The 51,582-nt window shown below is 63.1% G+C and carries 51 protein-coding genes (1 of these 51 cut by a window edge); 19 read left to right on the top strand and 32 right to left on the bottom strand.

Annotated elements, in window-relative coordinates; all coding sequences use genetic code 11:
• The coding region (locus tag FNA46_RS13955) for a DUF3800 domain-containing protein (RefSeq protein WP_143125812.1) at positions 1-500 on the top strand (500 nt) is incomplete at its 5' end.
• 45 nt (positions 501-545) lie between these two features.
• On the opposite strand, the gene pth is transcribed toward FNA46_RS13955, so the two are convergent.
• The 10 genes from pth to lgt form a co-directional block, all read right to left on the bottom strand.
• Positions 546-1,283 carry an aminoacyl-tRNA hydrolase gene (gene pth / locus FNA46_RS13950; protein ID WP_143125811.1) on the bottom strand — a complete coding sequence of 246 codons (738 nt, stop codon included), beginning with the start codon at positions 1,281-1,283 and terminating at the stop codon, positions 546-548.
• A gap of 79 nt (positions 1,284-1,362) precedes the next feature.
• Complete coding sequence (locus FNA46_RS13945; RefSeq protein ID WP_244617914.1) at positions 1,363-2,091, bottom strand: substrate-binding periplasmic protein; 729 nt, start codon at positions 2,089-2,091, stop codon at positions 1,363-1,365.
• Between the two features lie 37 nt (positions 2,092-2,128).
• The gene (locus tag FNA46_RS13940) at positions 2,129-4,534 is read right to left on the bottom strand and encodes an EAL domain-containing protein (protein WP_143125810.1); all 2,406 of its coding nucleotides are present in this window, start codon (positions 4,532-4,534) and stop codon (positions 2,129-2,131) included.
• 252 nt (positions 4,535-4,786) lie between these two features.
• A complete protein-coding gene (locus tag FNA46_RS13935; RefSeq protein ID WP_143125809.1) occupies positions 4,787-5,383 on the bottom strand; it encodes a 50S ribosomal protein L25/general stress protein Ctc in 597 nt (198 codons plus the stop codon).
• 262 nt (positions 5,384-5,645) lie between these two features.
• Positions 5,646-6,578, bottom strand: a complete 933-nt coding sequence (locus FNA46_RS13930; protein WP_143125808.1) for a ribose-phosphate pyrophosphokinase — start codon at positions 6,576-6,578, stop codon at positions 5,646-5,648.
• A 162-nt stretch (positions 6,579-6,740) separates the two neighbouring features.
• Positions 6,741-7,949, bottom strand: a complete 1,209-nt coding sequence (locus FNA46_RS13925; protein ID WP_143125807.1) for a hypothetical protein — start codon at positions 7,947-7,949, stop codon at positions 6,741-6,743.
• A gap of 176 nt (positions 7,950-8,125) precedes the next feature.
• Complete coding sequence (locus FNA46_RS13920; protein WP_143125806.1) at positions 8,126-9,277, bottom strand: M24 family metallopeptidase; 1,152 nt, start codon at positions 9,275-9,277, stop codon at positions 8,126-8,128.
• A 1-nt stretch (position 9,278) separates the two neighbouring features.
• Entirely contained in the window at positions 9,279-10,067 is a 789-nt protein-coding gene (gene pgeF, locus FNA46_RS13915) for a peptidoglycan editing factor PgeF (RefSeq protein ID WP_143125805.1), read from the bottom strand.
• Between the two features lie 138 nt (positions 10,068-10,205).
• Entirely contained in the window at positions 10,206-11,309 is a 1,104-nt protein-coding gene (locus FNA46_RS13910; protein ID WP_143125804.1) for a class I SAM-dependent methyltransferase, read from the bottom strand.
• An 18-nt stretch (positions 11,310-11,327) separates the two neighbouring features.
• Positions 11,328-12,170, bottom strand: a complete 843-nt coding sequence (gene lgt, locus FNA46_RS13905; RefSeq protein WP_143125803.1) for a prolipoprotein diacylglyceryl transferase — start codon at positions 12,168-12,170, stop codon at positions 11,328-11,330.
• Between the two features lie 224 nt (positions 12,171-12,394).
• Between lgt and FNA46_RS13900 the strand changes: the two genes are divergently transcribed.
• The 4 genes from FNA46_RS13900 (at position 12,395) to FNA46_RS13885 (ending at position 14,775) form a co-directional block, all read left to right on the top strand.
• Entirely contained in the window at positions 12,395-12,655 is a 261-nt protein-coding gene (locus FNA46_RS13900; protein WP_143125821.1) for an accessory factor UbiK family protein, read from the top strand.
• A gap of 430 nt (positions 12,656-13,085) precedes the next feature.
• Positions 13,086-13,586 carry a type III secretion system chaperone family protein gene (locus FNA46_RS13895; protein WP_143125802.1) on the top strand — a complete coding sequence of 167 codons (501 nt, stop codon included), beginning with the start codon at positions 13,086-13,088 and terminating at the stop codon, positions 13,584-13,586.
• Positions 13,586-14,404, top strand: a complete 819-nt coding sequence (gene proC, locus FNA46_RS13890; RefSeq protein WP_143125801.1) for a pyrroline-5-carboxylate reductase — start codon at positions 13,586-13,588, stop codon at positions 14,402-14,404. The genes FNA46_RS13895 and proC overlap by 1 nt, the downstream gene beginning before the upstream one ends.
• A 29-nt stretch (positions 14,405-14,433) precedes the next feature.
• Positions 14,434-14,775: a tRNA-binding protein gene (locus FNA46_RS13885; RefSeq protein WP_143125800.1), complete on the top strand. Its 342-nt coding sequence runs from the start codon at positions 14,434-14,436 to the stop codon at positions 14,773-14,775.
• A 19-nt stretch (positions 14,776-14,794) separates the two neighbouring features.
• Here the strand turns inward: FNA46_RS13885 and FNA46_RS13880 are convergent, their stop codons facing one another.
• From FNA46_RS13880 to FNA46_RS13870, 3 genes are all read right to left on the bottom strand, one after another.
• Positions 14,795-16,162 (bottom strand): ATP-binding protein, encoded by a 1,368-nt coding sequence (locus FNA46_RS13880; RefSeq protein WP_143125820.1) that lies wholly within the window; start codon positions 16,160-16,162, stop codon positions 14,795-14,797.
• Positions 16,163-16,286: 124 nt separating this feature from the next.
• Positions 16,287-16,991: a response regulator gene (locus tag FNA46_RS13875; RefSeq protein WP_143125799.1), complete on the bottom strand. Its 705-nt coding sequence runs from the start codon at positions 16,989-16,991 to the stop codon at positions 16,287-16,289.
• A 2-nt stretch (positions 16,992-16,993) separates the two neighbouring features.
• Positions 16,994-17,461, bottom strand: coding sequence for a MarR family winged helix-turn-helix transcriptional regulator (locus tag FNA46_RS13870; RefSeq protein ID WP_143125798.1), 468 nt, complete (start codon positions 17,459-17,461; stop codon positions 16,994-16,996).
• Between the two features lie 360 nt (positions 17,462-17,821).
• Here FNA46_RS13870 and FNA46_RS13865 point away from each other — a divergent pair, with 360 nt between their 5' ends.
• Together FNA46_RS13865 and FNA46_RS13860 are read left to right on the top strand one after the other, a co-directional pair.
• The gene (locus FNA46_RS13865; protein WP_143125797.1) at positions 17,822-18,013 is read left to right on the top strand and encodes a hypothetical protein; all 192 of its coding nucleotides are present in this window, start codon (positions 17,822-17,824) and stop codon (positions 18,011-18,013) included.
• A 66-nt stretch (positions 18,014-18,079) separates the two neighbouring features.
• Entirely contained in the window at positions 18,080-18,727 is a 648-nt protein-coding gene (locus tag FNA46_RS13860) for an MBL fold metallo-hydrolase (protein ID WP_143125796.1), read from the top strand.
• Between the two features lie 126 nt (positions 18,728-18,853).
• On the opposite strand, the gene FNA46_RS13855 is transcribed toward FNA46_RS13860, so the two are convergent.
• The 3 genes from FNA46_RS13855 to FNA46_RS13845 all read right to left on the bottom strand — a co-directional run bounded on the left by FNA46_RS13855 (position 18,854) and on the right by FNA46_RS13845 (position 20,880).
• On the bottom strand, positions 18,854-19,069 hold the full coding sequence (locus FNA46_RS13855; protein ID WP_143125795.1) for a cold-shock protein: 216 nt from the start codon (positions 19,067-19,069) through the stop codon (positions 18,854-18,856).
• 415 nt (positions 19,070-19,484) lie between these two features.
• Complete coding sequence (locus FNA46_RS13850; protein ID WP_143125794.1) at positions 19,485-20,384, bottom strand: DMT family transporter; 900 nt, start codon at positions 20,382-20,384, stop codon at positions 19,485-19,487.
• A gap of 163 nt (positions 20,385-20,547) precedes the next feature.
• The gene (locus tag FNA46_RS13845) at positions 20,548-20,880 is read right to left on the bottom strand and encodes a hypothetical protein (RefSeq protein ID WP_143125793.1); all 333 of its coding nucleotides are present in this window, start codon (positions 20,878-20,880) and stop codon (positions 20,548-20,550) included.
• A 314-nt stretch (positions 20,881-21,194) separates the two neighbouring features.
• Here FNA46_RS13845 and FNA46_RS13840 point away from each other — a divergent pair, with 314 nt between their 5' ends.
• Positions 21,195-22,397 (top strand): pyridoxal phosphate-dependent aminotransferase, encoded by a 1,203-nt coding sequence (locus FNA46_RS13840; protein WP_143125792.1) that lies wholly within the window; start codon positions 21,195-21,197, stop codon positions 22,395-22,397.
• 55 nt (positions 22,398-22,452) lie between these two features.
• Here FNA46_RS13840 and FNA46_RS13835 read toward each other — a convergent pair whose 3' ends face one another.
• Positions 22,453-23,409 carry a GlxA family transcriptional regulator gene (locus tag FNA46_RS13835; RefSeq protein WP_143125791.1) on the bottom strand — a complete coding sequence of 319 codons (957 nt, stop codon included), beginning with the start codon at positions 23,407-23,409 and terminating at the stop codon, positions 22,453-22,455.
• A gap of 77 nt (positions 23,410-23,486) precedes the next feature.
• Between FNA46_RS13835 and FNA46_RS13830 the strand changes: the two genes are divergently transcribed.
• Complete coding sequence (locus FNA46_RS13830; protein ID WP_143125790.1) at positions 23,487-24,158, top strand: DJ-1/PfpI family protein; 672 nt, start codon at positions 23,487-23,489, stop codon at positions 24,156-24,158.
• Positions 24,159-24,170: 12 nt separating this feature from the next.
• Here FNA46_RS13830 and FNA46_RS13825 read toward each other — a convergent pair whose 3' ends face one another.
• Both FNA46_RS13825 and FNA46_RS13820 read right to left on the bottom strand, forming a co-directional pair.
• Complete coding sequence (locus FNA46_RS13825) at positions 24,171-25,394, bottom strand: PQQ-dependent sugar dehydrogenase (RefSeq protein ID WP_143125789.1); 1,224 nt, start codon at positions 25,392-25,394, stop codon at positions 24,171-24,173.
• Between the two features lie 176 nt (positions 25,395-25,570).
• On the bottom strand, positions 25,571-26,671 hold the full coding sequence (locus FNA46_RS13820) for a calcium:cation antiporter (RefSeq protein ID WP_143125788.1): 1,101 nt from the start codon (positions 26,669-26,671) through the stop codon (positions 25,571-25,573).
• Positions 26,672-26,881: 210 nt separating this feature from the next.
• On the opposite strand from FNA46_RS13820, the gene FNA46_RS13815 reads away from it, so the two are divergent.
• Complete coding sequence (locus FNA46_RS13815; protein ID WP_143125787.1) at positions 26,882-27,151, top strand: DUF2188 domain-containing protein; 270 nt, start codon at positions 26,882-26,884, stop codon at positions 27,149-27,151.
• A 49-nt stretch (positions 27,152-27,200) separates the two neighbouring features.
• Here FNA46_RS13815 and olsE read toward each other — a convergent pair whose 3' ends face one another.
• Both olsE and FNA46_RS13805 read right to left on the bottom strand, forming a co-directional pair.
• Entirely contained in the window at positions 27,201-28,157 is a 957-nt protein-coding gene (gene olsE, locus FNA46_RS13810) for an ornithine lipid hydroxylase OlsE (protein ID WP_246103083.1), read from the bottom strand.
• Between the two features lie 61 nt (positions 28,158-28,218).
• Positions 28,219-29,136 (bottom strand): LysR family transcriptional regulator, encoded by a 918-nt coding sequence (locus tag FNA46_RS13805; RefSeq protein WP_143125785.1) that lies wholly within the window; start codon positions 29,134-29,136, stop codon positions 28,219-28,221.
• Positions 29,137-29,238: 102 nt separating this feature from the next.
• On the opposite strand from FNA46_RS13805, the gene FNA46_RS13800 reads away from it, so the two are divergent.
• A complete protein-coding gene (locus tag FNA46_RS13800; RefSeq protein ID WP_143125784.1) occupies positions 29,239-30,282 on the top strand; it encodes an NAD-dependent epimerase/dehydratase family protein in 1,044 nt (347 codons plus the stop codon).
• A gap of 74 nt (positions 30,283-30,356) precedes the next feature.
• On the opposite strand, the gene FNA46_RS13795 is transcribed toward FNA46_RS13800, so the two are convergent.
• The 4 genes from FNA46_RS13795 to trxB all read right to left on the bottom strand — a co-directional run bounded on the left by FNA46_RS13795 (position 30,357) and on the right by trxB (position 34,313).
• Positions 30,357-31,478 carry an alkene reductase gene (locus tag FNA46_RS13795; RefSeq protein ID WP_143125783.1) on the bottom strand — a complete coding sequence of 374 codons (1,122 nt, stop codon included), beginning with the start codon at positions 31,476-31,478 and terminating at the stop codon, positions 30,357-30,359.
• Between the two features lie 83 nt (positions 31,479-31,561).
• Positions 31,562-31,858 carry an ArsR/SmtB family transcription factor gene (locus FNA46_RS13790; protein ID WP_143125782.1) on the bottom strand — a complete coding sequence of 99 codons (297 nt, stop codon included), beginning with the start codon at positions 31,856-31,858 and terminating at the stop codon, positions 31,562-31,564.
• Positions 31,859-32,433: 575 nt separating this feature from the next.
• Entirely contained in the window at positions 32,434-33,330 is an 897-nt protein-coding gene (locus FNA46_RS13785) for a LysR family transcriptional regulator VtlR (protein WP_342782392.1), read from the bottom strand.
• 8 nt (positions 33,331-33,338) lie between these two features.
• A complete protein-coding gene (gene trxB / locus FNA46_RS13780; protein ID WP_143125780.1) occupies positions 33,339-34,313 on the bottom strand; it encodes a thioredoxin-disulfide reductase in 975 nt (324 codons plus the stop codon).
• Between the two features lie 247 nt (positions 34,314-34,560).
• Here trxB and FNA46_RS13775 point away from each other — a divergent pair, with 247 nt between their 5' ends.
• Positions 34,561-35,028: an Lrp/AsnC family transcriptional regulator gene (locus tag FNA46_RS13775; RefSeq protein ID WP_143125779.1), complete on the top strand. Its 468-nt coding sequence runs from the start codon at positions 34,561-34,563 to the stop codon at positions 35,026-35,028.
• Positions 35,029-35,032: 4 nt separating this feature from the next.
• Here the strand turns inward: FNA46_RS13775 and FNA46_RS13770 are convergent, their stop codons facing one another.
• Genes FNA46_RS13770 through greA form a run of 3 tightly spaced genes read right to left on the bottom strand, consistent with a single transcriptional unit; the run spans position 35,033 to position 37,402 of the window.
• Positions 35,033-35,845, bottom strand: a complete 813-nt coding sequence (locus FNA46_RS13770; protein ID WP_185969854.1) for a glycosyltransferase family 25 protein — start codon at positions 35,843-35,845, stop codon at positions 35,033-35,035.
• A gap of 7 nt (positions 35,846-35,852) precedes the next feature.
• On the bottom strand, positions 35,853-36,911 hold the full coding sequence (locus tag FNA46_RS13765) for a glycosyltransferase family 4 protein (protein WP_143125777.1): 1,059 nt from the start codon (positions 36,909-36,911) through the stop codon (positions 35,853-35,855).
• A gap of 14 nt (positions 36,912-36,925) precedes the next feature.
• Positions 36,926-37,402, bottom strand: a complete 477-nt coding sequence (greA, locus tag FNA46_RS13760; RefSeq protein ID WP_143125776.1) for a transcription elongation factor GreA — start codon at positions 37,400-37,402, stop codon at positions 36,926-36,928.
• A gap of 230 nt (positions 37,403-37,632) precedes the next feature.
• Between greA and FNA46_RS13755 the strand changes: the two genes are divergently transcribed.
• The 3 genes from FNA46_RS13755 to FNA46_RS13745 all read left to right on the top strand — a co-directional run bounded on the left by FNA46_RS13755 (position 37,633) and on the right by FNA46_RS13745 (position 40,980).
• On the top strand, positions 37,633-38,865 hold the full coding sequence (locus FNA46_RS13755; protein ID WP_143125819.1) for a putative DNA modification/repair radical SAM protein: 1,233 nt from the start codon (positions 37,633-37,635) through the stop codon (positions 38,863-38,865).
• The gene (locus FNA46_RS13750; protein WP_143125775.1) at positions 38,865-40,316 is read left to right on the top strand and encodes a UdgX family uracil-DNA binding protein; all 1,452 of its coding nucleotides are present in this window, start codon (positions 38,865-38,867) and stop codon (positions 40,314-40,316) included. The genes FNA46_RS13755 and FNA46_RS13750 overlap by 1 nt, the downstream gene beginning before the upstream one ends.
• A gap of 211 nt (positions 40,317-40,527) precedes the next feature.
• Positions 40,528-40,980, top strand: a complete 453-nt coding sequence (locus tag FNA46_RS13745; RefSeq protein ID WP_185969853.1) for a DUF1842 domain-containing protein — start codon at positions 40,528-40,530, stop codon at positions 40,978-40,980.
• A 246-nt stretch (positions 40,981-41,226) separates the two neighbouring features.
• Here FNA46_RS13745 and carB read toward each other — a convergent pair whose 3' ends face one another.
• On the bottom strand, positions 41,227-44,712 hold the full coding sequence (gene carB, locus FNA46_RS13740; RefSeq protein ID WP_143125773.1) for a carbamoyl-phosphate synthase large subunit: 3,486 nt from the start codon (positions 44,710-44,712) through the stop codon (positions 41,227-41,229).
• A gap of 231 nt (positions 44,713-44,943) precedes the next feature.
• A complete protein-coding gene (locus tag FNA46_RS13735; protein WP_143125772.1) occupies positions 44,944-45,825 on the bottom strand; it encodes a LytTR family DNA-binding domain-containing protein in 882 nt (293 codons plus the stop codon).
• 101 nt (positions 45,826-45,926) lie between these two features.
• Here FNA46_RS13735 and FNA46_RS13730 point away from each other — a divergent pair, with 101 nt between their 5' ends.
• On the top strand, positions 45,927-46,445 hold the full coding sequence (locus FNA46_RS13730) for a DUF2306 domain-containing protein (RefSeq protein ID WP_143125771.1): 519 nt from the start codon (positions 45,927-45,929) through the stop codon (positions 46,443-46,445).
• Positions 46,446-46,457: 12 nt separating this feature from the next.
• A complete protein-coding gene (locus FNA46_RS13725; protein ID WP_143125770.1) occupies positions 46,458-47,129 on the top strand; it encodes a glutathione S-transferase family protein in 672 nt (223 codons plus the stop codon).
• 43 nt (positions 47,130-47,172) lie between these two features.
• On the opposite strand, the gene FNA46_RS13720 is transcribed toward FNA46_RS13725, so the two are convergent.
• Entirely contained in the window at positions 47,173-48,168 is a 996-nt protein-coding gene (locus FNA46_RS13720; RefSeq protein WP_143125769.1) for an aldo/keto reductase, read from the bottom strand.
• 111 nt (positions 48,169-48,279) lie between these two features.
• Between FNA46_RS13720 and FNA46_RS13715 the strand changes: the two genes are divergently transcribed.
• Positions 48,280-49,212 carry a LysR substrate-binding domain-containing protein gene (locus FNA46_RS13715; RefSeq protein WP_143125768.1) on the top strand — a complete coding sequence of 311 codons (933 nt, stop codon included), beginning with the start codon at positions 48,280-48,282 and terminating at the stop codon, positions 49,210-49,212.
• A 144-nt stretch (positions 49,213-49,356) separates the two neighbouring features.
• On the top strand, positions 49,357-50,742 hold the full coding sequence (locus FNA46_RS13710) for an MATE family efflux transporter (RefSeq protein WP_143125767.1): 1,386 nt from the start codon (positions 49,357-49,359) through the stop codon (positions 50,740-50,742).
• Positions 50,743-50,802: 60 nt separating this feature from the next.
• On the opposite strand, the gene carA is transcribed toward FNA46_RS13710, so the two are convergent.
• On the bottom strand, positions 50,803-51,582 hold the 3' portion of the coding sequence (gene carA / locus FNA46_RS13705; protein ID WP_143125766.1) for a glutamine-hydrolyzing carbamoyl-phosphate synthase small subunit. The gene runs 426 nt beyond the window's last position; only the last 780 of its 1,206 coding nucleotides appear in the window; its start codon lies beyond the right edge, outside the window; it ends in the stop codon at positions 50,803-50,805.

Raw genomic sequence — 51,582 nt, 5'->3', positions numbered from 1 at the left:
TTCCAGGGGAGAAGGTCATTCGTTACGATGATTTTCGTATGTTGTTGGACGTAAAGGGAGACGGGAGGCACTTTCTAGGTAGGCCATACAATTGCTTGTTTTGGTCTCTTCTTACCTTGGCGTATAAAAAGAATTTCGAATTTTTTTACGATAAGAAGCTTCAAGTCGTGTTCGATGAGCAGAGTGAACCAGTTCATAAAATTGTGTCAGTTTTTGACGAGTTTAGGCGACTTTCATCAAAAGACTTTCCGGGCCTGTTCATCCCTGAGCCAACATTCCGCAGAGATGTAGATGAAGTACCGCTTCAAGCGGCTGACATGTTGGCTTGGCTCGTCAACAGGCAGGAGGTCAATATAGAGCGGCGGGCTTGTGACAAATATTCGATGGAAGCACTTCTGCTTAGCGAAGCGTTGTCGATGAGTAAGACAGTTTTTGCCTGGGACCAAAGGCGGCTTCTGAGCGCATCCCAGGATCTTTTGCAGCGAATATCCGCAACCTGATCGATAAGTTCGGTTCGATATCTATGCCGCATCATTAGGCTGTTCTCACTCCTCGCCCTTCTTCGCAAACATCCGCTTCAGCATCTCTGCCATCGGGCCGCTGTCCGGCAGTTTCTTCGGCTGTGCAAAATTGCGCGCCTGGCGGATATGCGACTGGCCGGCAGGTTTCGGCTCCTTTGCCGCCTTCGCGGGTTTGGCCGGCTCGTCCTCCGGCTTGCCGCCCACGGCAAGCGCCAGCTTGTTCATCAGCTGGCTGTCCTCGTTCTTCACCAGCATGTCGGCATGGTCGGCCAGCGCGTCGAGAAGCGGCTCCAGCCAGGCGGCATCCGCCTTGGCGAAATCGCCGAGCACGTGGTTGTGCACCAGTTCCTTGGCGCCGGGATGGCCGATGCCGAGGCGCAGGCGGCGATACTCCTTGCCGCAATGGGCGTCGAGCGATTTGACGCCATTGTGGCCGCCATGGCCGCCGCCCACCTTGATCCGCGCCTTGCCCGGTGGCAGGTCAAGTTCGTCATAGATCGCCACGATGTTCTGGGGGCCCAGCTTGTAGAAGCGCATGGCCTCGCCGACCGCTTCGCCGGACAGGTTCATGAAGGTCTGCGGCTTCATCAGCAGCACCTTCTCGCCGCCGAGTTCGCCTTCGGCAATTTCCGCCTTGAACTTCTTCGACCAGGGCGAAAAGCCAGGTTTGCGCTGGATGGCATCGAGCGCCATGAAGCCGATATTGTGGCGGTTGCCCGCATATTTGGCGCCTGGATTGCCAAGGCCGGCGATGATGAGCATCTGAATGGATCCCTTGATGGCAGGGCTGCTTCCCAACGCGAAACCGCCGGCAAGTCAAGCGGTTTCGGGAAGACCACGTTCAGGGCACCCGCGAAACGCCATAGGCCCGGGCGATGTCGCTCATCCTGCCGTCAGAGAGCATGCGGTCGAGGGACGTCTGCAGGCTGGCGATGATCTGCGTGGAGACGGCCTTGTTACAGGCGATGCCGAGCGTCTGCTCCGCCAGTTGCACGACCGGTGCGACCGGTGTTCCCTTGTCCTTCAACTGTTCGATCACCGTTTGCGACATCGGCATCAGGTCGATGCGGCCATTCAGAAGCTTGGACAGGGTGAAGTCATAGCTGGCGCTGAGATCGAGATGCTGAAAGCCGTTCTGACGCAGCAGGCTTTCCGTGTAGTCTTCGCGCTGCGTGCCGACGGTATAGGAGCGCAAATCCGCGAGCGAGGTTGCGCGGATGTCACGATCTTCCAGACTGACCAGAAAATTGCGTGTAACCGCCAGTGGTGAAACCCACTGAAACTGCGCCTCGCGCTCCGGTGTCCGTGCCGTCAGGAAAACGCAGTGGTCCGGCTGTGTTTCAGCCAGTGCCAGCGCGCGTGCCCAGGGAAGAAGCTCGATCGTGTAGCTGATATCGGCATCGCTGGAGCGGATGATTTCCCGCACCTGCTCCACGCTCATTCCCAGAACCTCGCCGTGCAGCGAACGGTAGCTGTAGGGCGGGTAGGATTCAGTGGTGAACACAAGACTGGTGGCATGGGCGCTGCTGATGCTCATCAGGGCAAGCGCAGTCATGACGAGATGCCTCATGTCCCCCTCCGACAATCTCTTAGACTTTAGTATGAACTCATCCGGTCAAACTTTCCAGATCCGATGTGCAGGTTTGAAGATCAGCCATCAGGTCCAGCAGGCTGCGGGGAGGATAAAAGAGGTAGCCCTGGGCGCAGTCCACGCCGATCTGCTTCAACAGGGCATGTTGCTGGCGGGTCTCGACCCCTTCGGCAATCACGGTGCAGTTCATCTTGTGGGAGATCGCACTGATACCCTCCACCAGCATGCGGTTCTTCTGTTCCACCTCGGGCTGGTCGCCGCCGATCGAGCGGATGAAGGACTGGTCGATCTTCACGATATCCACCGGGAAGCGGCTCATGTAGGAGAGCGAGGAATAGCCGGTGCCGAAATCGTCGAGCGCGATGCGACAGCCGAAGGCCTTGATCTCGTCCAGGATCTTGCGCACCTTCGGATCGTCATGCATCAGCACGGCTTCCGTGATCTCCACCACCAGGCGATGCGGCTGTATGCCGTGGCGCGCCACCAGCGCGGCCAGCCGGGCCGGCAGGCTGGGTTCGAACTGCAGCGGCGAGAAATTCACCGCCACATAGCTGTGCGCCAGCCCCGGCAGGGCGCTGATCTGCTGCAGGTTGGCAAGCGACTCCTCAAGCATGATGGAGCCGATCTGGTTGATCGAGCCGGTTTCCTCGGCCACCTCGATGATACGGGCAGGCGACAGCAGCCCCTTCTTCGGATGGCGCAGGCGCATCAGCGCCTCAAAACCTTCGATGCGGCCGTTCTGCACATTGATGACCGGCTGGAAGTGGGATTCGAACCAGCGGGCGGCCACCGCCATCTCGATGTCGGTCTCGATCTCGGCGCGTTCACGGGCACGGTCGAGGATGGTTTCGTCATAGAGCTTTGCACCGTTCTTGCCGTCGCGCTTGCGGACATACATCGCCATGTCGGACTTCTGCAGAAGCTCCGCGGCACTTGCTGCATGGCGTGGATAGAAGGCAAGGCCGATGCTGGCGCTGAGGCGCACCGTGGTGCCGCCGGTACGGAAGGGAACGTCGAACATGTCAACGATCTGGCCGCAGATCCGGTCGGCGCGCGCTTCGGCGTGGCGGCCGGTGATCAGCAGCGCAAATTCGTCGCCGCCGAGGCGGGCCGCGATATCGCCGCCTTCGATCAGCGGGGTGATACGGGACACGAACTGGCACAGCACGCTGTCGCCAGAGGCATGGCCGAGCGTGTCGTTGATCGTCTTGAAGCGGTCGAGGTCGATGAACAGACAGGCGACATGGGAGCCGCTCTTGTCCGCCTCGGCGATCTTCTCATCGAGCACGGCTTCGAAACCCTGGCGGTTCAGAAGGCCGGTGAGGTGATCGGTGATCGCCAGCCGGTGATTGCGCATCTCCGATTGCCGCAATTCGGTGACATCGGTCATGACGCTGAGGGAAGCAGGCGAATCCGAACCTGCCGCAAACAGCTCCGTCTCGAGGATCAGCACGTCCATCACGCGGCCATCGGCACACAGAAAGCCCGCGGTGATCTCGCAGGTCTGTGACCTTCGGTCATCTGGCTGGCCCGCCTGTGGCGCGCGATGGCCGAGTGCCTTGCGTGTCAGATAGCGCATGCGATCGGCCGGTGTGATGAGATCGACGAAGGGTCGCCCCAGCACGTCCTTGCGCTCGTAGCCGGTGGCCAGCAGCCAGTAATCGCTGACCGCCCAGATCAGGTCACGCTCGTTCAGCGAAAACAGCATGGCGGGCGTGAGATTGTAGGTCTCGGTGGTCTGCTGGTGGGCCAGTTTCAGCTCCAGTTCCTCGCGCTCCAGCTGGATCTGCATCTCGTTGAAACTTTTGGCAAGCCGACCCATTTCGTCGCTCGAGCGCCAGTCGACGTGATGGCGCGAACCGAGGCGACGCGTTGCCTCGATTGCGGCAGTCAACCGCATCAGGGGCCGGATGATCATGGTGCGATTGCCGAAGATGGCCGCTCCCACCACGGTGAAAATCGCCACCACGAAGATGGCGATGAAGGCCAGTTCGCGATTGCTGAGCGCCGACAGCAGACCAACCCGGCTGAAATAGATGGTGATCGTGCCGACCCCGATCTCACCGTCCGGACCCCGGTATGTGATGGCGCGCGACATGTGATCGAGACTTTCGCCCGCATCGCGCACGTTGCTCTCGGTGATGTCAAGCTTGCCCAGGGTGTCGATGACCTGCACAACGCGGATGCCGCTTTCGCTGGAAAGATTGCTGGTCGTCTGGCGGATGCTGTCGATATCGAGGTCCCAGAGCGGCTTGCTCAGCGCCTGGGCATTGGCGGCAAGACGGATTTCCAGACGCTCGCGCAGGCTTTGTGCGGCCTGCTGTGAGGACAGAACGAGGAACAGCGTAAACAGTGGCGCAACGACGATGAGGAGCGCTCCGCTGATAATGGCGATGAACCGACTCTCGACGGAATGCGTCATTGAAGCGGACTTCTGCTCCCTGTCACCGTGCACAGATCCGGCAGAGATCTGGAACTGCCCGGCATGGTTTCATCCATGAATTAAGCAATTACTGCCTTGAGACTAACAGATGTTGACTGCAGGTAGCGAGTCCCCTTGGCCGTATTGTGACCGCAGCGTGCAGATCTTCTGTGGGATTATGATACGTGCAAAGAAAAACCCGCCCGGCGAGGCCGGACGGGTTCGAATGTGTGCTTGCAAGTCGTGCAGGGCTTATGCGTCTGCGCCGTCTTCCGACGTGCCGCCAGCCGGAGCAACGATCGTGGCGATCGTGAAGTCGCGGTCGGTGATGGTCGGGGCAACGCCAGCCGGCAGCTTCACATGCGAGATGTGGATGCTGTCGCCGATCTTGAAGCCGTCGAGGTCGACGGTGATGAATTCCGGAATGTCGTTGGCCGGGCAGGTCATTTCGACTTCGTGGCGAACGATGTTCAGAACGCCGCCGATCTTGATGCCGGACTTCTCTTCGTTGATGAAGTGAACCGGAATTTCAACGGTGACCTGGCTGTTGGCCGAAACGCGCAGGAAATCGACGTGCAGGACGAAGTCGCGCACCGGATCCAGCTGATAGTCCTTCGGCAGAACGGAGATCTTCTCGCCGTTGTAGTCGATCGTGGCAACCGTGGTCATGAAACCGCCGGCATGGATGCGCTTCGTCACTTCATTGGTGTTGAGAGCGATCGAAATCGGGGCCTGCTTGTCACCATAGATGACAGAGGGAATGAAACCGTTGCGGCGAAGTTCACGGGAGGACCCCTTACCAACCCGTTCGCGCGCCTCGGCCTTGAGCTCGTAAGTTGCGTGGCTCATGGCATATCCTTTCGAGGTTATTTGGAGAAACCCGGCGTCGACCGACTGGTCGGACAACGGGTTTGGGAGGACATCGTCCGATGCGCTCCATCCGCGGTGCCTCCAAGGGTGTCTGCGCGGACGAGGGGCCTATAGACCAACTGGGTATTTGTTGCAAGTTCGCGACGGCCAAAAGCGTTGCTTTGCTTCGGTTTGCACGCCGAAAGCAAATCGCCCCGCCTGCGGGGCAGACGGGGCGATTTAAAGTGATACGTCATGCCTGTCAGTCGAACAGGCTGGAAACCGACTGTTCGAGGGCCGTGCGGTTGATCGCTTCGCCGAGCAGGGCAGCGGTCGAGACCACGCGGATGTTCGGGGCGGATTGGACGGCCGTGGTTGGCTGGATCGAGTCGGTGATGACCAGTTCGCGCAGCTTCGAGGAGCTGACACGCGCAACAGCGCCGCCGGACAGGACGCCATGGGTGATATAGGCGGTGACGCTGGTCGCGCCGCTCTTCAGGAGCGCCTCGGCCGCATTGCAGAGCGTGCCGCCGGAATCGACGATGTCGTCGATCAGGATGCAGTCCTTGCCGGTCACGTCGCCGATGATGTTCATCACTTCGGACTCGCCGGCGCGTTCGCGGCGCTTGTCGACGATCGCCAGCTGACAGTCCAGACGCTTTGCGAGCGCGCGGGCACGCACCACGCCGCCGACATCCGGCGACACGACCATGACGTTCTGCAGATCGTAATGATCCTTCACGTCGCGGGCCAGAATCGGAGCCGCCATCAGGTTGTCGGTCGGGATGTCGAAGAAGCCCTGGATCTGGCCGGCATGCAGGTCGAGCGTCATCACGCGGTCTGCACCGGCCTCGGTGATGAGATTGGCAACGAGCTTGGCCGAGATCGGCGTGCGGCCCGAGGCGCGACGATCCTGGCGGGCATAGCCGAAGTAGGGAAGTACTGCGGTGATGCGCTTCGCCGACGAGCGGCGGAAGGCATCGATCATGATCAAGAGTTCCATCAGGTGGTCGTTGGTGGGAAAGGACGTGGACTGAACCACGAACACATCCTCACCGCGCACGTTTTCCTGGATCTCGACGAAGATTTCCTGGTCTGCAAACCGTCTGACGCTGGCTTTTCCGACTGGAACATTAAGATAGGAACAGATCGCGTCGGCCAAATGCCGGTTCGAATTCCCTGCGAAAACCTTCATTGGGGTCCGCCTGTTTTGACGCTGGATGGGGGCCTTTTACCGTTGCGGCTCCCGAATGCAAGACCGAAGCGCGGCCATCAAGCACTTTTTGTGAAGCCAGCGTGAAACATGGTAAGCGCGACCGGGCGGGCTGGTGCCGCGCAAGGGTCGGTATGTCCGGCGTCAGCCTTGCAGGCCTTCGCGCCAGTTCATGTAAAGCGAGATTGTTTTCTGTGCGATGACGCGCATCGTCTCCGGCGGCACCGCCGCCCAGGGATCACCGCCCGAGAAGGGGACGCGTTCCTGGCCCTGGATGCGGTTCAGCCTGTTGCCGCGGCTGTCGAGCACATCCCAGACATAGTTGATCGTGAGCTGGCTGCCTTCGGCGACGGCCGAAAGATACCCCTTCAGGATATGCTCGCTGCTGGTATCGGTGGAGGCCTTGATGGTGAGGCCGCTCGCGCGGGCGGAAACGCCGAGCTGGCGCGACAAGGGGGTTACGGCTTCGACGGGGGCGCCGATGATCGGCAGGAAACGGACCGATCCGACATTGCCCCCGCGCGGCAGGCTGGCGGTTTCCTCCTCGCGCTGCAGCGGCTGCGGAGAGGCGCTCGGCGAAAGCTGGCGGGCGCGGGCGGCCACATCGGTCTGCGCCGGTGCCGCCGGGGCGGCTGCCTGCGGCGGCTGGCGCACCGGCTGTGTGCGTGCCGTCTGCACGGGTTGCTGTCTCTGCGGCTGCGGCCTTGCCGCCTGTTGGCGGACAGGTGAAGCCTGTGCGACGGCGCGTGTCGGCGCGGCAGGCAGCGGCTTTGAAGCGACCGGCGAGCGCCCGCCCCGGTCCACGACCTGTGCCTGGGCCTGCAGCGTATTGGCAGGCGGCGGACGATAGGTGCTTTGCTGGCGATAGATTGGCGCCGCCTGCACCGGCGGCAGCGGTGCCGTCTGATAGGGCGCGTAGCCGCCATTGCCGTTATAGCTCGGCGCTGGTGCGTAGTAGCCGTTGGTATCGTAGGGGGAGGGCGGGTAGGTCGCCGGCGGCGCCGTGTAGCCTGGCGGCGGCGGATAGGCGCCGTAACCGCCACCATAAGCGCCGCCGTTGACGCTCGGGTAGCGATTGGCGCCACCGGTATAGACGCCGTCGCCATAGGCGGGCGACTGATATCCGGTGACCGGCATGTCGGCATAGGGATCACGGTAATCGGGCACGCGCCCGGTCGCCGGTCGCCGTGTCGTCCCCGTGGCGTAGACAGGCGATCTGCTCGAGCGTGTCGATGTGACAGGTCGATAGCCCTGCTGGTCAGGCAGGCGGTAGAGCAACTGATCGCCGGGCGCTGGGTCGCTGTAGCGCGGCATCGCTCTGCCATAGCCGGTGCCCACGTTGCTGCGCGGCACGAGATCCTCCGGCGAGCTGCAGGACGACAATCCTAATAGTATAGTTCCCAGTGCAAGCCATGGCTTTGCTGAATCCAAGCCGAACATACGCAATACCCCTCGCCGTCCCACTAGGAGACAAGTTTACGGTGCGCGTTTACTTGGAGTCAACCATTCCATGCTTCGGAAAATCTTTATTAAAGGTTAATCATGTCGAGGCTATGCCGCGACAGAACCTTTGGCGCTGTTTCCGTCGTGAGGTAGGTGTGGCCGAGCGACATGGCCGTTCCGCTGTCGGAATCCATGATGATCATGTGCACGAAGAGCGACATGTCCGGCAGGATGTCCTGCGGATTGCCAAGATGGAACATCTGGTGCTCCATCCACGACGGCGAGAAGCGCGCACCAAGCGAATAGCCGCAGGCATTCAGGCGGTGCCGCGTCAGGCCGCGGGCATCAATGATGCGGGCATGGGTGTCGAAGACGTCGCCGAAGGTGTGGCCGGGCGTCAGAACCTCCTCGATGGCTTCGATGGTTTCCCGGCAGGCACTGTAGAGTTCGCGGTGGCGGCTCGTCGGCTCGCCGATCACCACGGTGCGCATCATCGCCGCATGGTAATGCGCACTGGCGCCTGCCCATTCCAGCGTCAGCTGGTCCTCGGCATCGAGACGCCGCCGCCCGGCCTTGTAGCGGCAGAGCAGGGCGTCCGGACCGGAGCCGATTATGAACTCGTTGGCCGGATAATCGCCGCCGCCGGCGAAGACAGCGCCCTGCATGGCGGCAAGGATATCGGCCTCGTCGCCGCCCGCGCGGATCAGCGGAAGGGCGGCGTCGAGCGCATCGTCGGCCAGCACGGCCGCGCGCTCCACATGGGCGAGTTCGGCGGCGCTCTTTACCAGTCGCAGGCGGCTCACCACATGCGAGGCATCGACGATCTCGCCGAAGGTCGCGAGTTGGTTGTCGAGCAGGCGGGCGACGCGGCCGGTCATGCCGTGCGTGTCATATTCCACACCGATGGTGCTGCCGAGCAGGTCGAGGTCTGCAAGCAGGTTCTTCAGGTCCGCCGTCGGATCGGCGTTCACCCTGTCGACCCAGATGGTGATGTTGTCGATGATCGAGGTATGGCGTGCCTGCCGCAGATCCGCCGAACGCGTGATGAGGGCCATCGTGCCGTCCGCCTTCACCACCAGGCACTGGAAGAAGCAGTAGCCGAAGGTGTCATAGCCGGTCAGCCAGTACATGCTTTCCTGCGCAAACAGCAGCATGGCATCCAGCTTTTCCGCCTGCATGGCGGCCGTCAGGCGCTGAAGCCGCGCGGCATATTCGGTATGCTCGAAATGCAGTCCCATGTCAGTCCTCCAGAATCGCGATAGCGGAAATTTGTCGCCCATAATCGGGTTCGCCTGCATGCGTGGTGCGGCGATAGGAAAAGAAGCGCGTGGTATCGGGATAGGTGTCGAGGTCGAGGTTCTCTGCTCTCACGCCGGCGCGCTCCAGGCGCAGCATGGTGAGCCCCGGCAGGTCGAACAGCGAATGCCCGGGCTTCGCCGAGGGGCGAAAGAAACGGGCAAAACCGGCATCGACTTCCAGGAAACGCGCAACAAATTCCGGGCCGACCTCGTAGCTTGGCTGGGCGATCGAGGGGCCGAGGCAGACGGTGATGGTGTCCCGTCGCGCACCGAGCGCGATCATCGCCTCGATGGTGTTTTCGGCCACGCCGCCAAGCGCACCCTTCCAGCCGGCATGGGCCGCGCCGATCACCCGGTTCTCGGCATCGGCAAACAGAAGCGGTCCGCAATCGGCCGCCAGCACGCCGAGCACGAGCCCGGGCGTGCTCGTCACCATGGCGTCTGCGCTTGGCCGTTCGCCGGCATAGGAGGCCGAAAGGGTGACCACGTCGGGCGAGTGCACCTGGTTGGCGGTCGCCAGCCGTTCCAGCGGCTGGCCGAACCAGCCGGCCACGCGGCGGCGGTTTTCCAGCACGTCCTCGCGGCGGTCGTTCGAGCCGATGCCGACATTGAGGCTGCCATAAAAACCGCCGGAGACGCCCCCCTGGCGGGTGAAGAAGCCATGGCGAATGGGGCTCGCGCCGATACGGGCGCTCAGCAGGGGGCTTGTGATCGGCGAGAGATCCTGCATGGCTCGATCTGTCCGTTTTCTGAAGGGATGATCACGGCTCGGGGCGCCGCGAAGGCGCGGCCGCAGGCACGGGGCTGCTTCGTTCGAAGGCGACTGTGGCCCGAGCCCCGGCGTCCTGTCAACCGCCGGAGCGCTGGCTCAATCCCGCGCCGGGCGGAAGGGGGCGAGCGTCACGGACGGGCTGGAGACAGAGAGAACCTTGAACAGTTCGCCCATCTTGCCTTCGCCGGCGCCGGCCAGCCTGTCGGCAGAAACGGCGATCGCGCGCTGCTCCGGTTCGCTCTTGCCGCTGGCAAGGGCGGCGGCACGCTCGGCAAGGCCAAGGCCGTAGAGGAAATCACCCTGATGCAGGCAGCCATTGATCTGGATGCCCGATCCGCGGGCGATGCGCGCGAGATCCTCGAAATCGACATGGCTGGTGAGGTCCGCCTCGCCGGGATGGGCAAGCGGCGGGTCGTAATCATGGCGCAGCACCGCCTGCAGCGTGTCGCCAAATCCGGTCACCATGTGGCCGTAGTCGATGATCAGAGCCGTACCGCCATGGCGCTTCAGCCGGTCGCAGAGCGCGCTCATCACCGCCTGACGGGCAGGCGCGATCTCGAAGATGGTGCCGTCCCGTTCCTTGGCATGGGAGGAGGGCAGAAGCGCCGGGTCGATGGTGGCGATGCCGACACCGAAGGTCAGTCGATCATTGGCATCAAGCCCCACCATCCGCTCGCGAAAGCCGGTCGGGGTCTTGATGAACTGGCGGATCGGAATGGCATCGAACAGTTCGTTGGCGGCAATCAGCGTGAAGCCGCCGGGCACATCCTCGAAGGCCGCATGCCAGGTGATCTTGGAGGAATAGGCTTCCAGCGTCACCCGCTGCACGCCGCGCAGACGGTCGCTCGTTTCCACCATGTGGACGTCGAGGTTCTCGTAGAGGCCGGGCGCCAGGCGGCGGATCACCCGCAGCATATCCTGCATCATGGTGCCGCGGCCGGGGCCCACTTCCACGAGGTTGGCCGGCGTCGGGCTGCCATGCTGCTGCCAGGCATGCACCATGAAGATCCCGAGCATCTCGCCGAACAACTGGCTGATTTCGGGAGCCGTGACGAAATCCCCGTTGCGGCCGAAGGGATCGCGCGTGCGGTAGTAGCCATGGTCCGGATCTGCCAGGCAGAGCGCGAAATAGTCGGTCACGCTGATCGGCCCGTTCGCCCGGATGAGGTTTTTGATCTTGTCTGCAAGCGGCGTGGTCATGGATGACTCGTCCTCGCGTCAAATGGTGGCGGCAGCGCGGCGGCCGCGCCAGATGGCCCAGAGCCCGATGAACAGCATCGGCAGGGACAGGAGCATTCCCATGGTCAGCCAGCCGAAGGCCAGATAGCCCAGTTGCGCGTCAGGCTCCCGGAAGAATTCCACGAAAATACGCGACAGCGCATAGCCGCAGACGAAAATGCCCGAAACGACACCCGGTTGCCGCAGCGCCTTGCCGCCGTGGGTGGCGATTCTCAGGACGACCCATAGCACGATTCCCTCAAGCGCCGCCTCGTAAAGCTGGCTCGGGTGGCGGGCAAAAGGTCCGCCTGTGGGAAACACGATCGCCCAGGGCACATCCGTGATGCGGCCCCAGAGTTCTCCATTGATGAAATTGGCAATGCGCCCGAAGAACAGGCCGAAGGGGGCGACGGAGGCCACGAGGTCGAACAGGCTCCAGACGCGAATATTGTGGCGCCGGGCAAACAGGATCATGGCAATCGTCGTGCCGGTCAGGCCGCCATGGAAGGACATGCCGCCGTTCCAGATCTCGATGGCGCGGACCGGGTTTTCCATCACGGCCGCAAGGTCATAGAACAGCACGTAGCCGATGCGTCCGCCGAGCACGATACCGGCGGCCGCCCAGACGAGGAAATCGTCCAGCTTCTCCCGGCTTGTCGGCGGCGTTCCACCGGCCCACAGCTCAGGCCTGGCGATCAGACCGCGGGCATAGAACCAGCCGAGCATGATGCCGGCGACATAGGCGAGGCCATACCAGTGAATCGCAAGAGGCCCGATGGAAACCGCGATCGGATCGATGTTGGGAAATGGCAAGATGGCGAGGAATGATGCTGGTGAATACAAGTTTAACGTACCCTGGCCACGTGCCGCGTTTGCGGCGGAACATGGCGGCAGCCCCTGTTCGGGTCAAGACCCATGTTTTCGGTTTCATGATGATCCTCAAGGAATTGGCGGGAATTTGGGCGCTTCCGGCGATTCTCCTTGCAACGGCCTGCATCAGACCCTACCTCCACGCAGGCAATGAGACCGAACGCCGCCTTGCGGCGCAGCCAACGGGAGATGAGGTCATGTCCACCGGACCGAACCGCATGATGGATGAATTCGCGCGCCTGATGACGGATGCCGCCGGTGCGGCCCAGGGCATGCGCCGCGAAGTGGAGACGGCCTTCCAGGCGCAGGCCGAGCGCTTTCTCAACAGTATGGATCTCGTGCGCCGCGAGGAATTCGATGTCGTGCGCGATATGGCAATCAAGGCGCGCGATGAAAACGATGCGCTGAAGGCACGTCTGGATGCGCTGGAAGCAAAGCTTGCCGGAAACGCCGAGTAATTGCGGCCGTCCAGCCTGAATCATCTTTGACAGTCGAGCGCGGTCTCTGGAAAACGGGGGGCGCGCTTTTTTGTGTCTTGACGCAAGTTTTCACGGTTGTTTGCCCAACAAAATCGCAGCCTGTGGACATAGTCGAAAAACGCTTCATCCAGAGTCGGTTAATCGCTGCGGCTGAGGCCGCGGGCGAAGCGCAAACCTGAGTCGTCCCCGCAAAAACGAAAGCCGGGGGCTGGTACTCGGACTCCGGGCCGATACACTGATTTTAAATGATGATTCGAAACGTCCGATGGGCCGTTCCGCGCAGGATGAATGTGCTGGACTGACCGTCGCGGGGAATCATCGAGGGGTTGGATTTCCGGTCAGTACGCGTGCGTTGGTGTGTTTTTCGTTAACACGAATGTCGCTTCCATTCCGGTTAAGAGGGTGCCGCATGAGCCTCATGGACATACAGATGGAACGCCAGTCGAATCCGGTCGACATGATCGAATTCGTGGCTGCGTCCAATGACTGGACCTTCGAACGGTCCGGCGAGGACGAGATCGCCATGACCGTTGCGGGTCACTGGGCCGATTATCACGTCTCCTTCTCCTGGATGGAGGAGTTCGAGGCGCTGCATCTGGCCTGCGCCTTCGACATCAAGGTGCCCGAACCGCGCGTCAACGAGGTGATCCGCCTGCTCTCCCACGTCAACGGTCAGGTGCTGATGGGGCATTTCGACCTGTGGCGCCAGGAGGATGTGGTGATCTTCCGCCAGTCGCTGCTGCTGGCAGGCGGTGCGGAACCCACCAACCAGCAGGTGGAAGTGCTGCTCTCCAGCGCGCTCGAAGCCTGCGAGACCTATTATCAGGCTTTCCAGTTCGTCGTGTGGTCCGGCATGGAGGCCAAGGCCGCCATGGATGCGGTTCTGTTCGAGACCGTCGGAGAGTGCTGATGTCTGCGACCGTATCCGGGCTTGTGGTGCTGGTCGGTGCCGGCAATATGGGCGGTGCCATGCTGTCGGGCTGGCTGAAAAGCGGGGTGCCGGGATCGTCCATTCTTGTGATTGATCCGTCGCCTTCCGAGGCGATGAAGGAAAGGCTTGCGGCTTCGGGCGTGCGCCACGAAACGGCAGCGCCTTCCGGCGTTGAGGCGGCGATCCTGTTTCTTGCGGTCAAGCCGCAGGTGATGGAGGCGGTTCTGCCGCCGCTGAAGCCTCTGGTGGGGGCCGATACCGTCGTCGTCTCGGTCGCAGCCGGCAAGACGCTCGCCTTCCTTGAAAGCCATCTCGGCGAGGCGGCCATGGTGCGCGCCATGCCGAACACGCCGGCCATGATCGGCCGCGGCGTCACCGGCGCTTATGCCAATGCGCGCGTCGGCGAAGCTGAGCGCGCAAATGTGCACGACCTGCTGAAGGTCAGCGGCCCCGTGGAATGGGTGGCCGCCGAAAGCGATATCGATTCCGTCACGGCGCTGTCCGGCAGCGGTCCCGCCTATGTCTTCTATCTGGTGGAATGCATGGCCGAAGCGGGGCGCAAGCTCGGCCTGCCGGCCGATCTCGCCATGCGGCTGGCGCGCGAAACCGTGGCCGGCGCCGGCGAGCTTCTCTTCCAGTCGAGCGATGAAGCCTCGCGCCTGCGCCAGAACGTCACCTCGCCCGGCGGCACGACGGCGGCTGCGCTGTCGGTGCTGATGGACGAAAAGGGCATGCAGCCGCTGTTCGATGCGGCGCTTGCCGCCGCCCGCAAGCGGGCCGAGGAGCTTGGACGCTGAGGGCGGACACGACGGAAGGGGCAGGCCTGATGGCGGAAGAGATCAGCTGGAACGACTTTGAAAAGGTCGATATCCGTGTCGGGACCATCATAGAGGCCGAACCCTTCCCGGAGGCGCGCAAGCCTGCCTACAAGCTGCGCATCGATTTCGGGCCGGAGATCGGCGTGAAGCGCTCCTCCGCGCAGATCACCGTGCATTACACGCCGGAGACGCTTGTCGGTCGGCAGGTGCTCGGCGTCGTCAATTTTCCGCCACGTCAGATCGGGCCGGTGCGTTCCGAAGTGCTGACGCTCGGCTTTGCCGACGAGACCGGCGCCATCGTGCTCGCAGGCGTCGAGAGACCTGTCCCCAACGGCATGAAGATGATGTGAGGCGCGGGGCCGGGCTGGATCAGGCCGGCACGCGCACGGTGGCTCGCAGGCCCCCCATCGGGCTGTCACCCAGCGTCACGTTACCGCCATGGGCGCGGGCAATGTCGCGGGCAATCGCAAGGCCAAGGCCGGTGCCGGAGGCATCCAGATTGCGCGCCTCGTCCAGCCGATAGAAGGGTTTGAACACATCCTCGCGTGATGCTTCCGGAATGCCGGGGCCGTCATCATCGAAGGTGAGCGTCAGCCATTTGGCGTTGTGGCGGGCCTCCACATGCAGGCTGTTGGCATAGCGGCGGCTGTTGGACGCCAGATTGCCGACGAGACGCTGGAAGGCGCCGGGGCGCACCGCGATCTTGTCCTCGCCGTCGATGCGGTAGGTCATCGTCTTTCCGTGCAGGGCAAAATCCGCCGTCATCTTCTCCAGCAACTCGCTGAGGCGCATCTCGCCGAAATCCTCGGCAGCCTCGCTGCGGGCAAAGGCAAGATAGCCTTCCAGCATGCTCTGCATGTCATCCACGTCCGTGCCCATGCCGGCCAGGTCGGGGTTGTCGCCGGCGAGCGCCAGTTGCAGCTTGAAGCGGGTCAGAATCGTGCGCAGGTCGTGGCTGATGCCGGTCAGCATGGCGGTGCGCTGTTCGATCTGCCGCTCGATGCGCTCGCGCATCTGGATGAAGGCGATGCCGGCGCGACGGATCTCGTCGGCACCGCGCGGGGAGAAGGGCGCCGGCATCTTCTGGCCCTTGCCGAAGCTTTCGGCCGCATCGGCAAGCGCCAGGATGGGGCGGATCTGGCCGCGCAGGAAAAGAACAGAAATGCCGATCAGCAGCAGCGACGTACCGACCATCCAGACCAGGAAGATATGCGTGTTGGACGCATAGGTCTGGTTGCGCAGGGTGAAGACGCGCAGCACCTTGTTGTCCAGCTGGATGCGGATTTCCACCAGCCGGCTGTCGCCCACCGTGTCGATCCAGTAGGGCAGACGGATCTGCTGGTTGATCTGGTCGGCGAGGATGTCGTCGAGGATCGAGAAGAAGGGTTTCGAGCGCGGCGGCGGCAGCTGCGCATCCGGTTCGATGGAAATGTTGAGCGACAGCTGGTTGCGGGCGATGCGGGTGATTGCGCCGTAATCATCGCTCGGGTCCGGATAGGTGCGGATCAGCTCGATGATGGCGGCAATATCGCGGGTGACGGCCTGTGACAGGCGTTCCGTCACCAGCCGCCAGTGGCGTTCCATGAACACGGCGGCCACCACGCTCTGCAGGAGAAGCATGGGAATGATGACGATCAGAACCGAGCGCATGTAGAGCCCGGTCGGCATGCGCCGCTTCAGCCAGCGGCCGAACGCGGCCCAGCCTGGCGGCTGCAGCCGCACCGACTGGCAGCGCATGACTGCCAGTCCCTGCCGCAGGCGGGACAGCAAGGTTCCGGCCTGCCGTCTGGCTGTTTCTGCCACGCCCTTCATGCCCGTCCTTCCGGCTTCGTGCTGCCGATCGCCCGTTCGACTGTGGGCATCAGTCTATGCTGAGACGATAGCCCACGCCACGCACCGTCTGCAGGTAAACGGGATTGGCCGGATCGTCCTCGATCTTGCGCCGCAGCCGGTTGATCTGCACGTCGATGGTGCGCTCGCCCACCTCCGCATCGTCGCCGATCAGTTCGTGGCGCGGAATGGTGTCGCCGGCCCGCAGCGCAAACAGCAGCATGATGTCCTGTTCGCGGTCGGTCAGGCGAATGGTTTCGGCGGCGCGGCGCAGTTCCTTGCGCGCAATAGAGAAGGTGAAGGGACCAAACATGATCTGGTCGATCTTCGGCGTGTCCGGATTGGTGTTGCGGCGCAGGATGTTGTTGATGCGCAGCACCAGTTCGCGCGGATCGAAGGGTTTTGGCAGGTAGTCGTCGGCCCCGGCTTCCAGGCCCTCGATGCGGGCATCCGCTTCGGCGCGGGCGGTCAGCAGGATGATCGGGATGCGGCGCTTGTCGCGCAGCGACTGGGTGAGCGAAATACCGGTTTCGCCGGGCATCATCACGTCGAGGATGATCAGGTCGAAATCCAGCCCCTCCAGCTTGCGCCGCGCCTCGGCCGCATCGCCGGCGATCGTGACGCGAAAGCCCTGCTCGCTGAGATAGCGCCGCAGAAGCGCGCGGATACGCGTGTCATCGTCCACCACCAGAAGATGGGCGGCATCATCGGACAGCGAAACCGGATTGTTCCCCATGGTCAGTCCACCTCTTCTTCGGGGGGCTCGAGCCCCTCGGCGCGTCCCCGCATGGCCCGCAGGAAGGCCACCACCCCGTCGCGCTGCTCCGGCGTCAGCGCCTGCATGGCTTTCGATATGCGATCCGATTGCGGCTCCGACAGGGCAAGCGCCAGTTCGCGTCCGGCCAGCGTCGGATAGAGACGGCGCTGGCGGCGATCCTTGGCGCCGGCCATCTGGCGGATATAACCGCTGTCGATCAGCTGCTTCAGCACCCGGGCGAGGCTCTGCTTGGTGATCTGCAGCGTGTCGAGAAGATCGGTCACCATCATGCCGGGTTGCCGGCAGACGAAATAGACGACCCGGTGATGGGCGCGCCCCATGCCGATCTTGGCGAGGATGGCGTCCGGATCCGAGATGAAATCGCGATAGGCGAAGAAGAAGAGTTCGATCGTTTCGAAGTCGATCTTGCCTTCATCGACGGCAGGCATCGGCGGCAGCGTCTTCCTGACGGCTTTGGCGGTCGATCCCGAGGGCACCAGTCATTCCTTTCGAGCCTTCGCGCTGCCCGCCGTCCGGAGCCGGAGCGGGCGCGCCGTCCGGCCGGCTGAGGGGTCCGAACGACAGTTTTCACGAAGTCACTGATAAAGCGTGAAGCGGGCCAACAATCAACCGGATTGTGAGGCTGCTCTGCTCTCGTCCCCTGCCACTCCCGATTTTCTGTCTCGCGTCCTGCGGATCCCGCGGGCATGGCTGTTGCCGTCCTGCCGCAATCGCCGCTCCGGCTGCGGGATCTGCGGAACCTTTCCCGCGCCAGCCCGTTGCGAGGGCAACAAAACAGGAGAGATAACATGAGCTTGGCAACGCCCGCCGAACTGGCGCCGGCGCAGGCTGACCTGCCCGCATCCGGCCCTTCCCATTCCCTGCGCCCCCTTCTGGTGGCCGTTCTTGCCGCGAAGCTTGCAGTCGCGGCCGTGCTCGTGGGGTGTGCCGCCATGGCGCCGACGGTGGCGGCGGACGGGGGCTACTTCGTCTCCGACTGATTTTTTGCTGCGATGCCGCAGCGGGGACGCTATAGGAAGATCTTTCCTGTCATCACGCGAGGCATCATGGGTCAGCTCCAAGCGGGTATCATTCCAGTCACACCCTTCCAGCAGAATTGCGCAGTGCTGTTCGACAGCGACACCAAGGAAGGCGTCGTCGTTGATCCCGGCGGGGATGTGGACCGCATCGTCGCGGTCGTGCGCGAACAGGGCCTGACGATCAGGGAGATCTGGATCACGCATGGTCACATCGACCATGCCGGCGGCGCAGACGAGCTGCGCGAAGTGCTGGGTGCACCGGTCATCGGCCCCAACGAGGCCGACAAGCCGCTTCTCGACATCCTCGATACGCGCGCCGCAGCCCTTGGCTTCGACGTGCCGGCCCGCAAGCTGACCCCCGATCGCTGGCTGAACGATGGCGACGTCGTTTCCTTCGGGGAGCATCGTTTCGAGGTGCTGCATTGCCCGGGACATGCGCCCGGCCACGTGATCTTCTTCAACCGCGACATGCGCTTCATCATCATGGGCGACGTTCTGTTCAACGGTTCGATCGGCCGCACCGATCTGCCCGGCGGCAATCACCAGCAGCTGCTCGACAGCATTCGCGACAAGGTTCTCCCGCTCGGCGATGATGTCGGGTTCCTGTGTGGTCATGGTCCGGGCAGCCGCCTCGGTGACGAGCGCCGCGATAACCAGTTCCTGCGCGGTATGTGAGCACGCGCGACCGCACCCGGTTTCCCTGCTTCGGCCGCGTCAGCGCTGCGCCGATGCGGGGTGCGGGCACAAAAAAACCCGGCATCACTGCCGGGCTTCAACTCGAAATGAAAGCGGTGATCAGGCTCAGCCGGCGATCTGCAGATTGACTGCCTTGGGGCCCTTGCCGCGACGATCCGGTTCCGTGTCGAAGCTTACTTTCTGGTTTTCAGTCAGGCCGGACAGGCCGGAAGCCTGGACGGCGGAGATGTGAACGAAGATATCGGCTCCGCCCTTGTCGGGCTTGATAAAGCCGAAGCCTTTGTCCGTGTTGAAGAATTTTACAGTGCCAGTTTCGGCCATGCATCAGGTCCTTTTTCCTCTGTCCGTGTTCAGCGGCGGACAGCATCACGATATTGCCCACAAGGGGCAGGCGGCAGGCATTTCGAAAATGGAGGAAAGGGGCCCGTGTTACCGCAGGGAAAGAGATCAGGACTTGACATCATCCTTACCGCATCCCCCGCCCGGAAGTTTTGGCGCTTCCGGATCGCTTCATTATAGCTCTTCCCATGCTCGCAAATTGCCCGAACAGCCACAGAGTGCTGCGTTTATCGTAAATTGGCAAGAAAAAGTTTTCTGACGCGAATACGCAACACCGCACTGCGCTTTATCCACCCTCAAAAGGTGCGGGTTTTGCGCGAGGTGGCCTGAAGTTGCTGTTTTCTTGGGCAGTCAAGGGCGGGATGAAAGGCAAGAAAACGCCTTTTCCGCCCGTTCGTCAATCCGCCAAACGCGGGGTGCTTCGTCGTTTCAGAAGTTCCGGCACCAGTTCCACCACCAGCATAGCGGCAAAGATCAGCGCGCAGCCGGCATAGCCGGAGGCCGGCAGCGTCTCGCCGAGCAGCAACGCTCCGAAGAAGGCGCCGAACAGGGCCTCGGACGAGAGAAAGATCGCTGCCTGCGGCGCGGTGGTGTAACGCTGGCCGATGACCTGCAGCACGAAGGCAAGACCGGAAGAGACAAGTCCCACATACAGGATTTCCGCCAGCGATCCCTGGACGGCCGCAAGCGTGAGCGGTTCGAAGGCAAGACCGAGCGCGATTGCGAGGATCGCGCAGGTGGCGAACTGCGTGGCCGACAGCGCCAGTGGCCGCCCGGATCCGCTGACGAAATGGCCCGCGAGCACGATCTGCAGCGCCCAGAAGACAGCACACAGAATGCTCCAGAGATCGCCTGTGGAGATGGCCTGCAGATTGCCGCCGCTCAGCAGGAAGATGCCGACAAGGGCCATCAGTGCGACCGGCCAGATGATCCAGTGCGGAAAGCGCTGGAACAGCAGGATGGAAATGACCGGCACGAAGACGACGTAAAGCCCCGTCAGGAAGCTGGAATTGGTCACCGTCGTGGTAACGAGGCCGATCTGCTGGGTGATGGCGCCACCGAACAGGGCCGTGCCGACGAGCACGAAGCTGCCCATCTGGCGCATTGTCGGCTTCGAGCCGATCCGCTTCTGCTCGGCAAGCGCAAAGGGAAGCACGGCCAGGGCCGCGATGGCAAAGCGCAGGCCGACAAACCAGAAGGGGCCGATCTTGTCCATGGCGACCGACTGGGCAACGAATCCGCCACCCCAGATGGCGGCCGCCAGAAGAAGAACGAGATTCGCCTGCATGCGTGTCATGGGATCGTTCCTGAAGGGGAGGGCGGTCAGGTGGCCGCGTGCGGGCCTTGCAGGCGCTCCCTAACAGGGGGAGGACATGGCTTCAAGGGCAAAGCCGGCCGGTCCAGTCGGGTAGAGGGGCGGACAACCGTCGAGCCGGTGGTTGCCTGCCGCAGAAGCAGGGTCAGAAGCGGCTGATGCGCGTGTCTTCCGTCTTGCGTTGCGTTTTCGACGGCAGGTCGCGGAAGCTGAGGCGCCACAGGCCGGCGGCGGCCATTGTGAAGATGAGGGTCAATGCGCCGAACAGAACGCGCTGGTCACCGGACGAGGCGGGGCTGAACAGAAGCTGTGGTACCACCACTTCGGAAAACGTCGGCAGTTCGCCTGCCTGTGCCGTTTCCACCAGTGCCAGCATCATCACCACGCAGGCCGCAAGGGCTGCAGCGGCAATCCAGATGCTGCTGCCCAGTCTGCGAAGCCGAAGCCGGGTGGTGGCCTCCTCGTCATCCAGAAACATGGCGTCATCCTTCACGTGCTCGATCAATGACGGTCAAAAGACCCTGTGAAAGCGACGCGAGAAGGACGGGATTGGGGCAGGCACAGACATTTATTGTGGCAGAATCAAGGCGTTAACGATTTGGATACCATGAATGAGGGGACAGTTACGCCAAGTGCAGGATAAGAAAGCACTTTGTCTGAGCCGGTTTTACGGCAAGAAAGACCGCGCTGGCGGTCGTTTCGGCCTTGAAACAGGCCATTTTCTTCGACATAGAACCCTGCGGCAGGACCGAACCGGCCTGCCGTTTTCAACAGCTTCAGGATCCCAACATCATGGCCTTTCTTGCCGATGCACTTTCCCGCGTAAAGCCGTCCGCCACCATTGCCGTTTCGCAGAAAGCCCGGGAGCTGAAAGCCAAGGGCCGTGACGTGATCGGGCTGGGTGCCGGCGAGCCGGATTTCGATACGCCGGACAATGTCAAACAGGCAGCCATCGATGCGATCAATCGCGGCGAGACGAAGTACACGCCTGTTTCCGGCATTCCGCAGCTGCGCGAGGCAATTGCTGCCAAGTTCAAGCGCGAGAACGGTCTCGACTATACGCCAGCTCAGACGATTGTCGGCACGGGCGGCAAGCAGATCCTGTTCAACGCCTTCATGGCGACGCTGAACGCCGGCGACGAAGTCATCATCCCGGCACCCTACTGGGTGTCCTATCCGGAAATGGTGGCGCTGTGCGGCGGCACGCCGGTGATCGTTTCCACGACGCAGGAGAACAACTTCAAGCTCCAGGCGTCCGAACTGGAAAAGGCGATCACCCCGAAGACCAAGTGGTTTGTGTTCAACTCGCCGTCCAACCCGTCGGGCGCTGCCTACAGCCACGATGAGCTGAAGGCGCTCACCGATGTTCTCGTCAAGTATCCGCATGTCTGGGTGCTGACGGACGACATGTACGAGCACCTGACCTTCGGTGACTTCAAGTTCGTGACCCCGGTGGAAGTGGAGCCGAAGCTCTATGACCGCACGCTGACCATGAACGGCGTTTCCAAGGCCTATGCGATGACCGGCTGGCGTATCGGCTATGCGGCGGGCCCGCTGGAACTGATCAAGGCCATGGACATGATCCAGGGCCAGCAGACGTCTGGTGCCGCGTCGATTGCCCAGTGGGCGGCCGTCGAGGCGCTGAACGGCCCTCAGGATTTCGTGGCGAAGAACAAGAAGATCTTCGAAGGTCGCCGCGATCTCGTCGTGTCCATGCTGAACCAGGCCAAGGGCATTTCCTGCCCGAACCCGGAAGGCGCCTTCTACGTCTACCCGTCCTGCGCCGGTCTGATCGGCAAGACGGCGCCGTCGGGCAAGCTCATCGAGACGGACGAGGATTTTGTCACCGAGCTTCTGGAAACGGAAGGTGTCGCCGTGGTGCATGGTTCGGCCTTCGGTCTCGGCCCCAACTTCCGCATCTCCTACGCGACCTCGGAGGAGCTTCTGGAAGAAGCCTGCCGCCGCATCCAGCGTTTCTGCAATAACTGCAAGTAAGGCCTTGTTTTAACGGGTCTTGTGGGGCTCGCCGAAAGGCGGGCCCTTTTTGCATTCACTCGGAAAACCGCTCGCGATAGGCCTTCGGGCTGACGCGGATCTGCCGCAGGAAGACGCGTCGCATCGTCTCCTCCGCACCGAAACCGCAGCTGGCTGCGACGCGCGCCACGCTGACGCCCTGTTCCAGAAGCCGCCTGGCCGTTTCGAACCGCAGATCCTCCACCGCGCGGGCCGGCGTGCGCCCGGTCGCCTGCCGGTAATGGCGCGAAAAACTGCGCTCGCTCATCGCCATTCGCTCGGCGAGCACCGCAAGGGAGAGCGGGCGGTTGAGGTTCTCGACGATCCAGGCATGCAGCACATCGAACCGGCCTCCCGCATCCTGCAGGCGAAGGGCGGCACTGAACTGCGCCTGTCCGCCCGGACGCTTCATGAACACCACGAGCTGCCGGGCAATGGCAAGCGCGGTTTCGTGTCCAAGATCGTCCTCCACCAGGGCCAGCGCCAGGTCGATGCCCGCAGTGATGCCGGCCGAGGTCCAGATCGATCCGTCGCGGATGAAGATCGGATCGGTTTCCAGCCGAACCTCCGGAAAGCAGGCGGCAAATTCAGCGGCACGCTGCCAGTGGGTGGCGGCGCGCCGTCCCTTGAGAAGCCCCGCGGTGGCGAGCAGGAAGGCGCCGCTGCAGACGGACGCCGTGCGCCTTGCCCGTCGCGACCGCGCGCGGATCCAGGTGATCAGGTCCGCATCACCCATGGCCTGATTGACGCCGTAGCCGCCAGAGACGATTAGCGTGTGCAGCGCCTCATTGGGATCCGGCAGGGGAAGCGTAACGATCTGCATCCCCGATGACGTCGAGACCGGCTGTTCGCGCGCCACCACGAGGATCTCGTAGGGCGCTGGCACGCCTCGAATGCGGGCCAGATCGTTTGCTGTCGCAAAGACCTGCAGCGGCCCGGTGATGTCCAGGACCTGGCTTTTGTCGAAGGCTAGGATCTCGATACGCAGGGTCATGGCGGAAATGGAGGGATGTTTGGCAAACGCGCCACACTATTGGCCTCTATGCTTTTGGGGTCAACAGGAGTTCGATCATGGCGATTTCCATCGGCTTTCTCATCTTTCCGCAGATCCAGCAACTGGACCTGACGGGTCCTTATGAAGTGTTCACCGCCGCAGCCGGCACCCGTGTCGATCTCGTCTGGAAGACGCGCGAACCGGTGATATCCTCCACCGGCCTCGCCTTCCAGCCGAACGCCACCTTTGCCGACAGTCCGCAGCATGATGTCTTCTGCATTCCGGGCGGTGCCGGCGTAAACGCGCTGCTGGAGGATGAGGCCGTGCTGGACTTCGTGCGCCGGCAGGCGGCGGGCGCCCGTCTCGTCACGTCGGTCTGCACCGGTTCGCTGGTGCTTGGTTCAGCCGGCCTGCTGCAGGGGCGAAAGGCCGCCACCCATTGGTATGCGATGGATTTTCTGCAAGCCTTCGGGGCCGAGCCGGTCGCCGAACGTGTCGTGCGGGATGGCAATCTCATCACCGCCGGCGGCATCACCTCCGGCATCGATTTCGGCCTTGCGGTGATTGCCGAACTGCTGGGAGCTGAGGAGGCCGAAACGGTGCAGCTTGCGCTGGAATATGCGCCGGCACCGCCGTTTTCGTCGGGAACGCCGGATGCTGCGTCCGCAACGGTGCTGGCTGCCGCCCGGCAAAGGCTTTCCGGATCGCGGCAGCAGCGGGAGGCCATCCTGGCGCGCATGGCCTCCTGAGGCGCATGGCGATCAGGCCTTGGTCAGCCGGATGATGGTCGAGCTTCCACCGCCGCGCTGCTCGGTGACGGCATAGACCGCGCCATCCGGCCCCACCTTCACGTCGCGGATGCGGGCGTTGAGCGGCACGCGTTCCTCGTACGTCACGCGGTCATTCTCCATATGCAGCACGACGACGCCCTGGGAGACGAGCCCGCCGACGAGGAAGGCGCCCTTCCATTCCGGAATGGCGTTGCCGTCGTAATAGGCCATGCCGGAGGGGGCGATCACCGGATCCCAGTAGTAGACGGGCTGTTCTGTGTTTGCCATGCGCGTGATGCCCTTGCCGACGGGATCGCCGCTGTATTCCACGCCATAGGTCACCTCCGGCCAGCCGTAGTTCTTGCCGGCCTCGGGGCGGTTCAGCTCGTCACCGCCGCGCGGGCCGTGCTCCACTGTCCACAACCGGCCCCGGCCATCGATGGTGGCGGATTGCAGGTTGCGGTGGCCGAGCGACCAGATTTCCGGCTGGGCATCGCTGCGGCCGATAAAGGGATTGCCTGCCATCGGCTTGCCGTCCGCGGTGATGCGGAAGATCTTGCCGAGGCCGCTCTTCAGATCCTGCGCCTGCACGCGGGGTTCGCGGTCGGATCGCTCGCCGACGGTGACGTACAGCGCGCCATCCGGCCCGAAGGCGAGGCGCGAGCCGAAATGCTTGTTGCCGTCATAGCTCGGCATCTGACGGAAGATCACCTTGACGTCGGTCAGTCTTCCGCCGCCTTGTGCATCAGGGACCAGCCGCGCGGAGGCCACCGAGGTCCCGTTGCCGTCTTCCCGCTGTTCGGAGAAGGAAAAGAAGATGCGGCCCGACTGGCGGTAATCCGGCGCCAGCGCTATGTCCAGCAGCCCGCCCTGACCGCTTGCCAGCACCTTCGGCACACCCGCAATCGCGGGGCCCGGCTTTCCATCAGGGGACAGGATGTGCATGGCGCCCTGCTTGGCCGTCACCAGCATGCGGCCATCCGGCAGGAATTCCAGCGACCAGAGATGCGGCAGGCGTTCCGCCACCGTCTCGGCCCTGATCTTCGGCATCTGCGGCGGTTGCGGCGCGCGGGTCTGGCCGGAAAAGGCCGGCTGCTGGTTCGGCGCATTCGGCGGTTTGCGTTCGGCAGGAGGGCCGGCCTCTTGTGCAAGGGCCGGCGCGGCGAGGGCTGCGGCAAGCAGAGAACTGGCAAGGGCAAGGGTCAGGCGCGTCATGATTATCTCCCGGTCAGTGGCGAACTCGTCCCGGAGTTCGGCTCCCATGTTGCAACCCGTCCAAGGCGGCGGATCTGCAAGAGATGTAGGGTCGCCTGCGCCACACGCCCGTCGTGCCGCCGTTCAAGTTTGCTTTATCGGCGGGTGATCGCCGCTTCTGTCCACCGCAGGGCCGGTCAGAGGCCGATCATGGTCAGCATCAGGAAGGTGGCGAACAGCACGAAATGCGTCATGCCCTCGATCGCATTGGTTTCGCCGTCGTTGAGGTTGATGGCGGCGGCAATCAGCGTGATCGCCACCATCACCGTCTGCACCGGCGTCATGGCCATCACGAAGGGCTGGCCGGTATAGAGCGCGATCGCCTCCATCACCGGTACCGTCAGGATGACGGTCGAAAGCGAGGCGCCCATGGCGATGTTGACGACCGACTGCATGCGGTTGCGCAGCGCTGCCCTCAGTGCGGTCAGGATTTCCGGCGCCGCGGAAATCGCCGCGACGATGACGGCCATCAGCGCCGGCGGCGCGCCGCTTCCCTTCAGTCCCGCCTTGATGAAGGCGGACATGAATTCCGCCAGCACGCCGATCAGCACGACGCCGATCAGGATGATGGCGATGGCGGCGGTGGTGGAGCCTTCTCCGGTCCCCCCGGTGGCGGGCCTTGCGGCTGTTGCCTGCGGTTTCGGCCGCGGATAGCTGTAGGAGAAGAAATAGCTGTGCGGCCCCACCTGCATGCGCAGGAAGAGGCCATAGAGCGCGATCATCGCGACGATGGTGAAGGCGGAGTAATAGTGCCAGCGATCGCTCGGCACGAATTCCGGCACCACCATGGAAATGCCCATGGCCGTCAGGATCATCACGCCATAGGTCTTGCCGGAATTGTCGTTGTAGGGTTGTTCTCCGTGCCGCAGGCCGCCGAGCAGCGCGGCAAGACCGAGAATGCCGTTAATGTCGAGCATGACGGCGGAATAGATCGTGTCGCGCACCAGCGTCGGGGATTCGCTGTCATTCATCAGGATGGCAAGGATCAGCACCTCGACGGCCACGGCCGACAGCGTGAGGATCATGGTGCCATAGGGGTCGCCGACCTTGTGTGCCAGCACTTCCGCATGATGCGCCACCCGCGTGGAGGTGAGCACGATGACGACAATCAGCAGGACGGCGCCGCCGAGCGCTGCCAGCTTGCCCGCCTCCAGGATCGCGTGCTCGGTGAAGAGAGTGAGCACGGCCAGCAGAAGTGCGACCAGAAGAAACTTTTCTCGGCTGAGGAGTGATGGCATGCTCTGAAACGGCTCCTGCTTGTGTGGGAGCAATCTATGGCGATGCCCGGAGCGATCAAGCCGGCATCCGGCCTGTTCCTGCGTCACGCCGCTGCCGCCGAACCGTTTCCGTTGCCTCTGCCGACAGGACTGCCGACGGAACCGAAGCCCGTTGTTTCGAATTCCGTCCGTGGATCAATGGATAACTGAAGGACAGACAGGAGGAAAACCATGACCAAGGTGATCTACAAGGTGGTGCAGCATGATGGCGGCTGGGCCTACCGGATGGGCGATGTCTATTCCGAAACCTTCCCGAGCCATGGCGATGCGCTGGCGGCGGCCCGTATTGTTGCTGCCGAACAGCAGGTGGGCGGCGATCCCGAGGAAATCAGCTGGCAGGATGCGGACGGCAACTGGCACGTGGAATACAGCGATGGCGGCGACCGCCCCGAGGCAGAAGTCGACGACGCGGATTATGCGGCGCGCGCCGTGCGTCACTGAAAGATCCCGGCCTCGCCGCATCCAGCCGCAAGCGACCGTCCCCGTTCCCTCAGGGTAACGGGGCGGCTTCGTCCATGGCTGCGATCGGTTGTTCGCTGACGGTGGAAGGGACCGGCTTCGGCGCCTTGCCGAGGATCTGGCGTGCACCCTTTTTCGAGAATGGCTGCACCAGCTGGCCGATGAAATGCGGCGACACGCGCCCGGTGATACCGATATCGGTCGAGGGTTCGCGGGGTGGGTTGAAATAGGTGCCGAAGATCTGGTCCCAGAGAACGAGGTTTTCGCCGTAATTGGTGTTACCCTCGGCAATCACCTTGGAATGGTGCCAGCGGTGCAGGCGCGGCGTGCTGAAGATGTAATCGAGAAGGCCGGTGCTGACCGCGATGTTGCAGTGGGTGAGCAGGCCGACAAAGGCCGTCACCGCGCCGATCCACAGGAAGACCGGCAGCGGCGCGCCGATCAGATAGAGCGGGATCTGGCTGAGCGCGATCTTGAATCCGGAATCGATGAAGTGGAAGCGCCCGGTATTGACCACCCAAAGCCGGCTGACACTGTGATGCAGCGCATGGAAGCGCCAGAGGAACAGGTTTTCATGCGCGATGCGGTGGGCGGCATAAAGGCCGAACTCGGCGACGATCAGTCCGAGCACCACCTGCAGCACCATCGGCGCATGCTGGGGCCACAGATCGAACTGCGGCTCGGTCAGCGGCTGCACGATGCTGGCTATACCCATCGGCAGCGAGGCGCCGATCGCGGCAAACACCTGCACCGCGCCCTTGCTCAGCAGCGTATGGGCGACATTGTTGAAGGTTTCGCCATCGGCCTGCAGCCATTCGTTCTCGTAGGGCATCAGGCGTTCAGCAAGCGCAATCAGCGCCACCACCGAGAGATAGACCACATTGAACCAGAAGAGCGGGCTGGAGGACTGGAAGGCGAAATAGGTGCCGATCAGACCGCCGGCCAGGAAAGCCGGCCAAAGGGCACGGGCAGCGAAAGCATGAATCACGAGACGCCTCGATCCGGCTGTTGCCAATGACGCCTGTATAGCCGCGGCGGGCGGGCGTCGTCTACCGGCTTGAGGGAGCCGAGACATAGTCCTGCAACCCTTCGACAAGGGCATCGAAGGTGGCGCGGCAGCGTGGCGACGTCTTCAGGTCTTCGTGCATGGCCACCCAACTGGGGAGCGGATAGCGGACCTCTGGCAAGACACGCTGCAGCCGGGGCTCGCGTTCCGCCAGCCGTGTCTGACAAAAGCCGATGCCAGCGCCGGCACGGATGGCGGCAAGCTGGGCCAGATTGTTGTCGGTGCGGTAATGCCAGCCGATTTCCTCCACGGTGGAAAAGCCGGGATTAAGGCGCCGCATTTCGGCCGCCGCCATGCGCACGAAGGCCGTCTGCCGGTCGAACCCGATCATGCGGTGGAGGGAAAGGTCGGCAAACGTTTCCGGCGTTCCCGCCTGCGTCAGGTAGTCGGGATGCGCGTAAAGACCGAGTTCGATCTCGCCGATGGAGCGCACCACCAGTGCATCCTGCACGGGCCGTGTCATGCGCACGGCCACATCCGCCTCCCGATGCAGAAGGTCCTCGACCTGATCGGAGAGCGACAATTCCACCACCAGACCGGGATGGGCGGCCTGCAGGCGGGCCAGGATCGGCGGAAGCACCTCCACCCCGATGACGTCGCTTGCCGTGATACGCACCACCCCTTCCACGCGCTCCGTGGCGCCGGAGACCTGTCGCAGAAGGGCGGCGGCGGTCGTTGCGAGACTTTCCGCGTAGGGGCGGATTTCAAGCGCCGCATCCGTCGGCATCAGCCCCTGCGGGGAGCGGGTAAACAGCGTGCGGCGCAGCAGCCGTTCCAGTTCATCCACGTGGCGGCCGGCCGTCGGCTGGGTCAGCCCCAGGTCCCGCGCGGCGCCCGACAGCGAGCCTGTGCGGCAGACGGCAAGAAAGGTGCGGTAGAGGCTCCAGTCGGGGTCATTCATTTTTGAATGATTGCTCCACATGTTTCGGCAATTTTGTATAGCGCCGTTTGCGCGGATACTCCAGCCATCGAAACACAAGGCACAACACAAGGAGTTGCCGCCATGCAGAACCAGATCGCATTGTCCCAGACCGAACAGCCGCTGGCACTGGTGCTCGGCGCCACCGGCGGCATTGGTGGCGCGGTGGCCCGCCGTCTGCTGCAGGAGGGCTGGCGCATCCGCGCCCTGAACCGCAAGGCGGCGGAGGCCGCAGCCAGGGAACCTTCCTTTGACTGGAGACAGGGTGACGCCATGGATGCCGAAGCGGTGCGCTCTGCCGCGCAGGGTGCGCGCCTCATCGTTCATGCGGTCAATCCGCCCGGCTACCGCGACTGGGACAAGCTGGTGATGCCGATGCTGGAAAACACGATTGCCGCCGCTCGTGAAAACGGGGCGCGCATCCTGCTGCCCGGCACCGTCTACAATTATGGTCCGGGCAGTTTTCCGCTGATTGCGGAAACAAGCCCGCAGAAGCCGCTGACGCGAAAGGGCACCATCCGCGTGCAGATGGAGCAGCGGCTGCAGGCTGCGGCGAAAGAGGGCGTGCCGGTGCTGATCGTTCGTGCCGGCGATTTCTTCGGCCCCGGGTCTGCCAACAGCTGGTTTGCGCAAGGCGTGGTCAAGCCGGGAATGCCGCTGCGCTCGGTCGGCTTCGTTGCCCGCCCCGGCATCGGCCACCAGTGGGCCTATCTGCCCGATGTCGCCGAAACCATGGTGCGTCTGCTGTCGATGCCGGACCGGCTCGGTTCCTTCGAGACCTTCCACATGGACGGGGTGTGGGATCACAGCGGCGTGCAGATGGCCGAGGCCATCGAGCGGGTTGTCGGGCATCCGCTCTCGCATCGGCGCTTCCCCTGGTGGGCGGTGGTGCTGGCCAGTCCCTTCGTGCCGCTGTTCCGCGAGGTGCTGGAAATGCGCTATCTCTGGCAACGCCCGGTGCGGCTTTCCAATGCAAAGCTGCGTGCCTTTCTCGGGGCCGAGCCGCAGACCCCGCTCGATGATGCCCTTCGCGCCACCCTGCGCGACCTTGGATGCCTTCCGGATGAGACCCATGGCAGGGCCGAGGGCCGGACGCGTGCGGGCAAGCCCGTTGCCGGCCCGGTCTGAGGGCCGCCGGTTCCCGAAACATGAAGAGGCCCGCCTTGAGGGCGGGCCTCCGTGAGACAAATGTCAGGTCGGGTTTATTCGGCGGCGTCGAGTGCCGGATAATCCGTATAGCCTTCCGCGCCACCGCCATAGAGGGTCTGCGGATTGATGGTGTTCCAGGCCGCGCCATCGCGGATGCGGCGCACCAGATCCGGATTGGCGATAAACGGCTTGCCGAAGGAGACGAGGTCCGCCTTGCCGCTGGCCACGGCTTCGGCAGCACTCTCTGCCGTATAGCCGTTGTTCAGCATCCAGGCGCCCCTGCCGCCGGCCGCAACATAGGCCTGCTTGAAGGCGTCGTAATCGAAGCGGGTGCCTTCGTACTGATGATCGCGGGGACCGCCGGTGGCGCCTTCGATGACATGGATGAAGGCGAGGTTGCGAGTGGCGAGTGCTTCCACAACCGCATTGAACACGGCCTGCGGATTGCTGTCGCTGACATCATTGGCGGGCGTGGTGGGCGACAGGCGGATGCCCGTCCTGCCGGCGCCGATTTCCTGTGCGACGGCATCGACCACTTCGAGCGTCAGGCGGATGCGGTTCTCGATCGAGCCGCCATAGGCATCCTCGCGCTTGTTGGCGCCATCCTTCATGAACTGGTCGAGCAGATAGCCGTTGGCGGCGTGGATCTCGACGCCGTCAAAGCCGGCATCCACGGCACCGCGTGCAGCCTTGCGAAAATCCTCGACGATGCCCGGCAGTTCGGCAAGCTCCAGCGCCCGCGGCGTGGAGGTTTCGGCAAACCCGCCGGTGCCGTCTGCATTGATGATATAGGTCTTGGACTTGGCGGCAATCGCTGACGGGGCTACCGGCGCCTGGCCGTTCGGCTGCAGCGAGACATGCGAGACGCGGCCGACATGCCAGAGCTGGGCGACGATCCTGCCGCCGCGCGCATGCACGGTATCGGTGATCTTCTTCCAGCCCGCCAGCGCTTCCGGCAGATAGAGGCCGGGCACATCGGCATAACCCTGGCCCTGCTGCGTGATGGCGGTGCCTTCCGAGACGATCAGTCCTGCCGTGGCGCGCTGGTCGTAATAGACGACGTTGAGGTCGTTCGGGATCGCCTTCGGCGAGCGGTTGCGGGTGAGCGGGGCCATGACCACGCGATTTTTCAGCGAAAGATCGCCAAATGTGACCTCATCGAACAATGTCGGCATGGGATATCCTCTTTCTGGATGTCTTGGGAGTGAATGGGGAGTGAATGGGGAGGCGCGGGAGGACGGGTGAGGCAATGAAGCGCTCAGAGCGTCTCTCCCAAATGGGTCAGAAACTGGCGGATCATCTCCTCGTCACGCTGGTAGAAGGTCCACTGTCCGACCTTGGTGGTCTTGACCAGCCCTGCCTTTTCCAGAGTCGACAGATGCGCAGACACCGTGGACTGGGAGAGACCGCAGCGCTTCTCGAACTGGTTGGCGCAGATCCCCATGTCGAGCGGGTGCGCCTGGGAGGAAAAGTGGGCCTCGGGCTGCCGCATCCATTCGAGGAATTCCACGCGCGCCGGATGCGAGAGAGCTTTCAGGATTTCGGTCTTGTCCATGCTGCGATCCTTCGGAAACGGTCTTAAATCGCTTCTGAACGATATATGGATCGTGTTTTTCCGATTTAAAGGGGGTCGTGCTGCTAAGCAAAAAAAAGGCCCCGGAATGCCCGAGGCCTGAAGTGTGAAGGTTAAAAAACCTCCAGAGGGGAACAGCCGGCGCAGGGCAACGAGGGGATGTCGCCAGGACGCACCAGCTACCTTCAATATGGGTGGGATCATCTCGCGCGACAAGAGGCGCAGGCGGTTCTCTCAACGAATTTTGGGAGTTACGGGCAACAGCCCGTTAAAAAAAGAGGGCCACCGGATTGCTCCAGGGCCCTTATAAGTGTGAAGGTCAAAAAACCTCCAGAGGGGAACAGCTGCTGCGGTGGAACTGGGAGGAAAAGCCACCATGTGCATCAGCTGTGTGCGATATGGTGCTTTCTTGTGCAGTGAACAATGCATTTTTGTGCAACGCAGCCATGCGGATCGCGCAATGCTATGCGAAATAACTTTCTGCCGCTGCCCATCATGCAGGCCAAGCCCCCGAATTCGTTGACAAAACGCAGGTCGCACGGGCAGCGTAGGGTCGCTCAGAAATTCCAGTTGCGCGCCTTGGCCACGATGAAGTCGCGGAAAACCTTCAGCTTGGCTGCATTCTTCATCTCGTCCGGATAGCAGAAATAGGTATCGAAGGACGGAATGTCGGCATTGATGGCCAGCTGAATCAGCCCTGGATCGCGCCCGACGATGTAATCCGGCAGCACGGCGATGCCGATTCCGAGCAGGCAGGCCCGTTTGATCGAGGTCTGGCTGTTGATCTGCAGGTGCGGCAGGCGCGGATTATCGGAATTGCGCCCGGCATATTCCAGCCAGTTGACGTCGAGCAGATAGTTCGGCGCCGGCTCGCCGAAGGTGATGATGCGGTGGTTGTCGAGATCCTCGATCGTCTGCGGCTCGCCGAAGCGGTTGATGTAGGAGGGCGCCGCGTAGACGTGCATGTGCACGGTAAACAGCTTGCGCTGGATGAGGTCCGATTGCTGCGGCTGGCGCAGGCGGATCGCGCAATCCGCATGGCGCATGTTCACGTCCAGCTCCTCGTTGTCGAGGATCAGCTGGATCGACATTTCCGGATAGAGCTGCAGGAACTCCTGCACCTTGTCGGTCAGCCAGCCCTGGCCGAGACCGACCGTGGTGGTGACGCGCAGCTTGCCGCTCGGCTTCTCCGTCGTCTCCGTCAGCTGCACCTTGACGCTTTCGAGCTTCAGCAGCACGTCATGGGCGGTGCGATAGAGAAGCTCGCCCTGTTCCGTCAGGATGAGGCCGCGCGCATGGCGATGGAAGAGCTTGACGCCCACATCCTGTTCCAGCGCGCTGACCTGACGGCTGATGGCCGACTGGGACAGGTGGAGCTTGTCGGCTGCGTGGGTAAACGAGCCGGCCTCCGCCGCCGCGTGAAAAATGCGCAATTTGTCCCAGTCGAGTGGCACGCCCATTGTTACTCCGCTGCTTCGGCCACGGGCTGGATGCCCGCGAGATAGCGTTCCGCTTCAAGCGCTGCCATGCAGCCCATGCCGGCCGCGGTGATGGCCTGGCGGAAGGTGTCGTCGGTCACGTCGCCGGCGGCAAACACGCCGGGAATGTTCGTCGCCGTCGAATCCGGCGCCGTCCACATATAGCCATTGTCCTTCAGCCGGACCTGTCCCTTGAACAGTTCGGTTGCCGGCGCATGGCCGATTGCCACGAAGACGCCGTGGGTAGCGCGCTCGGTGATCTCGCCGGTCAGCGTGTTGCGCAGCTTCACGCCGTTGACCGACGGCGGCATCGGCGGCTTTGCCGGCTCGCCGGTGATCTCGGCCACTTCGCTGTTCCAGACGACCTCGACATTCGGGCGCTGGAACAGGCGCTCCTGCAGGATCTTTTCCGAACGGAAGCTGTCGCGGCGATGCACGACGGTCACCGATTTCGCGATATTGGAGAGATAGAGCGCTTCCTCGACGGCGGAATTTCCGCCGCCGACCACAATGACATCGCGGTTGCGATAGAAGAAGCCGTCGCAGGTGGCGCAGGCGGAGACGCCAAAGCCCTGGAAATGCTGCTCGCTCTCGATGCCGAGCCACTTGGCCTTGGCACCGGTTGCGATGATCAGCGTATCGGCGGTCCAGACCTGGCCGGAGTCGGTGCGGATGATGAAGGGGCGCTGCGCCAGCTGCACTTCGGTCACGAGATCGTTGACGATCTCCGCGCCCACATGCTTTGCCTGCTTCAGCATCTGGTCCATCAGCCAGGGACCCTGGATCGGATCGGCAAAGCCCGGATAGTTCTCCACATCGGTGGTGATCATCAGCTGACCGCCCTGTTCCATGCCGGCGATCAGCACCGGCTTCAGCATGGCGCGGGCGGCATAGATGGCGGCCGTATAACCGGCCGGGCCGGAGCCGATGATGAGAACGTGGGCATGGCGGGCAGACATTGCAGTTTTCCTTTCAGCTGGCATCGCGCGCGCGTGCAACTTGCCGTGCAGGCGCAAGCGTTCGACGCCTTTCACGCTCATTTATGAACGTTCCATGCGCCAATTCAAGGTCAGCACTGCGTCGAAGGCATGGCAGACCAAGTTACGCACAATAATGGTGCGCTATGGCGACATAATCTTGCGCGCAATCCTTGCGTTCGGGATTCCTTTGGCTAATAGCATGGCAAAAACCGACATGAGGTTTCCCGTGCTCAGAGCTGAACTCGACGCCATCGACATCAAGATCCTGCGCGAACTGCAGCGGGATGGCCGCATGACGAACGTGGAACTGGCCGAGCGCGTCGGCATTTCCGCGCCGCCCTGCCTGCGCCGCGTGCGCAAGCTGGAAGAGGCGGGCGTGATCGAGGGCTATGCCGCGATCCTCAACGGCCCGAAGCTCGGCTTCGATCTGGTCGCTTTCTGCCTGGTCGGTCTCAAGCACCAGTCGGAAGCCAATCTCAAGGCCTTTGCGGCGCTCGCCCAGAGCTGGCCGATCGTGCGCGAGGCCTGGATGGTTTCCGGCGACAGCGATTTCCTGCTGCGCTGCACGGCCGAAAACCTGACCAGCTTCCAGGACTTCGTGATCGAGGTGCTGGCCGCCAATGAACATGTCGATACCGTGCGCACCATGCTGACCATTCGCCAGGTGAAGAAGCTGGGGCTGGTGGAGGTGTGAGGGTTCAGGCGTCCCCCGCAAAGGGCACGCGCAGCGTGGTCGATTTGCTCAGGGGATTGAGCGGCGAGCCGGCCCAGGCGAAGGCGAACTGCGTACCAAGCCGCCGCCCTTCGCGCAGAACCTTTTGCTGCAGGGGGAGCTTCCGCTTCTTCTTCTCGATCGCCCAGGCGCGCTCGATCTCTCCGCCGAGACCCAATTGCTGGCGGCGGACGAACTGGTCCTGAATGCACAGCGCCGGGATCGTCTGGTAGATGGTCAGTTCCGCGAACAGGGGGGCGACGGGATCAAAAATCTCGTGGTCGACGGCCCGGTCGATCCGCCGCACCACCGCCAGCAGACGCCGGGCGGCTGCCGGCGTCACGATATAGCCGGCGGCGCCGAGATGGGCGCTGCGGAGCCTGGCGAGCTGGATGCCGGGCGCAATCGCCTGCTGCCGGCGCGACACGGCAATCTTGCGGCCGGTGGTTTCGAATTTCACGAGATCGGCATCGGCGGGCAGCCAGGCGAGGTTCGCGAGCAGGGTTTCCGCACCCTTGGCCAGATGGATATCATCCTCGAAGACGATGCCGGGAACGCCCTCCGCCGCGATCAGCGACCAGGCCTCCCGCTGGCTGAGCAGGATGCCGATTTCGCCGGGGGACAGGATCAGGCTGCCATCGGCATGCCGGCCGGACCATTCGGCCAGCGTCTCCTGCGGCAGAGCCCTTCCGTCCACGGCGGGGATCCGCCGGAAGGGCAGGCCGCGCGCCTCGAGCAGCACCTGCATGCGGGCCATGCGTTCGGTGGCGCGGTCGAGATTGATCACGTAGATGGTCACGATGGCCTCATCCGGCGTCCAGCAGGTCCGCATAGACCTCGCCGATCGCTTTCGCTTCGCGCTCGATGGAAAAATGGGCGCGCATATGGGCGAGGGCGTGCGCGCCGTGCTCGCGGCAGAGCGTCTGGTCTGCAAGATAGGGGGTTATGCCATCGACAAAGCTGTCGAGCGAACCGCGCTCCACCATCCGGCCCGTCTCTCCGTCGAGGATCAGTTCGGCAAAGGCCCCGACATCGGCGGCAATCACCGGCACGGCGCTTGCCATGGCTTCGAGCGGGGTCAGCCCAAATCCTTCCCAGCGTTGTGGCGCGACGAACAGATCGAGCGCCCGGTACCAGTCGTTGATATTGGTGTGCTCGCCGACAAAGAGGATGCGATCGCCAAGGCCGGCGGTCTTCACCTTCGCTTTCAGTTCATCCTCGAAGGCAACATGCTTGGCGGTGGCGCGCCCTGCGACAACCGCCACCCAGTCCGGATGGTCGGGCAAAAGCCGGATCATCGCATCGACGAAGAGATCGGTGCCCTTCTGATGGCGCACGCGGCCGAAGCAGCCGACATGGCGGCGGGCCGGATCGAGGCCGAGCGCCTGTTTCGCGGCCGCCTTGTCCCCGGCGGGCGAAAAGCGCTCGAGATCGATGCCGTGCAGGATGACGGTGCTCTCCCGCTCCAGATAGGACGCGGTTTTCTGGCAGACGGCGATCACCCGGTCCATTTTCGAGATCAGCCATTTCGTCCAGCCGGTATGCCTGCGCTGCGAGGCCGAGGTGAAGACGAGCTTCAGCGGCATGCGCAGCACATCGCGCAGCAGAATGCCGGGCAGCATCTCGATATTGCGCCGCGCATGCCAGACCCGGCAACGGCGGCCGACGGGGGGGCGCCACAGGCGCCACAGGTCGGCGGCAGACATCGACGGCAGATGCGAGGGCAGTCCCGGCCCGAAGGTTACGACCTTCTGGCCGAGGCTGTTTTGAACCGGCACCAGCTGGATGACGGTGGAGGTCACGCCCGACAGTCTTCGCTTGAAGTGCGGGGCGATGACCTCGACCTGTGCGAGATCGCGTGTCACAGGATCAGGGGCTCTCAGCCCCAGCTGACGGACAGCACTTCGTAGGCCTTGGAGCCGCCGGGTGCGTTCACTTCGATGCTGTCGCCCACTTCCTTGCCGATCAGCGCGCGCGCAATCGGCGAGGAGATGGAGATGCGGCCTTCCTTCACATCGGCTTCCTGGTCGCCGACGATCTGGTAGACCTTCTCTTCTTCGGTATCTTCATCCACGAGCTTGACCCGGGCGCCGAACTTGATCTTGGAGCCGGACATCTTGGTAAGGTCGATCACTTCGGCGCGCGCCGTCAGGTCTTCCAGCTCGGTGATGCGGCCTTCGTTGTGGCTCTGCGCTTCCTTGGCGGCATGGTACTCGGCATTTTCCGAAAGGTCGCCATGGGCGCGGGCTTCGGCAATGGCCTCGATGATGCGGGGACGTTCCTCCTGCTGGCGCCAGCGCAGTTCTTCCTGCAGCTTGGCGAATCCGGACGGCGTCATCGGTACCTTATCAACCATTTCTCTTTTCCTCAGTCTCATGGCCGCAACCGGCGGCCACAAAAAGAAACAGGTCCCGGAGGGATGCCCCGGAACCCTGTGAAAACCTGAACTTCGCGAATCATAGCAGAATCGTGACGCGAATTTCCAGAAAATTCGAAATAGGGCGCCGCCCAGCACGAGCAAGGTGGTCTGTCGCCGGGGTAACCGCATCTTGACGGAGACGACAAGAACGTATAGTGAACAAACTAATGAAGAAGTCGCTGAAAGAACGTCTCGCCATTCTCTCGGATGCCGCCAAATACGATGCCTCCTGCGCATCGAGCGGCACGACGAAACGCCATTCCGCGGGCTTGGGCGGGCTGGGCTCGACGGAAGGATCAGGCATCTGCCATGCCTATGCGCCGGACGGGCGCTGTATCTCTCTCTTGAAGATCCTGCTCACCAATTTCTGCATCTATGACTGTGCCTATTGCATCAACCGATCCTCCTCGAATGTGGAGCGGGCGCGCTTTACGCCGGAAGAGGTGATCTGGCTGACGCTGGAATTCTACCGGCGCAATTATATCGAGGGCCTGTTTCTCTCCTCCGGCATCATCCGTTCCTCCGACCACACGATGGAGGAAATGGTACGCATTGCCCGCGAGCTGCGCACCACCCATAACTTCCGCGGCTACATTCATCTGAAGACCATTCCGGAAGCCTCGGCCGCGCTGATCGAGGAGGCGGGGCTTTATGCGGACCGCCTGTCGATCAATATCGAGCTTCCGACCGACAGCGGCATCGGGCGGTTCGCGCCGGAAAAGAAGCCGGCAAACATCCGTCGCGCCATGGGCGAATTGCGGCTTAAGATCGAGGATGCGGCCGAGCCCACGCTGCGCACGAAGAGGCGCCGTCATTTCGTACCGGCCGGGCAGAGCACGCAGATGATCGTCGGTGCCGATGGGGCAAACGACGCCACCATTCTCGGCACCAGTGCAAGGCTTTATGGCAGTTATGGCCTGAAGCGCGTCTATTATTCGGCCTTCAGTCCCATTCCGGATGCGTCCGCCAAGCTGCCTCTGGTCAAGCCGCCGCTGATGCGCGAGCACCGGCTCTATCAGGCGGACTGGCTCTACCGCTTCTATGGCTTCGAGATCGGCGAGATCACGGCGGTGACCGCAGATGGCAATCTCGATCTCGACCTCGATCCGAAGCTCGCCTGGGCGTTGGCGCATCGCGAGCGCTTTCCGGTGGACGTGAACCGGGCAGGCAAGGAGCTGTTGCTGCGCGTGCCGGGTTTCGGCACAAAGACGGTCAATGCCATCCTCTCCTCGCGCCGTTTCCGTCGCATCCGGCTGGAGGATCTCGGCCGGCTCGGCGTGTCGTTGCGCAAGGTGCAGCCATTCATCGTGGCCGAAGGCTGGACGCCAAGCCGGCTGCTGGAGCGCTCCGATCTGAGGGACCTGTTTGCTCCGAAACCGGAACAGCTGGCGCTGTTCTGATGCAGACGATCTTCCTGAAAGGGTGCGGCGAATTTGAGGAATGGCGCGATGCCGCGCGCCTGCTGCTGCTCAATGACATCGAACCGGGCGCAATGGCCTGGCGGGTTGCCGGGGAGGGCGGTGCGCTTTCCGGTTTCGCAGAACGGCAGGCTTTGGCATTGCCGGCGGAGCGAAGGGCGGTCACGGTGCCGCCGGCCTTCGTGGACCTTGCGGAAACCGTGATCTGCCATTCTGAGCCGGGGCGGTTCGATTTGCTCTATCGGCTGCTGTGGCGCCTTCGCGGCGACCGCCATCTGTTGCAGGTCGTCTCCGATCCGGATGTGATGGCGGCGCGCAGGCTGGAAAAATCGGTGCGGCGCGACAGCCACAAGATGAAGGCCTTCGTCCGCTTCAAGGAGGTGGCCTCCAGCGATCCGACCGGCCGCCGCCGCTCCTTCTTGGCCTGGTTCGAGCCCGATCATTTCATCGTAGCGCGGATGGCGCCCTTCTTCCGCCGCCGCTTCTTCGACATGGACTGGGTGATCGCGACGCCGAAGGGATCGGCCGCCTGGGATGGCGAGCAACTGACGGTGAGCGATGCCCCGGCCGACAAACCCGAGATCCGCGACGATGCGGACGATCTGTGGCGCATCTATTATGCCAACATCTTCAATCCGGCACGGCTGAAGGTGAAGGCGATGACCGCGGAAATGCCGCGGAAATACTGGAAGAACCTGCCGGAGGCCGAGCTTATTCCTGAACTCATCGCCAATGCAGAGGCGAAGGTGCGGGAAATGGCGGAAAGGGCCGCCTCGCAGCCGCCGGCCTTCCATGCGCGCCTTCAGGCGCGGCAGGCGGAACGCGGGGCGGACGACATTGTGCCGGCGGGCTCATGGGAAGCGGTGCGCGAGGCGGCACGCGCCTGCACCCGCTGCCCCCTTCATTGCCACGCTACGCAGACCGTGTTCGGCGAGGGACCGAAGGATGCGCGCGTGATGGTGGTCGGCGAACAGCCCGGTGACCAGGAGGATCTTTCCGGACATCCCTTCGTCGGCCCGGCCGGCAGACTGTTCGATGCGGTTCTTTCCGAGATCGGCGTGAAGCGCGCCGCGCTTTACGTCACCAATGCGGTCAAGCACTTCAAGTACGAACCGCGCGGCAAGCGGCGCATCCACCAGAAGCCGAACGAAGCGGAGATTGCCCAATGCCGCTGGTGGCTGAAACAGGAGGTGGATCTGATCCGCCCCCGGTTGATCGTTGCCCTCGGCGCGACCGCCTATTTCTCGTTGACCGGAGAGCGGCGCCGTCTGTCAGACGTACGCGGCCAGATGCTCGGCATGACGGAGGGGCGCCGGCTGCTGGTCACGGTGCATCCGTCCTATCTGCTGCGCCTTCCCGATCCTCAGGCACGGCAGGCGGAAGATGCGCGGTTCCGTGAAGACCTTCTGCATGTGCTTGGTGCCGCGTCATGATCTTTTCGGAAACTCCACAGCGATAACGCAATCCTCCCGCTGTATTGATGTCCATTTGACTTGCCGCACGCAGAATTCCCTGAATTCTTAAGGTTGTATAATTTCACAATGCGCGCATAATTATTGCGCCCGGAGGTTGATTTAGAGGAGATCAATGTTCGGGAATTTACGTCACAGAAAATCGTACGCCATAGAAAAGGGAGGAAATTTCATGGCCATCGAAGGTGTTCAGAAAATGGGTCTGTTCCTGTTGCCGCTGCGCTCGGAGGGTGCGCCGGGGGCTCCGGTCAACACGCTCAGCCTGACGGTTTACACGCCGAAGAGCATCGTCACCGGGCATTCGGAAGTGACGCAGGCCGTCAATCCGCCGCTCGGCATCTCCTCGCATGTCACCGGTACCCTGATTTATGAAACCGTCATGGGTCCTGGCTCCAAGGTCCGCATCGACCTGACGGGCTGGCCGGAAATCTTCTGGCCTTCCAATGCCGGTGTCGGTCCGGTCATTCCGGAAAACTACTCGTCGATCATCCTTCTCGAACCCGATTTCTCGGGTGGCGAGATCATCTTCCAGTATCGGACCGCGCTGACCGGCGAATGGCATCAGGTGCGCCAGAAGGTCGTCCGCACCGCTGCCGGCCATGAAACGGTGAGCAAGGCCGCCTGACGTATGCTGAGTGCGTCGGGGCGATCGGGCGCGCGCGCAGACACGATGGTTCCGGCATATCCCGACCGTTCTTGATGCCGCTTCGTGCCGTTGAAGACGGCCGAAGCGGCTGACGGCGGCCGACGCGGGCCGGTGTGTCGGACACATCCCTGAAACGCGGAAGGGCGGCCTTGAGCCGCCCTTCGTCGTCTTTAATCTCTCCGGCTTCCCACGGGCAACTGCCTGCGGCCGGACGGGCAAGCCCGATCAGAAATAGCTCTGCAGCGGGCGTACTTCCAGCTGGCCCTTGCGCAGGGCCTGGATCGCTTCCGCGGCCGCCATGGCGCCGGCCATGGTGGTGTAATAGGGCACCTTCTGCATCAGGGTTGCGCGACGCAGCGACTTGGAATCCGAAATCGCCTTGTTGCTGTCGGTGGTGTTGAAGACCAGCTGGACCTGGCGGTTGCGGATGGCATCCTCGATATGCGGGCGGCCTTCCAGAACCTTGTTGATCTTGGTGGCCTCGATGCCCTTTTCGCCGAGGAAGCGGGCCGTGCCGCCGGTGGCGAGCACGCGGAAGCCGTTTTCGACCAGAAGCTTGATGGCCGGCAATACGCGCTCCTTGTCCTCGTCACGCACGGAGACGAAGACGGTACCTTCGCGCGGCAGTTCGACGCCGGCGCCGAGCTGGCTCTTGGCGAAGGCCAGCGCGAAACTGGTGTCGAGGCCGATGACTTCGCCGGTCGAACGCATTTCAGGACCCAGCAGCGTATCGACGCCGGGGAAGCGCGCAAACGGGAAGACGGCTTCCTTGACGGCGATGTGCTTCAGATTGCGCGGATCAGGCTTTTCGCCATAGGCGGCAATCGCCGCGTCGAGCTTTTCACCAGCCATGATGCGGGCAGCGATCTTGGCAATCGGCGCGCCGATGGTCTTGGCCACGAAGGGCACCGTGCGCGAGGCGCGCGGGTTGACTTCGAGAACGTAGATCACGCCATCCTTGATGGCATATTGCACGTTCATCAGGCCGCCGACATGGAGCGCCTTGGCAAGCGCCGTCGTCTGGCGTTCCAGCTCGTCGACGATCTCCTTCGAAAGCGAACGCACCGGCAGCGAGCAGGCCGAGTCGCCCGAATGGATGCCGGCTTCCTCGATGTGCTCCATGATGCCGGAGACGAAGACGGTTTCCCCGTCGCACAGGGCATCGACATCCACCTCGACGGCATTGGTCAGGTAGCTATCGAACAGCAGCGGATTCTTGCCGAGCAGGGTGTTGATCTGGCCGGTCTTGTCGTTCGGATAACGCTGCTTGATGTCTTCCGGCACCAGGCCCGGCACCGTATCCAGCAGGTAGCTCTGCAGCTGGCCTTCCGAATGGATGATCTGCATGGCGCGGCCGCCAAGCACGTAGGACGGGCGCACGACGAGCGGGAAGCCGATCTCGGATGCCACGAGGCGGGCCTGTTCGACCGAATAGGCGATGCCGTTGTTCGGCTGCGTCAGGTCGAGCTTCATCAGAAGCTTCTGGAAGCGGTCGCGGTCTTCGGCGAGATCGATCATGTCCGGCGCGGTGCCGAGGATCGGGATACCGTTCTTTTCCAGCGCCTCGGCGAGCTTCAGCGGGGTCTGGCCACCGAACTGCACGATGACGCCGACCACTTCACCCTTTTCCTGCTCGGCGCGCAGGATCTCGATCACGTCTTCGGCTGTCAGCGGCTCGAAATAGAGGCGGTCGGAGGTGTCGTAGTCGGTCGAGACGGTTTCCGGATTGCAGTTGACCATGATGGCTTCGAAGCCGGCATCCTTCAGTGCGAAGGCCGCATGGCAGCAGCAGTAGTCGAACTCGATGCCCTGGCCGATGCGGTTCGGGCCACCGCCGAGGATGACGACCTTCTTGCGGTCCGACACCAGCGCCTCGGAGCGGGCGAGGCCGACGAAGGGCGTCTCATAGGTCGAATACATGTAGGCCGTCGGCGAGGCGAATTCGGCGGCACAGGTGTCGATCCGCTTGAAGACAGGGCGCACGCCAAGCCCGTTGCGCAGTTCGGCCACTTCCTTCGGGCGCTTGCCGGTGAGGCTTGCCAGACGCGCATCTGAAAAGCCCATGGCCTTCAGCATGCGCAGGTTTTCCGCGTCCGTCGGCAGGCCATGCTCGCGGATGCGGGCTTCCATGTCGACGATCGCCTTGAACTGGGCGATGAACCAGGGATCGATCTTGCAGCCTTCATGCACCTCGGCTTCGGTCATGCCGAGACGCAGGGCCTGGGCCACCATGCGAAGGCGGTCCGGCGTCGGGGTGCCGATGGCGGCGCGGATCGCGTTCTTCGAGGCTTCGCCGGCTTCCATGCCGGGGATCTCGATCTCGTCGAGGCCGGTGAGGCCGGTTTCGAGGCCGCGCAGCGCCTTCTGCAGCGATTCGGCAAAGGTGCGGCCGATGGCCATCACTTCGCCGACCGACTTCATGGCGGTGGTCAGCGTCGGCTCGGCGCCCGGGAATTTTTCAAAGGCAAAGCGCGGGATCTTGGTGACGACGTAATCAATGGACGGCTCGAAGGAGGCCGGCGTCGCACCGCCGGTGATGTCGTTGTCCAGTTCGTCCAGCGTGTAGCCGATGGCAAGCTTGGCGGCGACCTTGGCAATCGGGAAGCCGGTCGCCTTGGAGGCGAGCGCCGAGGAGCGCGAGACGCGCGGGTTCATTTCGATGACGACAAGGCGGCCGTCGGCGGGGTTGACGGCGAACTGCACGTTCGAGCCGCCGGTTTCCACGCCGATCTCGCGCAGCACCGCAATCGATGCGTTGCGCATGATCTGGTATTCCTTGTCCGTCAGCGTCAGCGCCGGGGCAACCGTAATGGAATCGCCGGTGTGAACGCCCATCGGATCGATGTTCTCGATGGAGCAGATGATGATGCAGTTGTCCGCCTTGTCGCGGACCACTTCCATTTCATACTCCTTCCAGCCGAGCACCGATTCCTCGATCAGTACTTCGGTGGTCGGCGAGGCATCGAGACCGCCATTGACGATGTCGAAGAATTCCGAGCGGTTATAGGCAATGCCGCCGCCGGTGCCGCCGAGCGTAAACGAGGGGCGGATGATGGCCGGCAGGCCGACGTGATCGAGCGCTTGGGCGGCAATCGCCATGGCATGCGCCATGTAGCGCTGCTTGCGGTCGGTTTCGCCGAGGTTCCACTGGTTTTCAAGCGCATCGAGCGCCTTGTCGAGATCGTCGCCGGACAGGGTTTCGCGCAGCTTGGCGCGTTCGGCCTCATGCTTCTTGCGGTCGGCGTCCTTGATTTCGGTGGCATTCGCCAGCATCGAGCGCGGCGTTTCCAGGCCGATCTTGGCCATGGCCTCGCGGAACAAAGCGCGGTCCTCGGCCTTGTCGATGGCTTCCGGCTTCGCGCCGATCATCTCGACATTGTAGCGGTCGAGCACGCCCATGCGCTTCAGCGACAGCGCCGTGTTGAGTGCCGTCTGGCCGCCCATGGTCGGCAGCAGCGCGTCCGGGCGCTCCTTGGCGATGATCTTGGCCACCACTTCCGGGGTGATCGGCTCCACATAGGTGGCGTCGGCCAGGCCCGGATCGGTCATGATGGTGGCCGGGTTGGAGTTGACCAGGATGACCCGGTAACCCTCTTCCTTCAGCGCCTTGCAGGCCTGGGTGCCCGAATAGTCGAACTCGCAGGCCTGGCCGATGACGATTGGCCCCGCGCCAATGATAAGGATGGATTTGATATCTTGGCGCTTCGGCATCTCGTCTTTCCGCTTCTTCTTCCCTGCGCAAAAAGCCGGCCGGATGCAGAGGCATCGGTCGGGCACAGAGGTGTTCTTTTTCAGGCTAGAAGCGGCTTATAGGCAAATGTCCGCGCGGAAGGAACCCCCGATCTTGCCTGTTGCGCAGAAAAACGCCGACCTGTGGATGCCGTGTGGGGCGCCAGGAAACGGGGCGCGAAATCCCGGACAGGCGACAGCCATGCCGGACGATCAGTTGCGCTCTGCCGCAACCGTCTTATCTCCGGTGGAACTGGCATAATGGTGGCGCACCTCTGCCTCGTATGGGCGGCTGACCGGCAGTTCGGTGCCGTCGCCGGTCACGAGGCAAAGGCGGCCCTTGTCGCGTTTCAGGCTCTCCACATGCGCATCGGCGACCCAGTGGGAGCGGTGAATGCGCCGGCCGGGCGTGTTGCCGGTCTCGTTCAGCGCATCGGCAAAGCGCAGCAGGATGAGTTCGCGCCCGCGGGAGGTGACCACCTCCGTGTAATGATCCTGTACGGAAAGTCTCAGCAGGCGCCCGCGGTTCTCCGGCTTGAGGCGCGCGAGAAGGGCAGGCTGGGTCGCTGCCGGCTGGGCAATCCCGTCCTGCGGCTCGCTTTTGGACAGCTCCGGAGGGACGGCGGGATGATCCATGGCCTGCCGCGCCGGGCTGGCTTCCGCACCGGTGCCGGTCGTCAGATAGGTCAGCACACAGAAGATCAGGCAGAGCGGGACGGAGACACCCACCTGCTCGGTAAAGCCGGCAAGCGTGACCGGATCGTTGACGAAACCTGCCTGCAGCACCACGATCCAGCCCGCGATTGGCAGGGCGGCCAGCGCCGAGCCGATCATCATGCGGATCAGCCGCGAGGAGAGAAGGGGTGCCAGCAGCAGGCTGCTGGCGACGGCAAACGCCATGGCCACGCAAAAGGCGAACCCGTGTAGCAGCAGCCAGAAGGCAAGGCGCGGCAGAAGCGGCATGGCCTTCAGCGTGCCGAACGGGCCGCTGATGGTGAAAACCGCAACGACCACGCCGACCGTCAGCCAATAGCGCGGCGCCAGCAGAAAGGCCTGCAATTCACGAAGCGCGGATTGCAGTTTCCCTGCATTCACGAAGCATTTCTCCCGGTTGGCGCAGATGCGCTTTCGTCCCGTTTCGTTTTGCCGAAGATCGGAGCAGAATTCAATCGAGGCTTTCCGCGAGGCATTTGTCCATGACCCTTGAACCCCTTCTGGAGGCGCCGCTGGCCATCCAGATCCATGTGGCCACCATCCTGCCGGCCGCCCTTATCGGCGCCTTCCTGCTGGTCTGGCGCGGGCGGGGCACACCGCTGCACCGTCTGCTCGGCAAGATCTGGATCGGTCTGATGCTGGTCTCGGCGCTGTCGTCCTTCTTCATTCACGAACTGAGGATGTGGCAGGGTTTCAGCCCGATCCATCTGCTGTCGATCCTCGTCGTTGTCGGCTGCCTGCGGGTGGTCTGGCTGGCGCGCCACGGCCGCATTGCCGCGCATCGCCGGCTGGTCACGCAGATCTATGTCGGCAGCATCCTGATTGCCGGCGGCTTCACCCTGATGCCTTACCGGATCATGCATGCGGTGGTGTTTGATGGCTCAAGCCTTCCGCACTTGCTGCTGCTGGTCGCCATCTTGACACTCCCCTGGTTGCTTTTGGCCCTCGTTCAGCACAGTCTGCTGAGGCCCGCCGGCGGCCGTGCCAAACTGTTCTCCTGAATGCCGATTGCCATGATCATCGTTCACTATCTCAACAATTCCCGTGCCCACCGCATTCTCTGGCTGCTGGAGGAACTGGGGCTGCCCTATGAGGTGAAGACCTATCAGCGTGGCCCGGACATGCGCGCGCCGGCCAGCCTGAAGGCCGTCCATCCGCTCGGCAAGTCGCCCGTCATCGAGGAGGATGGCCGCGTGATTGCCGAAAGCGGGGCTATCATCGAATATCTGATCGAGACGCACGGCGCGGGGGCGGGCCTCAGGCCTCAGCCCGGCACCGACGAGGCGCTGCGCTATCGCTACTGGCTGCATTATGCGGAAGGATCGGCGATGCCGCTTCTGCTGTTGAAGCTGCTTTTCCTGCGGCTGCCCGGCCAGATACCGTTCTTTCTGCGCCCCGTGGCAAAGATGATTGCCGGCGGTGTTCAGGCAAAGCTGGTCGATCCGCAGCTCGCCGATCATCTGGCCTTCTGGAACGCGGAGCTTTCGCGCGACGGCTGGTTCGCCGGTTCCGCCTTTTCCGCCGCCGACATTGCCATGAGCTTTCCGGTGGAGGCCGGCATGACGCGCATCGGCGGCATGGGCGAGGTCGGCGCGGTGCGCCGCTATCTTGAGGCGATCCGCGCGCGCCCGGCCTATCAGCGGGCTCTTTCGCGTGGCAGCCAATACGACTACGCGACAAGCTGAGGCAGCGGGGCAGTTCGTGCCGCCCCGCCGATATTTCAGGTGATCAACGCTCGCTATCGAGATGCGCCATCTGCATTTCGGCATAGCGGGAACCGGCGGCCGCACCCTTCGGCACCACCCGTTCGATTGCCGCCAGATCCTCTGCCGTCAGGATGAGATCCAGCGCGCCGAGCGATTCGGACAGCCGGTCACGGCGACGGGCGCCGATCAGCGGCACGATGTCCTTGCCCTGTGCCGCCACCCAGGCAATCGCCACTTGGGCGACGGTCGCCTGCCGGGCTTCGGCGATCTGCCGCAGCGCCTCCACCAGCGCCAGGTTCTGTTCCAGATTGCCCTCCTGGAAGCGGGGGCTGCGGGCGCGGAAATCGGTCGCGTCCGTCGTGCGGTCCTTCTGCCAGTGCCCGCTGATCAGGCCGCGCGAGAGAACGCCATAGGCGGTGATGCCGATGCCGAGGTCACGGCAGGTCGGCAGGATCGTCTCCTCGATGCCGCGGGAAAGCAGGGAATACTCGATCTGCAGGTCGCTGATCGGATGGACGCCGGCGGCGCGGCGAATGGTATCGGGGCCCATTTCCGACAGACCGATATGGCGCACATAGCCGGCCTGCACCATCTCAGCGATCGCCCCGATCGTATCCTCGATCGGCACCGCCGGATCGAGGCGCGAGGGGCGGTAGATGTCGATGTAGTCCACATTCAGCCGCTTCAGCGTATAGGCAAGCGCCGTCTTGACCGCCTGCGGGCGGGCATCGTAGCCCAGCCAGCCGCCATCCGGTCCGCGCAGCGCGCCGAATTTCACGCTGATCGTCACCTTGTCGCGCAACCCATCCTTCAGCGCTTCGCCGATCAGCATCTCGTTGTGGCCCATGCCGTAGAAATCGCCGGTATCGATCAGCGTCATGCCGGCATCGATCGCGGCATGGAGGGTGGCGATGCTCTCGGCGCGGTCGCTCGGCCCATACATGTCCGACATGCCCATGCAGCCGAGACCAAGCGCGGAAACCTGCGGGCCTGTCTGTCCCAGTCGATGTGTGTTCATGGTCTGAATCCTTGGGTTGATCTCCGGTCTTGCCGGTGGTTCTCTTCTACGGCAAACGGCTTTGTGCGATAATCCGATGTGTCGCGCACACCCTGTCCGGAAATTCGTACAATGACCGATCTCCCGCTCGCCGATCTCGATGTCTTTGCCGCTGTTGCTCAGCATCGAAGCTTCCGGGCTGCGGCAAAGCTGCGCAATGCCTCGGCCTCCTCGCTGTCGGATGCGGTGCGGCGGCTGGAGGCGCGGCTTGGCGTGCGCCTTTTGAATCGCACCACTCGCAGCGTGAGCCTGACCGACGCGGGCGAGCGTCTGCTTGAGCGCCTGCGTCCCGGCCTTGCCGAGATCGAGGCCGCGCTTGACGGCGTCAACGATTTCCGCGACCGGCCGGTCGGTCGCCTCAGGCTCAATGTGCCCGGCATCGTTGCCCGCGCCATCCTGCCGGATCTTGCCGCGCGCTTTCTGCTGCTTCATCCCGGCATCACGCTGGAAGTGTCCACCAATGACGCGCTGATCGACGTGATCGGCGAGGGGTTCGATGCCGGCGTTCGCTACGAGGAGGCGCTGCAGCCGGACATGATTGCCGTGCCGATCGGACCGCGCATCCAGCGTTACGTGGCTGCCGCCGCGCCAGCCTATCTTGCGGGCTGTGGCGTGCCGGTTCACCCGCAGGACCTGCTCGCGCATCGCTGCATTCTGCACCGCTTTTCCAGCGGCCGCGTACTGTCATGGCTGTTCGAGGATCGGAACGGCCGGGAATTTTCGATCCTGCCGCCGGCCCGCATCATCGCCGAGACGTCTGAACTGGAGGTGGAACTGGCCTGTCGAGGACTGGGCGTCGTGTTTTCCTTCGAGGACTTTCTGGCGCCGGCGCTCGCGCGTGGTGATCTCGTTGCCGTGCTGCAGGACTGGTCCCCGCGATTTTCCGGACCATTTCTCTATTACAACAGCCGGCGGCACATGCCTTCGCCGCTGCGTGCCTTCGTGGAGTTCCTGCGGACCGAACAGAAGCGGAATGAGTCAGCAGACGCGAGAGAGAGTACCTGACCCATCACAGACACTGAACCATGCTGCAATTATTCTGCTGGATGGGATGCGCGACTTGCCTGCCGGATGGGCATTGGCTAGAGAAAAACAAGGCCGTTTGCCCGATTTCGGGGCAACGGCTTTTTTCGTTCTGGAGTTTTGAGCATGGCGAGCCATCCTGCTGCTGCCCTGGCCGGGCAGGCCGGTGACAATTCCTGGTCCACGCATGCGCGTGCCACCATCGGGCTTGGCGTGCCTTTCGTCGGCGCGCAACTGGCCCAGATGGCGATCAACACCACCGACGTGGTGATGATTGGCTGGCTGGGAACGACACAGCTGGCGGCCGCGGTGCTTGCCACGCAGATCTTCTTTGTCGTCTTCATCTTCGGGACCGGCTTTTCCAGCGCCGTCGTGCCTCTGATCGCCCAGGCGATCGGTCGTGGCGACCGCGCGCAGGCGCGCCGTTCCGTGCGCATGGGCATGTGGGTCGTGATTGCCTATGGCATCATCACCGCGCCGATCCTGTGGTTTTCCGAAACCTTGCTCCTGGCCCTGGGGCAGGAACCGGATATCGCGGCGCTTGCCCAGAGCTTTCTGCGCATCCTGCAATGGGGCATGTTCCCGGCCCTGCTGCTGATGGTGATGCGCTCCTTTGCCAGCGCGCTGGAGCGCGGCGGTATCGTGCTTTATGTCACGCTCGGCATGTTCAGCCTGAATGCGGTGCTCGATTACGGCCTGATCTTCGGCCATTTCGGCCTGCCGCAATGGGGGCTGCAGGGCGCAGCGATTGCCTCCTTCGGTGCCAATACGCTCGGTTTCCTGCTGATGCTGGCCTATGTCCAGAGCCGGCCCGAGATGCGCGCCTACGACCTCTTTGTCCGCTTCTGGCGGCCGGACTGGGTGGCCTTTCGCGAAATCTTCGGGCTCGGCCTGCCGATCAGCTTTACCATCCTGGCCGAAGCCGGGTTGTTTACTGCGGCTTCGCTGCTGATGGGGCTGTTCGGCAAGCAGCAACTGGCCGCGCATGGCATCGCGCTGCAGCTCGCCTCGATTGCCTTCATGATTCCGTTGGGGCTGGCCCAGGTGGCAACGGTGCGGGTGGGGCTGGCGCATGGTCGCAAGGATCCACTCGGCGTACGCCGCGCGGCGGTGATGGTGCTCGTTGTCGGTTTTGCCATTTCGCTGATCGGCAGCACCCTGTTTGCCGTCTTCCCGGGCGCGCTCGGCGCGCTGTTTCTCGATACGCGCCAGCCGGATGCCCAGGCGGTGCTGGCGCTGGCGGTGCCGCTGATCATCGCCGCCGGTGCCTTCCAGATGTTCGACGGCCTGCAGGCGGTGGCGGCGGGGCTGCTGCGCGGGCTGAAAGACACCAAGGTGCCGATGGTGCTGGCGCTCATCGCCTACTGGCCGATCGGCTTCTTCTGCGCCTGGCTGTTCGGCTTCGTCTTCCACCTCGGCGGCCCCGGCATCTGGGTCGGCTTCGTCACCGGCCTGATGGCCGCTTCCATCATGCTGAGCCTGCGCTTCTGGCGGCTGGTGCGGCGCGGATGAAAAAAGGCCCGCTGCAACAGCGGGCCTTCAGTTGACGCGTGATCTCGCCGAATCACCCGATCAGCGTTCGGCAAGTGCCGGTTCGCCCTTCTTCTCGCGCACCATGTTGATGAAGCGGCGGAAGAGATAGTGGCTGTCCTGCGGGCCCGGCGAGGCTTCCGGGTGGTGCTGCACGGAGAAAACGGGTTTGCCGGCCAGCCGCAGGCCGCAGTTGGTGCCGTCGAACAGGGAGATGTGGGTTTCCTCGACGCCCTCGGGCAGCGACTTCGAATCGACTGCGAAGCCGTGGTTCATCGAGACGATTTCCACCTTGCCGGTCGTATGGTCCTTGACCGGGTGGTTGCCGCCGTGATGGCCCTGGTGCATCTTCTCGGTGCGCGCGCCGAGTGCCAGACCCAGCATCTGGTGGCCGAGGCAGATACCGAAGGTCGGCGTGCCCGTCTTGATGACCTCCTGAATGACCGGAACGGCATAGTCGCCGGTGGCGGCCGGGTCGCCCGGGCCGTTGGAGAGGAACACGCCATCCGGCTTCAGCGCCATGATGTCTTCCGCAGACGTGCTGGCCGGAACGACCGTGACCTTGCAGTCGAGGCCGGCAAACAGACGCAGGATGTTGCGCTTCACGCCGTAATCGACGCAGACGATATGATATTTGGCATCCTCGGGCGACAGCGTGCCATAGCCCTCGTTCCAAACCCAGGGCGTTTCCGTCCATTGTGAAGACTGGCCGGAGGTGGCGTCCTTGGCGAGATCAAGGCCGACGAGGCCGCTCCAGGCGCGGGCTTCCGCCTTCAGCACCTCGATGTCGAACACGCCGTTCGGATCATGGGCGATGACTGC

The organism is Affinirhizobium straminoryzae (assembly GCF_007004135.1).
Classification (GTDB): Bacteria; Pseudomonadota; Alphaproteobacteria; order Rhizobiales; family Rhizobiaceae; genus Neorhizobium; species Neorhizobium straminoryzae.
Note: the sequence above shows the minus strand (reverse complement) of the source record. Positions and strands in the feature narration are given on the sequence as shown.

Excerpts from the sequence above, each read along its gene's own strand:
- pth (WP_143125811.1), bottom strand. The coding sequence starts at position 1,283 with ATGCTCATCATCGCCGGCCTTGGCAATCCAGGCGCCAAATATGCGGGC.
- FNA46_RS13945 (WP_244617914.1), bottom strand. The coding sequence starts at position 2,091 with ATGAGGCATCTCGTCATGACTGCGCTTGCCCTGATGAGCATCAGCAGC.
- FNA46_RS13940 (WP_143125810.1), bottom strand. The coding sequence starts at position 4,534 with ATGACGCATTCCGTCGAGAGTCGGTTCATCGCCATTATCAGCGGAGCG.
- FNA46_RS13935 (WP_143125809.1), bottom strand. The coding sequence starts at position 5,383 with ATGAGCCACGCAACTTACGAGCTCAAGGCCGAGGCGCGCGAACGGGTT.
- FNA46_RS13930 (WP_143125808.1), bottom strand. The coding sequence starts at position 6,578 with ATGAAGGTTTTCGCAGGGAATTCGAACCGGCATTTGGCCGACGCGATC.
- FNA46_RS13920 (WP_143125806.1), bottom strand. The coding sequence starts at position 9,277 with ATGGGACTGCATTTCGAGCATACCGAATATGCCGCGCGGCTTCAGCGC.
- pgeF (WP_143125805.1), bottom strand. The coding sequence starts at position 10,067 with ATGCAGGATCTCTCGCCGATCACAAGCCCCCTGCTGAGCGCCCGTATC.
- FNA46_RS13910 (WP_143125804.1), bottom strand. The coding sequence starts at position 11,309 with ATGACCACGCCGCTTGCAGACAAGATCAAAAACCTCATCCGGGCGAAC.
- FNA46_RS13900 (WP_143125821.1), top strand. The coding sequence starts at position 12,395 with ATGTCCACCGGACCGAACCGCATGATGGATGAATTCGCGCGCCTGATG.
- FNA46_RS13895 (WP_143125802.1), top strand. The coding sequence starts at position 13,086 with ATGAGCCTCATGGACATACAGATGGAACGCCAGTCGAATCCGGTCGAC.
- proC (WP_143125801.1), top strand. The coding sequence starts at position 13,586 with ATGTCTGCGACCGTATCCGGGCTTGTGGTGCTGGTCGGTGCCGGCAAT.
- FNA46_RS13885 (WP_143125800.1), top strand. The coding sequence starts at position 14,434 with ATGGCGGAAGAGATCAGCTGGAACGACTTTGAAAAGGTCGATATCCGT.
- FNA46_RS13880 (WP_143125820.1), bottom strand. The coding sequence starts at position 16,162 with ATGCGCTGCCAGTCGGTGCGGCTGCAGCCGCCAGGCTGGGCCGCGTTC.
- FNA46_RS13875 (WP_143125799.1), bottom strand. The coding sequence starts at position 16,991 with ATGGGGAACAATCCGGTTTCGCTGTCCGATGATGCCGCCCATCTTCTG.
- FNA46_RS13870 (WP_143125798.1), bottom strand. The coding sequence starts at position 17,461 with ATGCCTGCCGTCGATGAAGGCAAGATCGACTTCGAAACGATCGAACTC.
- FNA46_RS13865 (WP_143125797.1), top strand. The coding sequence starts at position 17,822 with ATGAGCTTGGCAACGCCCGCCGAACTGGCGCCGGCGCAGGCTGACCTG.
- FNA46_RS13860 (WP_143125796.1), top strand. The coding sequence starts at position 18,080 with ATGGGTCAGCTCCAAGCGGGTATCATTCCAGTCACACCCTTCCAGCAG.
- FNA46_RS13855 (WP_143125795.1), bottom strand. The coding sequence starts at position 19,069 with ATGGCCGAAACTGGCACTGTAAAATTCTTCAACACGGACAAAGGCTTC.
- FNA46_RS13850 (WP_143125794.1), bottom strand. The coding sequence starts at position 20,384 with ATGACACGCATGCAGGCGAATCTCGTTCTTCTTCTGGCGGCCGCCATC.
- FNA46_RS13845 (WP_143125793.1), bottom strand. The coding sequence starts at position 20,880 with ATGTTTCTGGATGACGAGGAGGCCACCACCCGGCTTCGGCTTCGCAGA.
- FNA46_RS13840 (WP_143125792.1), top strand. The coding sequence starts at position 21,195 with ATGGCCTTTCTTGCCGATGCACTTTCCCGCGTAAAGCCGTCCGCCACC.
- FNA46_RS13835 (WP_143125791.1), bottom strand. The coding sequence starts at position 23,409 with ATGACCCTGCGTATCGAGATCCTAGCCTTCGACAAAAGCCAGGTCCTG.
- FNA46_RS13830 (WP_143125790.1), top strand. The coding sequence starts at position 23,487 with ATGGCGATTTCCATCGGCTTTCTCATCTTTCCGCAGATCCAGCAACTG.
- FNA46_RS13825 (WP_143125789.1), bottom strand. The coding sequence starts at position 25,394 with ATGACGCGCCTGACCCTTGCCCTTGCCAGTTCTCTGCTTGCCGCAGCC.
- FNA46_RS13820 (WP_143125788.1), bottom strand. The coding sequence starts at position 26,671 with ATGCCATCACTCCTCAGCCGAGAAAAGTTTCTTCTGGTCGCACTTCTG.
- FNA46_RS13815 (WP_143125787.1), top strand. The coding sequence starts at position 26,882 with ATGACCAAGGTGATCTACAAGGTGGTGCAGCATGATGGCGGCTGGGCC.
- FNA46_RS13805 (WP_143125785.1), bottom strand. The coding sequence starts at position 29,136 with ATGAATGACCCCGACTGGAGCCTCTACCGCACCTTTCTTGCCGTCTGC.
- FNA46_RS13800 (WP_143125784.1), top strand. The coding sequence starts at position 29,239 with ATGCAGAACCAGATCGCATTGTCCCAGACCGAACAGCCGCTGGCACTG.
- FNA46_RS13795 (WP_143125783.1), bottom strand. The coding sequence starts at position 31,478 with ATGCCGACATTGTTCGATGAGGTCACATTTGGCGATCTTTCGCTGAAA.
- FNA46_RS13790 (WP_143125782.1), bottom strand. The coding sequence starts at position 31,858 with ATGGACAAGACCGAAATCCTGAAAGCTCTCTCGCATCCGGCGCGCGTG.
- trxB (WP_143125780.1), bottom strand. The coding sequence starts at position 34,313 with ATGTCTGCCCGCCATGCCCACGTTCTCATCATCGGCTCCGGCCCGGCC.
- greA (WP_143125776.1), bottom strand. The coding sequence starts at position 37,402 with ATGGTTGATAAGGTACCGATGACGCCGTCCGGATTCGCCAAGCTGCAG.
- FNA46_RS13755 (WP_143125819.1), top strand. The coding sequence starts at position 37,633 with ATGAAGAAGTCGCTGAAAGAACGTCTCGCCATTCTCTCGGATGCCGCC.
- FNA46_RS13750 (WP_143125775.1), top strand. The coding sequence starts at position 38,865 with ATGCAGACGATCTTCCTGAAAGGGTGCGGCGAATTTGAGGAATGGCGC.
- FNA46_RS13745 (WP_185969853.1), top strand. The coding sequence starts at position 40,528 with ATGGCCATCGAAGGTGTTCAGAAAATGGGTCTGTTCCTGTTGCCGCTG.
- carB (WP_143125773.1), bottom strand. The coding sequence starts at position 44,712 with ATGCCGAAGCGCCAAGATATCAAATCCATCCTTATCATTGGCGCGGGG.
- FNA46_RS13730 (WP_143125771.1), top strand. The coding sequence starts at position 45,927 with ATGACCCTTGAACCCCTTCTGGAGGCGCCGCTGGCCATCCAGATCCAT.
- FNA46_RS13725 (WP_143125770.1), top strand. The coding sequence starts at position 46,458 with ATGATCATCGTTCACTATCTCAACAATTCCCGTGCCCACCGCATTCTC.
- FNA46_RS13720 (WP_143125769.1), bottom strand. The coding sequence starts at position 48,168 with ATGAACACACATCGACTGGGACAGACAGGCCCGCAGGTTTCCGCGCTT.
- FNA46_RS13715 (WP_143125768.1), top strand. The coding sequence starts at position 48,280 with ATGACCGATCTCCCGCTCGCCGATCTCGATGTCTTTGCCGCTGTTGCT.
- FNA46_RS13710 (WP_143125767.1), top strand. The coding sequence starts at position 49,357 with ATGGCGAGCCATCCTGCTGCTGCCCTGGCCGGGCAGGCCGGTGACAAT.